Source organism: Companilactobacillus bobalius, assembly GCF_009764355.1.
Genome location: NZ_LNUA01000032.1, coordinates 173,015 through 230,685 on the forward strand (window position 1 = coordinate 173,015; position 57,671 = coordinate 230,685).

The 57,671-nt window shown below is 35.6% G+C and carries 53 protein-coding genes, 15 pseudogenes and 1 riboswitch (2 of these 69 running past the window's edge); of the genes and pseudogenes, 62 read left to right on the top strand and 6 right to left on the bottom strand.

Annotation, left to right across the window (positions count from 1 at the left end; translation table 11 throughout):
* A protein-coding gene (locus ATN92_RS07910) for a Mur ligase family protein (RefSeq protein WP_158106648.1) crosses the window boundary here: on the bottom strand, positions 1 to 59 show its start. 1,285 nt of this gene lie to the left of the window's left edge; only the first 59 of its 1,344 coding nucleotides appear in the window; the start codon lies at positions 57 to 59; its stop codon lies beyond the left edge, outside the window.
* 152 nt (positions 60 to 211) lie between these two features.
* On the opposite strand from ATN92_RS07910, the gene ATN92_RS07915 reads away from it, so the two are divergent.
* From ATN92_RS07915 to ATN92_RS08020, 22 genes and pseudogenes are all read left to right on the top strand, one after another.
* On the top strand, positions 212 to 793 hold the full coding sequence (locus ATN92_RS07915) for a thymidine kinase (RefSeq protein WP_056951987.1): 582 nt from the start codon (positions 212 to 214) through the stop codon (positions 791 to 793).
* Between the two features lie 17 nt (positions 794 to 810).
* Positions 811 to 1,881, top strand: a pseudogene (prfA, locus tag ATN92_RS07920) (peptide chain release factor 1); the annotation flags it as partial.
* A gap of 4 nt (positions 1,882 to 1,885) precedes the next feature.
* Positions 1,886 to 2,734 carry a peptide chain release factor N(5)-glutamine methyltransferase gene (gene prmC, locus ATN92_RS07925; RefSeq protein ID WP_158106649.1) on the top strand — a complete coding sequence of 283 codons (849 nt, stop codon included), beginning with the start codon at positions 1,886 to 1,888 and terminating at the stop codon, positions 2,732 to 2,734.
* A 2-nt stretch (positions 2,735 to 2,736) separates the two neighbouring features.
* Positions 2,737 to 3,747, top strand: coding sequence for an L-threonylcarbamoyladenylate synthase (locus ATN92_RS07930; RefSeq protein ID WP_158106650.1), 1,011 nt, complete (start codon positions 2,737 to 2,739; stop codon positions 3,745 to 3,747).
* An 11-nt stretch (positions 3,748 to 3,758) separates the two neighbouring features.
* Positions 3,759 to 4,388 (top strand): uracil phosphoribosyltransferase, encoded by a 630-nt coding sequence (gene upp / locus ATN92_RS07935; protein ID WP_158106651.1) that lies wholly within the window; start codon positions 3,759 to 3,761, stop codon positions 4,386 to 4,388.
* Positions 4,389 to 4,475: 87 nt separating this feature from the next.
* Positions 4,476 to 5,186 (top strand): annotated as a pseudogene (gene atpB, locus ATN92_RS07940) (F0F1 ATP synthase subunit A).
* A 24-nt stretch (positions 5,187 to 5,210) separates the two neighbouring features.
* Positions 5,211 to 5,423: pseudogene (gene atpE / locus ATN92_RS07945) on the top strand (ATP synthase F0 subunit C).
* A gap of 76 nt (positions 5,424 to 5,499) precedes the next feature.
* Positions 5,500 to 6,021: a F0F1 ATP synthase subunit B gene (gene atpF, locus ATN92_RS07950; protein ID WP_411762967.1), complete on the top strand. Its 522-nt coding sequence runs from the start codon at positions 5,500 to 5,502 to the stop codon at positions 6,019 to 6,021.
* Positions 6,008 to 6,556, top strand: a complete 549-nt coding sequence (gene atpH, locus ATN92_RS07955) for an ATP synthase F1 subunit delta (protein WP_056952001.1) — start codon at positions 6,008 to 6,010, stop codon at positions 6,554 to 6,556. The genes atpF and atpH overlap by 14 nt, the downstream gene beginning before the upstream one ends.
* Before the next feature lie 15 nt (positions 6,557 to 6,571).
* Positions 6,572 to 8,107 carry a F0F1 ATP synthase subunit alpha gene (atpA, locus tag ATN92_RS07960; RefSeq protein WP_158106652.1) on the top strand — a complete coding sequence of 512 codons (1,536 nt, stop codon included), beginning with the start codon at positions 6,572 to 6,574 and terminating at the stop codon, positions 8,105 to 8,107.
* Positions 8,108 to 8,124: 17 nt separating this feature from the next.
* Positions 8,125 to 9,042, top strand: coding sequence for a F0F1 ATP synthase subunit gamma (locus ATN92_RS07965; RefSeq protein WP_025084786.1), 918 nt, complete (start codon positions 8,125 to 8,127; stop codon positions 9,040 to 9,042).
* Between the two features lie 20 nt (positions 9,043 to 9,062).
* Positions 9,063 to 10,520 (top strand): annotated as a pseudogene (gene atpD, locus ATN92_RS07970) (F0F1 ATP synthase subunit beta).
* Between the two features lie 17 nt (positions 10,521 to 10,537).
* On the top strand, positions 10,538 to 10,966 hold the full coding sequence (locus tag ATN92_RS07975; RefSeq protein WP_054643439.1) for a F0F1 ATP synthase subunit epsilon: 429 nt from the start codon (positions 10,538 to 10,540) through the stop codon (positions 10,964 to 10,966).
* Between the two features lie 124 nt (positions 10,967 to 11,090).
* Positions 11,091 to 11,324 carry a DUF1146 family protein gene (locus ATN92_RS07980; RefSeq protein ID WP_025085338.1) on the top strand — a complete coding sequence of 78 codons (234 nt, stop codon included), beginning with the start codon at positions 11,091 to 11,093 and terminating at the stop codon, positions 11,322 to 11,324.
* A 24-nt stretch (positions 11,325 to 11,348) separates the two neighbouring features.
* A pseudogene (murA, locus tag ATN92_RS07985) lies at positions 11,349 to 12,671 on the top strand (UDP-N-acetylglucosamine 1-carboxyvinyltransferase).
* A gap of 105 nt (positions 12,672 to 12,776) precedes the next feature.
* Positions 12,777 to 13,766, top strand: a complete 990-nt coding sequence (locus ATN92_RS07990; RefSeq protein WP_054643441.1) for a rod shape-determining protein — start codon at positions 12,777 to 12,779, stop codon at positions 13,764 to 13,766.
* An 8-nt stretch (positions 13,767 to 13,774) separates the two neighbouring features.
* Positions 13,775 to 13,957 carry a DNA-directed RNA polymerase subunit beta gene (locus ATN92_RS07995; protein WP_054643442.1) on the top strand — a complete coding sequence of 61 codons (183 nt, stop codon included), beginning with the start codon at positions 13,775 to 13,777 and terminating at the stop codon, positions 13,955 to 13,957.
* Positions 13,958 to 13,961: 4 nt separating this feature from the next.
* Complete coding sequence (gene yidD / locus ATN92_RS08000; RefSeq protein ID WP_056952964.1) at positions 13,962 to 14,252, top strand: membrane protein insertion efficiency factor YidD; 291 nt, start codon at positions 13,962 to 13,964, stop codon at positions 14,250 to 14,252.
* A gap of 10 nt (positions 14,253 to 14,262) precedes the next feature.
* Positions 14,263 to 14,484: a DUF2969 family protein gene (locus ATN92_RS08005; protein ID WP_054643444.1), complete on the top strand. Its 222-nt coding sequence runs from the start codon at positions 14,263 to 14,265 to the stop codon at positions 14,482 to 14,484.
* 11 nt (positions 14,485 to 14,495) lie between these two features.
* Positions 14,496 to 15,695 (top strand): annotated as a pseudogene (locus tag ATN92_RS08010) (FtsW/RodA/SpoVE family cell cycle protein).
* Between the two features lie 9 nt (positions 15,696 to 15,704).
* Positions 15,705 to 16,001, top strand: a complete 297-nt coding sequence (locus ATN92_RS08015) for a glycine cleavage system H family protein (protein ID WP_056952007.1) — start codon at positions 15,705 to 15,707, stop codon at positions 15,999 to 16,001.
* 103 nt (positions 16,002 to 16,104) lie between these two features.
* Positions 16,105 to 16,962: a helix-turn-helix domain-containing protein gene (locus tag ATN92_RS08020; RefSeq protein ID WP_056952009.1), complete on the top strand. Its 858-nt coding sequence runs from the start codon at positions 16,105 to 16,107 to the stop codon at positions 16,960 to 16,962.
* A gap of 71 nt (positions 16,963 to 17,033) precedes the next feature.
* Here ATN92_RS08020 and ATN92_RS08025 read toward each other — a convergent pair whose 3' ends face one another.
* The 3 genes from ATN92_RS08025 to ATN92_RS08035 all read right to left on the bottom strand — a co-directional run bounded on the left by ATN92_RS08025 (position 17,034) and on the right by ATN92_RS08035 (position 19,159).
* Positions 17,034 to 17,507 carry a universal stress protein gene (locus ATN92_RS08025; RefSeq protein ID WP_025085331.1) on the bottom strand — a complete coding sequence of 158 codons (474 nt, stop codon included), beginning with the start codon at positions 17,505 to 17,507 and terminating at the stop codon, positions 17,034 to 17,036.
* Between the two features lie 79 nt (positions 17,508 to 17,586).
* The gene (locus ATN92_RS08030; protein ID WP_025085330.1) at positions 17,587 to 17,865 is read right to left on the bottom strand and encodes a hypothetical protein; all 279 of its coding nucleotides are present in this window, start codon (positions 17,863 to 17,865) and stop codon (positions 17,587 to 17,589) included.
* 7 nt (positions 17,866 to 17,872) lie between these two features.
* Positions 17,873 to 19,159 (bottom strand): replication-associated recombination protein A, encoded by a 1,287-nt coding sequence (locus ATN92_RS08035; RefSeq protein ID WP_158106653.1) that lies wholly within the window; start codon positions 19,157 to 19,159, stop codon positions 17,873 to 17,875.
* Between the two features lie 53 nt (positions 19,160 to 19,212).
* Here ATN92_RS08035 and ATN92_RS08040 point away from each other — a divergent pair, with 53 nt between their 5' ends.
* A complete protein-coding gene (locus tag ATN92_RS08040) occupies positions 19,213 to 19,812 on the top strand; it encodes a DUF1054 family protein (RefSeq protein WP_056952014.1) in 600 nt (199 codons plus the stop codon).
* Positions 19,813 to 19,874: 62 nt separating this feature from the next.
* Here ATN92_RS08040 and rpsD read toward each other — a convergent pair whose 3' ends face one another.
* On the bottom strand, positions 19,875 to 20,486 hold the full coding sequence (gene rpsD / locus ATN92_RS08045; RefSeq protein WP_158106654.1) for a 30S ribosomal protein S4: 612 nt from the start codon (positions 20,484 to 20,486) through the stop codon (positions 19,875 to 19,877).
* Between the two features lie 326 nt (positions 20,487 to 20,812).
* Between rpsD and ATN92_RS08050 the strand changes: the two are divergent.
* From ATN92_RS08050 to thiT, 14 genes and pseudogenes are all read left to right on the top strand, one after another.
* Positions 20,813 to 22,501: pseudogene (locus ATN92_RS08050) on the top strand (septation ring formation regulator EzrA).
* Between the two features lie 74 nt (positions 22,502 to 22,575).
* Positions 22,576 to 23,721: a cysteine desulfurase family protein gene (locus ATN92_RS08055; protein ID WP_056952016.1), complete on the top strand. Its 1,146-nt coding sequence runs from the start codon at positions 22,576 to 22,578 to the stop codon at positions 23,719 to 23,721.
* A gap of 9 nt (positions 23,722 to 23,730) precedes the next feature.
* Positions 23,731 to 24,819: pseudogene (thiI, locus tag ATN92_RS08060) on the top strand (tRNA uracil 4-sulfurtransferase ThiI); the annotation flags it as partial.
* Positions 24,820 to 25,582: 763 nt separating this feature from the next.
* Positions 25,583 to 28,231 (top strand): valine--tRNA ligase, encoded by a 2,649-nt coding sequence (locus ATN92_RS08065; protein ID WP_056952020.1) that lies wholly within the window; start codon positions 25,583 to 25,585, stop codon positions 28,229 to 28,231.
* 69 nt (positions 28,232 to 28,300) lie between these two features.
* On the top strand, positions 28,301 to 29,161 hold the full coding sequence (locus ATN92_RS08070; RefSeq protein WP_234032541.1) for a bifunctional folylpolyglutamate synthase/dihydrofolate synthase: 861 nt from the start codon (positions 28,301 to 28,303) through the stop codon (positions 29,159 to 29,161).
* A 27-nt stretch (positions 29,162 to 29,188) separates the two neighbouring features.
* Positions 29,189 to 29,566 (top strand): glutamate ligase domain-containing protein, encoded by a 378-nt coding sequence (locus ATN92_RS18745; RefSeq protein ID WP_325063712.1) that lies wholly within the window; start codon positions 29,189 to 29,191, stop codon positions 29,564 to 29,566.
* Positions 29,567 to 29,574: 8 nt separating this feature from the next.
* Positions 29,575 to 30,213 carry a RadC family protein gene (radC, locus tag ATN92_RS08075; RefSeq protein WP_158106655.1) on the top strand — a complete coding sequence of 213 codons (639 nt, stop codon included), beginning with the start codon at positions 29,575 to 29,577 and terminating at the stop codon, positions 30,211 to 30,213.
* A gap of 92 nt (positions 30,214 to 30,305) precedes the next feature.
* Positions 30,306 to 31,232, top strand: a pseudogene (locus tag ATN92_RS08080) (rod shape-determining protein); the annotation flags it as partial.
* A 121-nt stretch (positions 31,233 to 31,353) separates the two neighbouring features.
* On the top strand, positions 31,354 to 32,214 hold the full coding sequence (gene mreC / locus ATN92_RS08085) for a rod shape-determining protein MreC (protein ID WP_056952025.1): 861 nt from the start codon (positions 31,354 to 31,356) through the stop codon (positions 32,212 to 32,214).
* The gene (gene mreD / locus ATN92_RS08090; protein ID WP_056952027.1) at positions 32,214 to 32,756 is read left to right on the top strand and encodes a rod shape-determining protein MreD; all 543 of its coding nucleotides are present in this window, start codon (positions 32,214 to 32,216) and stop codon (positions 32,754 to 32,756) included. The genes mreC and mreD overlap by 1 nt, the downstream gene beginning before the upstream one ends.
* Complete coding sequence (locus ATN92_RS08095; RefSeq protein ID WP_056952029.1) at positions 32,753 to 33,421, top strand: septum site-determining protein MinC; 669 nt, start codon at positions 32,753 to 32,755, stop codon at positions 33,419 to 33,421. The genes mreD and ATN92_RS08095 overlap by 4 nt, the downstream gene beginning before the upstream one ends.
* Positions 33,422 to 33,570: 149 nt before the next feature.
* Positions 33,571 to 33,903, top strand: coding sequence for an AAA family ATPase (locus ATN92_RS18750; RefSeq protein ID WP_234032543.1), 333 nt, complete (start codon positions 33,571 to 33,573; stop codon positions 33,901 to 33,903).
* A 6-nt stretch (positions 33,904 to 33,909) separates the two neighbouring features.
* Positions 33,910 to 34,221 carry a hypothetical protein gene (locus ATN92_RS18755; RefSeq protein ID WP_234032544.1) on the top strand — a complete coding sequence of 104 codons (312 nt, stop codon included), beginning with the start codon at positions 33,910 to 33,912 and terminating at the stop codon, positions 34,219 to 34,221.
* Positions 34,222 to 34,252: 31 nt separating this feature from the next.
* Positions 34,253 to 34,355, top strand: a riboswitch (TPP riboswitch).
* 48 nt (positions 34,356 to 34,403) lie between these two features.
* Positions 34,404 to 34,985 carry an energy-coupled thiamine transporter ThiT gene (gene thiT / locus ATN92_RS08105; protein WP_158106656.1) on the top strand — a complete coding sequence of 194 codons (582 nt, stop codon included), beginning with the start codon at positions 34,404 to 34,406 and terminating at the stop codon, positions 34,983 to 34,985.
* A 54-nt stretch (positions 34,986 to 35,039) separates the two neighbouring features.
* On the opposite strand, the gene ATN92_RS08110 is transcribed toward thiT, so the two are convergent.
* A complete protein-coding gene (locus ATN92_RS08110; RefSeq protein ID WP_371125782.1) occupies positions 35,040 to 35,165 on the bottom strand; it encodes a DUF4044 domain-containing protein in 126 nt (41 codons plus the stop codon).
* Positions 35,166 to 35,389: 224 nt separating this feature from the next.
* On the opposite strand from ATN92_RS08110, the gene mraZ reads away from it, so the two are divergent.
* The 25 genes and pseudogenes from mraZ to ATN92_RS08220 all read left to right on the top strand — a co-directional run.
* The gene (gene mraZ, locus ATN92_RS08115) at positions 35,390 to 35,821 is read left to right on the top strand and encodes a division/cell wall cluster transcriptional repressor MraZ (RefSeq protein WP_054643648.1); all 432 of its coding nucleotides are present in this window, start codon (positions 35,390 to 35,392) and stop codon (positions 35,819 to 35,821) included.
* Positions 35,811 to 36,761 carry a 16S rRNA (cytosine(1402)-N(4))-methyltransferase RsmH gene (rsmH, locus tag ATN92_RS08120; RefSeq protein WP_158106657.1) on the top strand — a complete coding sequence of 317 codons (951 nt, stop codon included), beginning with the start codon at positions 35,811 to 35,813 and terminating at the stop codon, positions 36,759 to 36,761. The genes mraZ and rsmH overlap by 11 nt, the downstream gene beginning before the upstream one ends.
* Positions 36,762 to 36,773: 12 nt before the next feature.
* Complete coding sequence (ftsL, locus tag ATN92_RS08125) at positions 36,774 to 37,139, top strand: cell division protein FtsL (RefSeq protein ID WP_056952038.1); 366 nt, start codon at positions 36,774 to 36,776, stop codon at positions 37,137 to 37,139.
* Positions 37,140 to 37,261: 122 nt separating this feature from the next.
* A complete protein-coding gene (locus ATN92_RS08130; RefSeq protein WP_234032545.1) occupies positions 37,262 to 39,304 on the top strand; it encodes a penicillin-binding transpeptidase domain-containing protein in 2,043 nt (680 codons plus the stop codon).
* A 15-nt stretch (positions 39,305 to 39,319) separates the two neighbouring features.
* Positions 39,320 to 40,285 carry a phospho-N-acetylmuramoyl-pentapeptide-transferase gene (gene mraY, locus ATN92_RS08135; RefSeq protein WP_158106659.1) on the top strand — a complete coding sequence of 322 codons (966 nt, stop codon included), beginning with the start codon at positions 39,320 to 39,322 and terminating at the stop codon, positions 40,283 to 40,285.
* A gap of 16 nt (positions 40,286 to 40,301) precedes the next feature.
* The gene (murD, locus tag ATN92_RS08140; protein WP_056952043.1) at positions 40,302 to 41,675 is read left to right on the top strand and encodes a UDP-N-acetylmuramoyl-L-alanine--D-glutamate ligase; all 1,374 of its coding nucleotides are present in this window, start codon (positions 40,302 to 40,304) and stop codon (positions 41,673 to 41,675) included.
* A 9-nt stretch (positions 41,676 to 41,684) separates the two neighbouring features.
* A pseudogene (murG, locus tag ATN92_RS08145) lies at positions 41,685 to 42,785 on the top strand (undecaprenyldiphospho-muramoylpentapeptide beta-N-acetylglucosaminyltransferase).
* Positions 42,786 to 42,802: 17 nt separating this feature from the next.
* The gene (locus ATN92_RS08150; RefSeq protein WP_056952045.1) at positions 42,803 to 43,504 is read left to right on the top strand and encodes a cell division protein FtsQ/DivIB; all 702 of its coding nucleotides are present in this window, start codon (positions 42,803 to 42,805) and stop codon (positions 43,502 to 43,504) included.
* Between the two features lie 76 nt (positions 43,505 to 43,580).
* Positions 43,581 to 44,942: pseudogene (gene ftsA / locus ATN92_RS08155) on the top strand (cell division protein FtsA).
* A gap of 44 nt (positions 44,943 to 44,986) precedes the next feature.
* Positions 44,987 to 46,240 (top strand): annotated as a pseudogene (locus ATN92_RS08160) (cell division protein FtsZ).
* A gap of 14 nt (positions 46,241 to 46,254) precedes the next feature.
* On the top strand, positions 46,255 to 46,665 hold the full coding sequence (locus ATN92_RS08165; RefSeq protein WP_056952052.1) for a cell division protein SepF: 411 nt from the start codon (positions 46,255 to 46,257) through the stop codon (positions 46,663 to 46,665).
* 16 nt (positions 46,666 to 46,681) lie between these two features.
* Entirely contained in the window at positions 46,682 to 47,023 is a 342-nt protein-coding gene (locus tag ATN92_RS08170; RefSeq protein ID WP_158106660.1) for a YggT family protein, read from the top strand.
* Entirely contained in the window at positions 47,020 to 47,292 is a 273-nt protein-coding gene (locus ATN92_RS18760) for a hypothetical protein (protein WP_325063707.1), read from the top strand. The genes ATN92_RS08170 and ATN92_RS18760 overlap by 4 nt, the downstream gene beginning before the upstream one ends.
* An 18-nt stretch (positions 47,293 to 47,310) precedes the next feature.
* Positions 47,311 to 47,745 (top strand): YlmH/Sll1252 family protein, encoded by a 435-nt coding sequence (locus ATN92_RS18765; RefSeq protein ID WP_267901955.1) that lies wholly within the window; start codon positions 47,311 to 47,313, stop codon positions 47,743 to 47,745.
* A gap of 15 nt (positions 47,746 to 47,760) precedes the next feature.
* Positions 47,761 to 48,498, top strand: coding sequence for a DivIVA domain-containing protein (locus ATN92_RS08180; protein ID WP_056952056.1), 738 nt, complete (start codon positions 47,761 to 47,763; stop codon positions 48,496 to 48,498).
* Positions 48,499 to 48,675: 177 nt separating this feature from the next.
* Positions 48,676 to 51,453 (top strand): isoleucine--tRNA ligase, encoded by a 2,778-nt coding sequence (gene ileS / locus ATN92_RS08185; protein ID WP_056952057.1) that lies wholly within the window; start codon positions 48,676 to 48,678, stop codon positions 51,451 to 51,453.
* Positions 51,454 to 51,465: 12 nt separating this feature from the next.
* Positions 51,466 to 51,681, top strand: coding sequence for a cold-shock protein (locus ATN92_RS08190; RefSeq protein ID WP_054643638.1), 216 nt, complete (start codon positions 51,466 to 51,468; stop codon positions 51,679 to 51,681).
* 39 nt (positions 51,682 to 51,720) lie between these two features.
* Positions 51,721 to 53,142: pseudogene (locus ATN92_RS08195) on the top strand (MFS transporter).
* 172 nt (positions 53,143 to 53,314) lie between these two features.
* Positions 53,315 to 53,446 (top strand): NUDIX hydrolase, encoded by a 132-nt coding sequence (locus ATN92_RS19050; RefSeq protein ID WP_267901941.1) that lies wholly within the window; start codon positions 53,315 to 53,317, stop codon positions 53,444 to 53,446.
* A gap of 258 nt (positions 53,447 to 53,704) precedes the next feature.
* Entirely contained in the window at positions 53,705 to 53,833 is a 129-nt protein-coding gene (locus ATN92_RS19055; protein ID WP_267901942.1) for a hypothetical protein, read from the top strand.
* A 169-nt stretch (positions 53,834 to 54,002) separates the two neighbouring features.
* Positions 54,003 to 54,692, top strand: a pseudogene (locus ATN92_RS08200) (5'-methylthioadenosine/adenosylhomocysteine nucleosidase).
* Positions 54,693 to 54,704: 12 nt separating this feature from the next.
* Positions 54,705 to 55,853, top strand: a pseudogene (locus ATN92_RS08205) (cysteine desulfurase family protein).
* A 54-nt stretch (positions 55,854 to 55,907) separates the two neighbouring features.
* The gene (locus tag ATN92_RS08210; RefSeq protein WP_054643633.1) at positions 55,908 to 56,243 is read left to right on the top strand and encodes a hypothetical protein; all 336 of its coding nucleotides are present in this window, start codon (positions 55,908 to 55,910) and stop codon (positions 56,241 to 56,243) included.
* 13 nt (positions 56,244 to 56,256) lie between these two features.
* Positions 56,257 to 57,375, top strand: a complete 1,119-nt coding sequence (gene mnmA / locus ATN92_RS08215; RefSeq protein ID WP_158106661.1) for a tRNA 2-thiouridine(34) synthase MnmA — start codon at positions 56,257 to 56,259, stop codon at positions 57,373 to 57,375.
* Between the two features lie 161 nt (positions 57,376 to 57,536).
* Positions 57,537 to 57,671: the 5' end (the start) of a histidine phosphatase family protein gene (locus ATN92_RS08220; RefSeq protein WP_056952067.1), read on the top strand. It continues 516 nt past the right edge of the window; only the first 135 of its 651 coding nucleotides appear in the window; it begins with the start codon at positions 57,537 to 57,539; its stop codon lies off the right edge, out of view.

Consider the following 57,671-nt stretch of genomic DNA (forward strand, 5'->3'; position numbering starts at 1 on the left):
CTTAAAATAAAATAAGATGTTTTTCCTGTTAATGTTGCAATACCTGATTTAAATGTCATTATGAAAACCCCAAATTGAATTAATTAAAACAATATTATCATACCTCACAAGTATTTTATGCGATTTTGTTTGAAATTGAAAAATGTTTAATGTGTTCAAGAGACAGTTTTTTCGTTATAATTTTGAAGGATATAATTTTGGAGGCGTAAAATTGGCTCAATTATTTTTTAAATACGGTGCTATGAATAGTGGAAAATCGATTGAGATTTTAAAAGTGGCGCATAATTATGAAGAACAGGGTAAGTCAGTTATTTTGATGACAAGTATTATGGATACTCGTTCAGGTACTGGAAAAATACAGAGTCGTATGGGATTAACTCGTCCAGCGATTGCTCTCAAGGAAGATTCTAATGTTTTTGAGATCGTGAAGGAAAAAAATCCTGATGCATCATGTATATTGATTGATGAATGTGAATTCATGACTAAGGATCAAGTTTTACAGGCAACTAAAGTGGTTGATGATTTAGGAATTCCTGTTATGGCTTTTGGTTTGAAGAATGATTTTCGCAATGAGTTATTCGAAGGTACAAAATATTTACTACTTTATGCAGATAAGTTGGAAGAAATGAAGACTATCTGTTGGTTCTGTACAAAAAAAGCTACAATGAATATGCGTATGTCAGATGGCAAACCAGTTTTTGAGGGAGAACAAGTTTCAATTGGTGGCAATGAAATGTACTATCCAGTTTGTCGCCGTCATTACAACCATCCTCCAATGCTAGATAATAAATAAGAGAAAGGATTGTTAAGTTGGATAAAATATTTGAACAACTAGAAACATTGCTTGAAAGATATCAGGAACTCCAAGAATTGATGAGTGATCCTGAAGTTATCAACGATACTAAGCGTTATATGGCTTACTCAAAAGAAGAAGCTGATATGCGTGATGTTGTCGCTGCTTTCAGGCACTATAAAGAATTAAAGAAGAGCATCAGTGATAGCGATGAAATTTTACGCGAAACTGATGATCCAGAAATGACTGCAATGGCTAAAGAAGAAATGGATTCTTCTAAGAAGGAACTAGATGAGGTTGAACACAACATCACTTTATTGATGCTTCCTAAGGATCCTAACGATGATAAGAATATTATCATGGAAATTCGTGGTGCCGCTGGTGGTGATGAAGCCAGTTTATTTGCAGCTGATTTGTTGAGTATGTACAGTAAATATGCTGAAAAACAAGGTTGGAATTTTGATATCATCGATGAAACTGATACTGAAGTTGGTGGTTACAAAGATGTTGCTGTAATGATTACAGGTAACAGTGTTTATTCAAAATTGAAGTATGAAAATGGTGCCCACCGTGTTCAAAGAATTCCTTCTACTGAATCACAGGGACGTGTTCACACTTCAACAGCAACTGTTGCAGTTATGCCTGAATATGACGAAGTTGATATTGATATTGATCCTAAAGACATTCGTACTGATGTTTATCGTTCATCTGGTGCCGGTGGTCAGCATATCAATAAGACCTCATCAGCTGTTCGTATGACCCTTGATCTTCATTCTATCTGCCGTATTTAGTTTATGGGCATACACACACACCAAATCATATAAGGGGCGATAATAGATTTGAAAAATCGTGTTTATGATTATTATGAATCACAAAATCAAAGTGAATATGATGAAAAACGTAAGTCAGCTGTCGGTACTGGTGATCGTTCTGAACGTATCAGAACTTACAATTATCCTCAAAATCGTGTGACTGATCATCGTATTGGTTTATCTTTGAACAAATTGGATAGAATCATGAATGGCGAACTTGAAGAAATTATCGATGCCTTGATTGTTGACGACCAAACCAAGAAGTTGGAGCAAATTCAAAGTGGAGAAGCTAAGTTATTCTAACGCCCTGAAAAGGGCTTTTTTATTGTTAAAAGAGCAAAATAAGTTTCCAGAAGATGCACAGTACTTAATGGAAGAGTTAAGTGGCTTTAACTATACGCAATTACAATTGCATCGTAATGAAGCAGTGCCTAATGATATTATGCGTAAATTTCGTGATGGTGTTGTGAAATTAGGGATGGATGTACCGGTTCAATATATTTTAGGGTACGCTTATTTCCTGAATCGTAATTTCACAGTTAACGAGAATGTTTTGATACCGAGACAAGATACTGAAGAGATGGTGCAAAAGATTATCGATGATCATAGAGCTAAGAACGAATCTATCTGTGATATTGGAACAGGATCAGGGATAATTGCTATCAGCTTGGGAATGGCTTTTCCCGATGACAATATTTTAGCGACTGATATTTCGAGTGAAGCACTTAAAGTGGCTAAACTGAATGCGGATAACTATCAGGCTAATAATGTCTATTTTCAACAAAGTGATCTATTCAAAGAGATCAAGCCACAGCAATTTGACGTGATTGTTTCTAATCCACCTTATATTGCTGAGGACGAAAAAAAGGACATGGATCCGAGTGTTATTAAATATGAGCCGGATTTAGCTTTATATGGAAGAGATAATGGTTTAGAATTCTATGAGAACATTGTAAAGGTAGTCGATAATTATCTTTCAGATGATGGAACTCTCTATATGGAATTTGGATTTAGACAAAAAAATGCAATAAATCAAATTTTTTGTGATAATCTACCCAATTATGTTGTAGAATTTCATAAAGATATAAGTGGTAATTACCGATATCTAAAAGCTAAAAAGGAGATGTAGTATTGGAAACTGAGATACTCGAGAGTACACAGATTCAAGAAGCTGCAGATTTCTTAGCCGATGGACAGTTAGTGGCTTTTCCCACTGAAACTGTTTACGGCTTAGGAGCTGACGCAACAAGACCTGATGTAGTCAAAGAGGTTTATGCTGCTAAAGGACGTCCAAGTGATCATTTAATGATACTGGATGTTTCTGGACCAGAGATGGTTTGGGAATATGCGGACAACAGTTACAAACCATTGGCGGAAAAACTAATGAAAGCATTCTGGCCAGGTCCTTTGACAATTATTATGCCAATTCAACCCGGTAAGCTTTCAAAAGCTGTCACAGGTGGTTTGACGACTGCTGCCTTTCGTATGCCTAATAATGCAGCAACATTGAACCTTATCAAGACTTTTGGCAAACCAATTGTTGGCCCTTCTGCTAATACTAGTGGTAAACCAAGCCCAACTTTGGCTAAGCATGTTTATCATGATTTACATGGTAAAATTGCAGCTATTTTGGATGATGGACCAACCAAGATCGGTGTTGAGTCAACAGTAATTGATTTGTCTGTTGATGTACCAACTATTTTGAGACCAGGGATGATAACGGATAAGGACCTTTTGAAGGTCATTGACAACGTTAATAGTGATCACCATAAGGTCAAAGCCGGCGAGGTTCCAAAGGCACCAGGGATGAAATATAAGCATTATGCACCAAGTGCTCAAGTTATTATTGTTGATGATAAGAGTGACTTTAAACAAGCAATCACACAATACCAGGCCAAAAATGTTCCAATGGGTGTCATGGCAGTGGATGAAGTTTTGCAAGAAGTACCAGCTGGAATCAAGACCTTTTCACTAGGAAATGATGTCATTAGTGCTTCCAGGGATCTATTTGCTGGCTTACGCCAATTAGATACTGATCATGTAAAATTCATTCTTGCTCAAGGATTCCCCGATGCGGATCACGGTGAGGCTTACAGCAATCGTTTGAATAAATCAGCGGGTAACACACATTATAAAAACTAAGGAGACAGAAAATGTCTAAATTTACAGTATTGAACCACCCTTTAATTCAACACAAATTAACAATTATCAGAAATAAGAATACTGGTACAAAAGTATTCCGTGAAGTTGCTAATGAAATTGGTGAATTGATGGTTTATGAAATTACAAGAGATTTACCTTTAAAAGATGCTGTTGTTGAAACACCAATGGGTTTAGATTCACATGATACAGCTCGATTATTGACTGAAACGAATGATGATAAAGATTTAGTGGGTTTAGGTATGGTTGATGGTGTTCTTGAATTGATCCCAGCTGCTAAAGTTGGTCATATCGGTATGTACCGTGATGAACAAACTCTGAAGCCACATGAATACTTTGTAAAACTTCCTAGCGATATTGATCAACGTGAATTATTCATCGTTGACCCAATGCTCGCTACTGGTGGTTCTGCTAACATGGCTATCGATGCATTGAAGAAACGTGGTGCCAAACATATGCGTTTAGTTGTTCTAGTTGCTGCTCCAGAAGGATTAAATGGTACTGAAGTTAAAGATATTTTGAATGCAGGCGATGCTGCTAAACAAGAAGAAAAGATTACAGACAGTGGTTATATTTTCCCTGGATTAGGCGATGCCGGTGACAGATTATTTGGGACAAAATAACAATTTCATTGTTTGAATATATAAAATTTAGTGTTATTATTTTGTGGTATCAATTGTTTTCAATAAGCGAAGAAAGGAGGGTTATTATTGGATGATAAGTATAAGTTTATTGATTTCTTAGGGTTAAGATTCAATGTTGCAAATGACTTATCAGTTCTTATCTCTGCGATCCTTGTTTTCATTTTGGTCTTTGCATTATCACGTAAGATCACGATGAGGCCAGGTAAGGCACAGAATGAATATCATGCAAGGATTGATTTTACTAACAGTATTGTAAAAACGGATCAATCTGGCTAAAAAGAGAAACGCTTTAACCTTTATGCGTTTGTATTATTCCTATTTATCTTTGTATCAAACCAATTAGGATTAATTTTTCAAGTAAAGGTTGGAGGTTTCACATACGTTAAGTCACCAACAACCAATCCACTAATTACAATGGGACTCGCTACGATTTCATTGTTACTTTCACATTACTATGCTGTGAAGAAATTTGGATTTGGTGGTTACTTATCCAATTATGCGAGACCGGTAAAGTTCTTACTACCAATTAACCTTCTGGAAGAGTTTACAAACTTCCTAACATTGTCACTACGTCTTTACGGTAATATATTTGCCGGTGAAGTACTTCTTGCACTTATTGGAACTGTTGCAAAAAGCGTTGGCGCTGTTACATTCGTCGCAGCAATACCATTAGCCATGGTATGGCAAGGCTTTTCTGTATTTATTGGAGCCATCCAAGCGTATGTATTTACCACATTGTCTATGGTCTATATTTCACGTAAACTGGAACAAGAATAACTTTTATTGGAGGAATTTTTAATTATGAAAGATATTGCGGCAGCTCTTGCAGCTGGTATCGCTGCTCTTGGAGCATCAATCGGTAACGGACTTGTTATTTCAAAAAATCTTGAAGTTAGCTAGATGGCAACCAAAGTAGCTGATAAACTAAGAGGAACAATGTTCATTGGTGTTGGTCTTATCGAAGCTGTTCCTATCATTGCTATTGCTATTGCGTTCGTTATTCTTTTTGTCTAATACATATGATGACTCGGCGATCAATAAAAAATCGCCTTTTTTATGTGTGTATTTATTTGATAGGAAGGAGTGAAGAATATTGGCAGGTTTATTAGTTCTCGGAGCCAATCAAGTAGCTTTGGGAGACATGCTTTTCGTTCTTGTTTCTTTCATCATTTTGGCACTTGCGGTTAAGCATTTTGCTTGGGGTCCAATCACAAAAATGATGGACGCCAGATCTGAAAAAATCACTGGTGACCTTGATTATGCGGATCAAGAACGTGCTCGTGCTAAAAAGTTGGCTCAAGAACGTGAAGATGCACTTAAAAATTCACGTGCTGAAGCAGTTGGAATCGTTAATAAAGCTAAGGAAAGTGGAGAGACTCAAAAGAAGTCTATCTTAACTGAAGCCCACGGCGAAGCTGAAGAAGAGAGACAAAGAGCTAAATCTGATGCTGATAAAGCTAAACAAGATGCTATGGCTGGAGCACAAAAAGACATAGCAAACTTATCTTTGGAAATTGCTTCTAAAGTTATTTCTAAAGAGCTTAATGCTGACGATCAAAAGTCACTAATCGACTCTTATATTAAGGAGTTGACGGTTAATGAAACTAAGTAATAAGCAAGTGGGAAAACGCTATACTAAGGCACTTTTTGAAGTTGCCGAAGAACAAAAGTCTGTAGAAGAAATGCTCGAAGATTTAAAAGCTTTGAAGCAAGTTTATGAGGAAAATCCTGGTTTGGGTTTTGCTCTAGCAGGCCGTTCTATTTCTCGCACTGAAAAGCTTAAAATCTTGGATACATTGAAGGGTCAATTTGGCTCTTTAATGCAAGATTTCTTAGGTTTAGTGTTTGATAACAATCGTATGGATTGTGTTATTGATATTGCTGATGCTTTCATCGAAAAATACGATGAAGTTAATGGAATTGTTGAAGCAACAGTTACAACAGCAATTGAATTGGATCAAACACAAGCTAAGAATCTTGAATCCGTGATTAAAAAGAGATTTTCAGTAAATGAAGTAAATTTAACGAAAATAGTTGATTCAAATATCATTGGTGGCGTTATAATCCGTGTTGGAGACCAAGTTGTCGATGGTAGTGTTGTTAAGAAATTTAATGACATTAAGAACATGCTATTAGTTAATAATTAATTCGAGGTGAAAAGAATGAGCATCAAAACTGAAGAGATTAGTTCGCTGATCAAAGAACAGTTAAAGAACTATAAAAATGAACTCTCAGTTGATGAAGTAGGTACAGTTACATACGTCGGTGATGGTATTGCTCGTGCTAATGGCCTTGAAAAATTTATGGATAGCAAATTCCTTGAAAACCAAGACGGTACTTTTGGTGTGGCTCAAAACCTTGAAAGTGATGATGTTGGTATCATTATTTTAGGTAATTACGATAAAATCCGTGAAGGCGATACTGTTAAGAGAACAGGTCGTATCATGGAAGTTCCCGTCGGTGATGCGATGGTTGGACGTGTCGTTAATTCTTTGGGTCAACCTGTTGATGGTCTTGGAGAGATCAAGACTGACAAAACTAGACCTATTGAGTCACCTGCACCCGGTGTTATGCAACGTAAGTCAGTTTTCGAACCTCTACAAACAGGTTTGAAATCCGTTGACTCACTTGTTCCTATTGGTCGTGGTCAACGTGAGTTGATCATTGGTGACCGTAAAACTGGTAAAACATCAATTGCTATCGATACTATTCTTAATCAAAAAGATGAAGATATGATTTGTATCTATGTCGCAATTGGTCAAAAGGAATCAACAATTAGAGCCCAAGTTGAAACCTTAAGAAAGCATGGAGCAATGGATTACACAATCGTTGTTGAAGCTGGTCCTAGTCAACCAGCACCTATGCTTTATTTCGCACCATACTCTGGTGCCGCAATGGGTGAGTATTTCATGTACAATGGTAAACATGTTTTGATCGTCTATGATGATTTAAGCAAGCAAGCCAATGCCTACCGTGAAATTTCGCTATTGCTTCGTAGACCACCTGGGCGTGAAGCATATCCTGGTGATGTTTTCTACTTGCATTCACGTTTGCTAGAACGTGCTGCTAAGTTGAGTGACGATTTAGGTGGCGGTTCAATGACTGCTTTACCTATCGTTGAAACACAAGCCGGTGATGTGTCAGCCTATATTCCAACTAACGTTATTTCTATCACTGATGGACAGATCTTCTTGAGTAGTGATATGTTCCACTCAGGTACACGTCCAGCTATTGATGCTGGTACATCTGTTTCTCGTGTTGGTGGAGATGCCCAAATTAAGGCTATGAAGAAGGTTGCTGGTACTTTACGTCTGGATCTTTCTTCATATCATGAATTGGAATCATTCGCTCAATTTGGTTCAGATCTTGATGAAGCTACAAAGGCAAAACTAGACCGTGGACGTCGTACAGAGGAAGTTCTAAAACAACCCGTACACTCCCCAGTTGCTGTTCAAAAACAAGTTTTGATTTTGTTTGCTTTGACAAGAGGATTCCTAGATAAAATCAATGTTGATGATATCAAAGAATATGAAGCTTCACTTTCTGAATATTTCGATGCAAACCATTCAGATCTTTTACAAACAATCAAAGAAAAAGGTACATTACCTGATGAAGATACCTTCAAGTCAGCTGTAAGTGAATTTACAGAAAACTTCTTGGCTTCTAAGTCAGATTCAGATAGCAAGCAAGAAAAATAATACAGGAGGTTTAAATAATGGCTGAGTCCCTTATGGATATTAAAAGAAGAATTTCTTCTACTAAGAAAACCGGTCAAATAACAAAGGCCATGCAAATGGTCTCTGGTGCTAAACTCTCTCGTATTGAAAAGAAATCTATTGCTTATCAATTGTATGAAAAAAAGGTTGAAGATATTGTTAGACATTTAACAGCTGCTGATGTGTTTAAAGAATTATCTGTTGCAGATGATTCCACTGATCCTTTGAGTCTAAACAGTCTTCTAAAAGTTCGTGAAGTCAAGAAGACTGCATATGTTGTCATTACAAGTGACCGTGGTCTTGTTGGTGGATACAATAGTAATATTTTAAAAGCAATGATGGATCTTTTCCAAAAGAAATATCATGGTGATAAAAGTAAATTTACTATCATTTCCTTAGGTGCAACTGGTACTGAATTTTTCAAAGCACGTGGCTTTGACGTTGCTTATGAATATACAGGTTTACCTGATATTCCAACTGTTGAAGACATTACACCAATCATGAAAACAATTTTGCAAATGTATCAAGCTGAATTGTTTGATGAAATTGACATTTGTCATAATCATCACGTTAATTCATTAGTTTCTAAGTTTACAACTCAAAAACTTTTGCCATTAACAGAACCTGATGATGTTACTGCTGAAGAACAACAAGTTGCTAGTGAATACATCACAGAACCAAACCCTAAAGCAGTTCTATCTGCAATTGTGCCTCAATATATTGAGTGTTTAGTTTTAGGAGCAATGATGGATGCAAAAACAGCAGAGCATGCTGCTTCTGTAACAGCTATGAAGAGTGCTAGTGATAATGCTGATGACCTTATTGCAGGTTTATCACTACATTATAATCGTGCTCGTCAGGCTCAAATTACTACAGAGATCACTGAAATTATCGGTGGTGCTGCTGCACTTGAATAGTTTAGAAAGGAGCCAAATTAATGAGTAGCAAAGGTAAAGTTATTCAGGTAATCGGTCCAGTTGTCGATGTTGAGTTTCCTATTGACGGAAACTTGCCAGAAATCAACGACGCTTTGAAAGTTAAGAAAAGCGATGGATCAGAGATTACCCTTGAAGTTGCTCTAGAATTAGGTGATGGCGCCTTGCGTGCTATTTCCATGAGTTCTACTGACGGACTTCAAAGAGGTGCTGAATGAATTAATCCTGACGGTCCTATTTCTGTACCAGTTGGAAAAGAAACATTGGGTCGTGTGTTTAACGTCTTAGGTGAATCAATCGATGGAGGTAAAGCTTTTCCTGCTGACTTCCCAAGAAACAGTATTCACCGTTCTGCACCTGCTTATGATCAATTAAATACATCAACTGAAATTCTTGAAACAGGTATCAAAGTTATCGATTTACTCGAACCTTACGTTCGTGGTGGTAAAGTTGGTTTGTTCGGTGGTGCCGGTGTTGGTAAGACCGTTCTAATTCAAGAGTTAATCCATAATATTGCCGAAGAACATGGTGGTATTTCAGTATTTACTGGTGTTGGTGAAAGAACACGTGAAGGTAATGACCTTTATTATGAAATGAAGGAATCCGGTGTTCTTGCTAAAACAGCCATGGTTTATGGTCAAATGAACGAATCACCTGGTGCTCGTATGCGTGTTGCCTTAACAGGTTTGACAATTGCTGAGTACTTCCGTGATGTTGAAGGACAAGATGTTCTATTGTTTATCGATAACATCTTTAGATTTACACAAGCTGGTTCAGAGGTTTCTGCCTTGCTTGGTCGTATGCCTTCAGCCGTTGGTTATCAACCAACATTGGCTACAGAAATGGGTCAATTGCAAGAAAGAATCACTTCTACAAAAACGATAAACCTCTCTTCAATTCAAGCCGTTTATGTTCCTGCCGATGATTATACTGATCCTGCTCCTGCTACAACCTTCGCCCATTTGGATGCTACAACCAACTTGGAACGTAGATTGACACAACAAGGTATTTACCCAGCCGTTGATCCTTTGGCATCATCATCATCTGCTCTTGACCCCGACGTTGTTGGACAAGAACATTATGATGTTGCTACTGAAGTTCAAGAGGTTCTTCAAAGATATCACGAATTACAAGATATTATTTCTATCTTGGGTATGGATGAATTATCTGACGAAGAAAAGACTGTTGTTGCTCGTGCAAGACGTATTCAATTCTTCTTGTCACAAAACTTCAGTGTTGCTGAACAATTTACTGGTGTACCCGGATCTTATGTTCCTGTTGAAGAAACTGTTAAAGATTTCCGTGCTATCTTAGATGGTAAGTATGACGATGTTCCTGAAGACGCCTTTAATGGTGTTGGTGGAATTGATGACGTGCTCGCTAAAGCTAAGAAGATGGGCTGGACACCAGCTGATGAAGAAAACAACGATGACAACTCTACTGAAGCAGTTGCCAATTAACAGAAGGAGGAAATGATATGGCTGGTAATATTATGAAGGTCAATATTGTTACTCCTGATGGTGTTGTTTACGACCATCATGCAAAACTCGTTGTCTTGAGTACCATTGATGGTGAAATTGGTGTCATGGCGCACCATGCCCCAATTATTGCCCCATTGGTCATTGATGAAGTTCGTGTCCGTCGTGTCGACAAGCCTCACCATGAAGACTCAATTGCTGTAAATGGCGGGTTCTTGGAGTTTAGTAATGATCTAGTATCGATCGTGGCTAATAGTGCCGAAAGAGCTAGAGATATTGATTTAAGACGTGCCAAATATGCTAAGCAAAGGGCTGAAAGTACTATCAAATCTGCTGAAGAAAAGCACAATATTGATGAGTTAGCTCGTGCACAAGTATCCTTACGTAAGGCTATTAATAGAATTAACGTAAGTTCACATCGTAATTAATATGTAATAAAAAAGACTGAGGAGACTCAGTCTTTTTTGTACTTTAAATTAAGTTAAAGTATTTGGTATGGATAAACGTGATTATTAATAAAATGTTATTATTTAGAAAAGTGAGGTTTATAAAATGACAAATTTAGGAATAAATGCAATAATTACGCTTGTAAGCCATATCATTTTTATATGGATCAGTTTTAATATATTACAAGTGGTGGATTGGAAAAAGATATATAACAAAACCAATCCTAAAATGTTACAATTACTTGTAGCGTTTATTGCAATCGCTCTGGGTTACACTGTAAGTTCGTTTTTCATGAGTATTTTCAGTTTAACTCAGAATATAGCCTTGTTTTTTAAATGATTCCAGGTTTTGGAGGAGAATATTGTGCAACAAATAATCGTAAATGGACCTACGCAATTAAAGGGAAATGTAAGAATTGAAGGTGCAAAGAATGCTGCCTTACCAATTTTGGCGGCGACTATCTTAGCATCAAAAGGAAAAACCTCTTTGACAAATATCCCTCCGTTATCAGATGTAATTACAATGTCCAAAGTATTAAAAGCTTTGAATGCTAATGTTTCATATGATGAAATTGATGAAGTTTTAACGGTTGATACGAGTGAAGGAACATCCACTACAGCTCCTGAAGACCTAGTTGATAAAATGCGTGCTTCAATTGTTGTTTTAGGGCCTAAAAAAGTAGCCTATACTAATAAGTATAAATCTATGCACGGAGGTTGTGCAATTGGTTCAAGACCAATAGCGCTACATTTTGAGCAAATTGAAATGTTAACGAATTTATTTAATCAAAATGGTGGTTATATCGATGCAACTACCGATGGACTACATGGCGCCAATATTTATTTAGATTTTCCAAGTGTTGGTGCTACTCAAAATATTATGATGGCTGCGACTCTTGCTGATGGTGAAACATCTATTGTTATATTAAAAAAGTTAAATGAATAAGTAGATTTAGCTAATGTTTTAAGTAAAATGGGTGCTGACGTTACAGGAGCTGGTACTAACACAGTTCGTATTAACGGTGTATCTAGTTTACATGGTTGTGAACATTCAATTATGCAAGATAGAATTGAAGCTGGTACTTTTATGGTAGCTGCTGCAGTTACAAATGGTGATATTTTCATCAAGGATGCTGTGGCTGCACATAATCGTCCATTGATCTCTAAATTGATTGAAATGGGCGTTAAAATTGATGAGAACGACGAAGGAATTCGTATTACTGGTTCTAATCAATTGAAACCAGTTGATGTTAAGACAATGCCTCATCCAGGTTTTCCAACTGACATGCAAGCTCAAATGACTTTGGCTCAATTGTTAAGCGTTGGAACAACTGTAATGACAGAGACAGTCTTTGAAAATAGATTTATGCATTTCCCAGAATTTGGGAAGATGAAGGCCGACTATAAAATTGAAGGTAATTCAGTTATTATGTTTGGACCTGCACAATTGAGTGGTGCTAATGTTGCCGCTACTGACCTACGTGCTGCTGCAGCGTTGGTACTAGCAGGATTGGTTGCTGAAGGCGAGACAAGAGTTTCTAACCTTCAATATTTGGATCGTGGATATTATCATTTTACTGAGAAGTTAAGAGACTTAGGTGCTAACATAAGACGTGTAGCAATCGATGAATCTGGTCGAGAAAGTTTAGTATTGAATACAATACCAAGTGTTACAAAATTGGCTTAAAGTTGACTTAAGGAAGTGGGATTTCCACTTTCTTTTTTTATTGGCAATTTAATGATTGAGCTGGTTATGATATACTTTTTGTGTTTAGATTTTGGAGGATATAGTATGTCGAAATATCTAGGAATTGATTTGGGTACAGCAAATGTACTTATTGATGTAAAAGGCGAGGGAATTGTTTTAAACGAACCCTCTGTCGTAGCAATTAATACGAATAATAATGATGTCGTAGCAGTTGGTAAAGATGCTTATATGATGGTTGGTAGAACACCAGCCAATATTAAAGCTATCCGTCCATTGAAAGACGGTGTAATAGCTGACTTTGATATTACTGAAAAAATGCTTCAGTATTTCATTGATAAATTGAATATGAGAAGTCGCTTTGCTAAGCCAACGATTATGATTTGTGCACCTACTAATGTGACACCAGTAGAACAAAAATCTATCATTGAAGCTGCTGAACAAGCTGGTGGGGGAAAAGTTTATCTACAACTTGAACCCAAGGTAGCTGCTGTTGGTGCTGGTCTTGATATTTTTAAGCCACAAGGAAATATGGTTATTGATATCGGTGGTGGTACTAGTGATATTGCCGTTATTTCAATGGGAGATATCGTTACAAGCCGTTCATTACGTTTCGCGGGTGATAAGATGACAGGCGCTATTCAGGCCTTTGTGAAGCAAAACCATGGCCTTATTATTGGTGAAAGAACTGCTGAACAAATTAAGATGGAAATCGGTTGTGTCATGGATGCTGACGAAAGTAAGACATTCTCTGCCAGTGGAATTGATGTCGTAACTGGATTGCCTAAAGAAATTACGATTAATGAATTAGAAGTTCAAAACGCTTTATCTGACGGTGTAGATCAAATTGTTGATGCTGCCAGAAATGTTTTGGAACAAACTCCTCCTGAATTATCTGGAGATATTATTGATCGTGGTATTATGTTAACTGGTGGTGGAGCCTTGTTGAAGAACCTTGACAAGCTTCTTTCCGAAAAGTTACAAGTACCCGTACTTTTGACAGATAGTCCACTTGACTCGGTTGCCTTGGGTACTGGTGTTTTGTTAGAGAATATCGAAAAACATAAAAAATACTAGGGTGAAAAATGAAAAGAGACTTTGGTAAAGAATATCGTCGTGATATTTTTAAGAAAATAGGTTGGGTATTATTATTAATGCTAATTTTTTTAGTTTTGGGTATGTTGATTGGATCAGCCTTAGGTGGTTCTAATCCACTGGCTGTTTTATGGCCAGGAACCTGGATGCATATGTTTGATTTCCTAAAATAATATGTTGAAAAAAATATTAATAGGAATCGTTAGAATTTATCAAAAATTCATATCTCCAGTATTGCCACCTAGTTGTCGATATTACCCAACGTGTTCATCTTACTTTATTGATGCGGTGAAAAAGCACGGTGGAATTTTAGGTACTGTTATGGGGATTGCAAGAATATTACGTTGTAATCCCTTTGTGCGTGGTGGGGTAGATCCCGTACCAGATAATTTCACCATTTTTAGAAATCCTCATCCGGAAAAATATGAAGATGAAATTATTGCAAAAAAATTTCATAACAAAGAATAGGAAAGATTCAATGTCTAGAAAAAAGAAATCAGTAGAAATTAGTTTAAAAGATATCAGTAGTGATCCCGAAACTTATGAACTTTGGGATGGTAAACATTATATTGGAACGATTAAAAAGGAGGCTGAACGTTACCTTTCTTTTGTAGAGAGCAACGATACTCCCTTTAAGTCGGTCAAACTTGACGATGCAATTAATGAATTGTTGATGCAATATAATTTACATAATCATTAATAGGTGTAGATATGCAAATAAGAAATGAAAATAAGAAGAATGACGTGGATTCAAGAATTGATTATGGAATAATTTTTTCCGTAATGATGTTGGCTATGATTGGATTAATGTCAATCTATGTAGCAACGATTCAAGATTCACAGAACCCATTGAAGAATGTGGTTTCACAAATAGTTTGGTATGCTATCGGTGCTGTTATAGTAGCAGTGGTGATGCAGTTTGATGCGGAGCAGTTGTGGCAAGTTGCCACCTTGGCGTATTTTGCAGGATTGGCGTTACTGTTTTTAGTATTGATTTTTTACAGTCGCTCCTATGCTGCAAGTACTGGTGCTAAGAGTTGGTTTGCTATCGGTTCATTTACATTCCAACCATCAGAAGTTATGAAACCGGCGTTTATTTTAATGCTGGGTAAAGTAATCACAAATCATAACAGTGAATATTCACATACTATCAAGAGTGATTTTATGTTGATTGGAAAACTATTCCTGTGGACATTGCCTGTTATGGTGCTTTTGAAGTTACAAAATGATTTTGGTACTATTTTGGTTTTCGTAGCCATCTTAGGTGGAATGATTTTGGTTTCAGGTATTGATTGGCGGATTCTTTTAGTAGGATTCCTGATCGTAGCTGTCGTTGGTGGTACGGCATTATTATTTGCTACTCTGATAATGGGAAGAACTATCCTAGGCCATTTTGGCTTTAGATCTTATCAGTTTGCCCGAATTGATAGTTGGCGTGATCCTTCGGCTGATACTTCAGAAAATGGGTATCAGATTTGGCAAAATATGAAGGCAATCGGTTCTGGACAATTATTTGGTAAAGGCTTCAACGTTTCTAATGTTTATGTCTCACAGAAATGAAGCAGGTACTTTGTCTCTGTTGTTGGTGAAAACTTTGGTTTTGTTGGTTCTTGTATTTTGATTCTCTTGTACTTCTTGCTAATTTACCAAATGGTTCAAGTAACTTTTGATACAAAGAATGAATTTTATGCTTACGTATCAACTGGTGTTATTATGATGATTTTATTCCACGTATTTGAAAATATTGGTATGAGTGTAGGTCTATTACCGTTGACGGGTATTCCATTGCCATTTATTTCGCAAGGTGGATCTGCCTTATTAGGTAATATGATCGGTATTGGATTGATTATGTCAATGAGATTCCATCATAAGAGTTACATGTTTGAAAACGGTACTTTTAAACAAAGGTAGGAATTAATTATGAGTGATAAAAAGAATTATTTTTGGATAAAAAAAGGTGAGCATACGACTCGTATAGGTCTCACTAAGGAAGCTCAAGATACTTTAGGTGATGTCAAATATGTTGAATTACCTGATTTAAATTCTGACATAAAAAAAGGCGAATCTAGTGGTGAGATTGAGGCTCAAAAAGCTGTAGTTGAGCTAGAATCACCGGTTAGCGGCAAGATTGTCAAGGTTAATGATAAATTAAATGATAATCCTGAATTATTAAATGGTACTGAAAAAGATGCTTGGTTCTTTGAAGTAAATAATTAAATTTTTAAAATTTATCTTTTTATTGTTGCTTATTTCTTGCAACATTTTTTAATAACTGTTTAAATTATCCATGGAATTAATAAATGAATGGGGATAGTTTAGAATGAAAATCTTAGGTGAAAAGATTCGTCATTACAGAAAACTCAGAGGTATTTCTCAATCTGAGTTAGCTGATGGCATTTGTACACAGGCAACTGTCAGCCTGATTGAAAAAAAAGACAAGATTCCAAGTATGGAAATTTTGGTTCGCATTTGTGAGAGACTGGGTATCACAATGAACCTTGTAATTGTTAATGACGATAGTCAAATCTATTCAATAATTAGTGATATTAAGAAGTCATTCTATCAAGATGATTTCGATGGAATTAGTGATAAACTGGGTAAGCTTAACAACATCAATGTCAACAATAAACAAGAAATTAAGCTAATTCACTTCTTCCATGGTTTGATTGAATATGTCACAAGCAAGAATTACGACAAGGCCATCTTTGATTTCAATCGCGCAATGAATGTGAATATTGCTAATGTGGATATGTATGATATTCTAATCGACATATTTACAGCCAAGGCATACATCAATAAAAAGTCACTTGATGAAGCTAAAGTTTACTATGATCAAGCTAAAGACTTAATCAAATCAAGCTTAGATAAAATCGGTGATGAAAATTACCATGATAGTATTTTGATTTATGCTAATATGTCTGACTTGTCATTAAAGCTGGATGAAAATCAAAAGGCTATGGAATACGCTAATGAAGGTATTTTCATTGCTAGAAGAGAACAAACTCTTTTCAAGCTTGATGAAATGTATTGTTACTTAGCAGAAGCAGGCACACGCGAAGGTCAAAAGGCCGATGAAGATTACATTAAAGCATATGTGATTTCTAGTGTGAGTGAAGATAAAAGAGTATTTGAAAAATTAAAATCTAAAGTGAAAGATATGCACTTAAATATCTTTTAAAAAATAAATAATTTATTAAATTCCAATAAAAAAGGAGTGATTCGAAAGAATCACTCCTTTTTGTTTACGATTTATTTTCTAGGTTTCTTGATAGTCTTGTTATCTAAGTCAGTTCTAACAACAAGTACATCACATGCTGCAGTTCTTGTTACATATTCAGTAACCGAACCAATTAGCAATCTCTCCATAGCATTAAGACCAGTAGCGCCGATCATAATCAAGTCGACACCTAACTTCTTAGGGAAGTCTGTGGCAATGATTGCCTTAGGAGCGCCATATTCAATACTGTAGTCGATTTCGTTTAGGCCAGCATCTTGAGCTGTCTTAACATAACTTTTAACAGTATCCTTAGCCTTTTCAGTGATCTGTTCAACCATTGTTGAATCAAAACTAGAAACATTTTGAAAAGCTCTAGTATCAATAACATGAAGCAAATGAACAGCGGCATTGTTTCTTTTAGCTACTTCCACAGCTTTCTTAAATGCTAGTTCAGCTTCAAATGAACCATCGATTGGTACGAGAATGTTTTTATATTGTTGTAACATAAGTATCACCCCGTTAGTGTAGTATTATTACTGCTTTTATATCTTTATTTTAGTTGATTGAGGCCGATAAATACAGTCATCAGCGAATATTTGCTAAATAAATTGAAAAGGCTGCCGCAATTAGACTTCCCAATAACAATGTTATTAGATTCATTTCCTTGGTACCGACTAAAAGGACAACGATTCCTAGGATAGAAACCAAAATTAATAGGACAGCAGTGAAACGCATGATATTTTTTAAAGTAAGATTTTCGTTAGGTGAGTAGATTAAAAACTTTTTATCACTGTGTGACCATAATGTGTAGGCCAATGCCAACAAAAAAATAATAAAAAATATCATTAAAACTTTAATTATCATAACTATTCTAACCTCGTTTTGAATTCTTTTTCCATTCTTGAATTTGTTGCATTCGAAGATTTAATGCTTGTTCATATTTACCAGTGTTCTTAGGTTGATAATATTTCTTGTTAATGAGATTGTTAGGTAAATATTGTTGTTCAACCCAAGAATTAGGATAATTATGTGGATATTTGTATTCGAGTCCGTGACCTAATTTCTTGGCACCTGAATAATGTGCATCTTTCAGATCGTCAGGAATTGAACTAGCTTTACCATCACGTACGTCTGCTAGTGCATCATCAATAGCTACCATACCTGAGTTCGATTTAGGGCAGAGGCAAAGATCAATTACTGCATCTGCTAAAGGAATCCTAGCCTCGGGTAGTCCAACCATTTGTGCTACTTGAGCAGCCTGAACAGCTCGAGCACATGCTTGTGGATTAGCTAAACCGACGTCTTCATAGGCACAAACTAGTAACCGACGGATAGCAGATGTTAATTCACCAGCTTCTAAAAGTCGAGCAAGGTAAAGTAATGCAGCATTAGGATCGCTTCCACGGATCGATTTTTGAAAGGCGGAAATGACATCGTAATGGCTATCACCATTCTTATCAGCTGAGATAGCTTTACGTTGAATTGACTCTTCAATTGATTGTAAATCGATATGAATTTGTTCGTTTTCATCACTTTTTGTTGAAAGATCAGACGGCTCATGCCCATTTAAAATACTTCGTAGATCACCATTTGTCGAATTGACCAATAGATTTAGAGCATTCTCATCTAGTTTGACATCGTACTTGCCTAAACCGTTCTTATTATCCTCTAGAGCCCTTCTGACAGCTTTTTTTAGATCATCACTAGTAAGAGGATATAATTCAAAAATTTGTACACGAGAGCGAATAGCAGGACTTATATTGATATATGGATTTTCAGTAGTTGCACCAATTAAAATGATGGAGCCACTTTCCAGTAGTGGAAGAAGAAAATCCTGTTTAGTCTTATCTAGACGATGGATTTCATCCAATAAAAGGACAACTGTTCCACTCATTTTGGCCTCTTCAGCTACAATTTGTAAATCTTTTTTACTGTCAGTGGCGGCATTTAATTTTCTGAAAGCATATTTGGTACTTCCGGCAATTGCACTGGCAATACTGGTCTTTCCAATCCCAGGAGGACCATAGAGAATCATTGAAGATAACATTTTAGCTTCAACCATTCGGCGAAGTATCTTATGGGGACCAACTAAATGTTGTTGACCAACAATTTCATCAATATTAGTAGGTCGCATGCGATATGCTAATGGTTTTTGCATAATTCCTCCTATATAATTAATATGTATATATTCTACAACAAAGGATTGAGAACATGTTTGATAAAAATGATTTTAAAGTTTTCAATGATGACACCTTGAGTGGACGTTTGGAGTTAATTAAAAGAGATCTTGATCCTAAATTTGAGGTTTTAGGTCAAGACTTGCTTCAGGCACTTGAAGATGAATATCATCAGAAGTTCTTTTTAAAGATAGCTAAGCATCAACGTCGGACAAAGAATCCACCTCCTGATACTTGGTTAGCTATCAACCAAGACAAAAAAGGGTATAAAAAGACACCACATTTGGAATTTGGCTTATGGCCAGATCGTTACTTTATAACTTTTAGTTTATTGGCTGATATTAGAGATAGGGTAAATTACTATCCGATTTTAGAAAAGTATCAAGATAAAATCATATCAGAAGGCTGGGGAGTGTCAAATGATCACACTTCCAGTGTTTTAAAGAATGCTGCTGAATTTGGCGATGTAATTAAGCATTATCAAAAAGTTAAGTCTAGTGACTTAGTAGTGGGATTTGAACTTTTAAAGGATGATCCGATAGTATCAAGTGCAGATTATGATCAGCTTTTGAAAGATAAGTTCATGAAGTTGAGTAAGTACTTGGTTCTTTTTAATGAAGAGGTTGCCAAATAGGCATTCTCTTTTTTTGTAAAAAAAATACACCCACCAAGGAGTGGATGTATTTGTTCCAAATATTAAAGAATTTGGTTGTAGTATTCAACAATCAATGATTCATCGATATTTGGTTCTAGTTCGTCACGTTCTGGGTTACGTACTAGAGAACCTGTCATTTCGTTATCATCAAATGTAACGAAACCAGGACGACCAACAACGTTTTCAAGGTTAGCCTTAACAATTGTAAGGTTCTTTGACTTGTCACGAAGGCTGATCTTTTGACCAATCTTAACTTCGTATGAAGGGATATCAACACGTTTGCCATCAACAGTGATGTGACCGTGGTTAACAAGTTGACGGGCTTGTGGACGTGAGCTTGCTAAACCTAAACGGTAAACCATGTTATCCAATCTTGTTTCAAGAAGAATCATCAAGTTAACACCATGAATTCCTTCCATCTTACCGGCACGGTTGAATAGGTTACGGAATTGACGTTCGTTAACATCATACATGAAACGTAACTTTTGCTTTTCAGCTAATTGTTGACCGTATTCTGAAACCTTACGACGGCCACCGTTTGGTCCATGTTGACCTGGGGCATAGATTAAACGGTTAATTTCCTCAGATGCTACTGAAAGTGAAATTCCTAAACGACGTGATAATTTCCAACGAGGTCCTGTATATCTTGACATAAATAAATTCCTCCAAAATGTTTGTCTGGAGTAAAATAATTAACTAGAGCACAGCATTCGTGCAGTTATCGTTACAATTTTCGCCATGTGCAGCTCACAGGTTACTTGTTGAACTAAATCGTCGATAAATGTTGACGTTCTTGCCGCTCTTTGCTGCATATTTTACACGAGGACTAGTGTAACGTGATTGATACCAATTGTCAAAGTAAATTTTTGGAGGGAATAGTTTAAAACTTTATTATGAAAAGTTGATAGTTCTGATAATAGTAATAATATTTGGTATAATTTCTTTGAGATAAGACGCAATTGTCATTAGGGGTGTAAAAGTGTTTGCAATTATTATTGGAATAATAGTGATCGTATTGATCTTCTTGTGGTATATGTGGTTCTTGCAAAGAAAGAACGCATCTACTTTAAATAAGTTAAAGGATCAAACGGATCGTTTAAAAAAAGCTACTTTAGATGAAAAAATCAAGAAATTGGAAGAGATGAAACTTGCTGGTGCCAGCAAAGATCGTTTCAACCAATTAAAAGACAGTTACCGTGAGCAAGTTGATCGAGTGCTTACTGATATTTTGAAACAAATGAGGGCGGCTGAATATAAAAATACTGAGTTTAAGGTGTTTGGTTCAGCTAATGAGTTGAAAAAGGTCAGTGCAGCAGTTACTGATTTTGAGCAAAAAATCAGCGAAGTTTCTAAAGGTTTCGAAGATTTATTAGCTAGCAATGAATTAAATGCGACTCACAGTGAAGAATTACAAAAGCAATATCAAACTTTACGAAAACAAGTCTTAACCCAATCTTTTAGTTATGGACCTGCAACTGATAAGTTAGAGGATGAATTATCAGAGATTGCTAATTTATTAGACCAAGAGAAGCAACTAACTGATAAAGGTGATCACATTGAAGCTAGCCAATACTTAGATGATGTGAAACTTAAATTAGGTTTGATCACAGACCAATTAAAAGTCATCGAACCTTTGTATCATGACTTAAATGAAGTTTTCCCTGGACAAGTTGATGAGATAAAGTTTGTTTATCAAAAATTAGTTAAACAATATTTCCAATTTAAAGATGATATTATTCAACAAATTTCGGAAGTTCAAGATGAGATTGAAGAGTCCAACAACAAATTGGGTGATTTGAACTTTGATGCGGTTAATACTAATAATGAAGATATTAAACAGCGTATTGACGATTTATATGAAACCTTGACCTTAGAAATAGATGGTAAAAAAGAAGTTTTAAAGGAACAAAAGCCTGTTTTAGATTACTTGAATCATGCCGTCTTTCAACATAACCGTTTGGATAAACGTATTCAAAAATTGGAAGAAGAGTATGTCTTAGCTGATAAAACTATGAAGACTTTCAACGATAACTTTGCAACATTAAATGACGTTCGCCAAGAATATGATGCTGATGTACAAGGTATTGCTGATAAGAAGATTATTTTCTCGGAAGTCAGGGATGATTTTAAAGAAATTGTTAAGCACTTGGATGATATTGAAGCTAGCGAAAAATCAATTAATGATGATCTTAACCAAATGTTGTCTAGCGAACGTATTGCCCGTAATAGTGTGGATGAATATGCTAAGCGTTTGGAAATTCAAAAGAAGATGATTAAGCAATTACGTTTGAATGGTTTGCCTGATGATTATTTGGATTATTTCTATATGGTTTATGACGAAATTAATAAGCTTTATGATGAATTAGATGCTAAACAGATTAATATGGAAGATATTAGCAAACAAGTAATTGTGACACAGGAAGATTTGAGCAACTTAGTCGAAAAAACTAAGCATTGAAAATATAATGTTCTCTTGTCTGAAAAATTGTTACAGTATGCTAATCGTTACGCTAATAAGAATCCCGAATTTAGTGATCAATTAATTCGTGCACGTGCCTTGTTTGATACTGATTATAATTATGATGAGGCAGTTGAAGTTATTTCAAAAGCCTTAGAGAGTGTTGAATCTGGTTCAGTTGACCGAATAAAAGAAACAATTAATGCATAATGATGTAGTTTTGTGTTAAGTTATAAGAGATAAAATTTTAGGCCGCAAGGCCTTTTTGTTTTGGTGAGGCAGAAATGATATATTTTGATAACAGTGCAACAACAAAAGTTAATGATTCTGTACTAAAAACTTATAATGCTGCCAGTGAGGAATACTTTGGTAATCCTTCAAGTTTGCATAAATTGGGTTTGAAAGCATATGAATTATTGGAAACATCTCGCAAACAAATTGCGAACTTATTAGGCTTTAAACAAGACGAAGTTGTTTTTACTAGTGGTGGTACTGAGGGGAATAATTGGATCATCAAGGGTACAGCTTTTAAGAAGCGTGAATTTGGTAAACATATTATTACAACTGAAATTGAACATCCTTCAGTTTTGAATACTATGCACCAATTAGAAGAACTCGGCTTTGAAGTAACTTATTTACCTGTAGACAAAACAGGTCATATCAGTGCAGACGATTTGAAGAAGGCTATTCGTAGCGATACTATCTTGGTTTCAACAATGGCAGTTAATAACGAAATCGGTGCAATTCAACCAATTCATGAAATTGCTAATGTTTTGAAAGACTATCCAAGTATCAGTTACCATGTCGATTCAGTTCAAGCAATTGGTAAGAATCTTCAATCTAAGTTTATGGACCCTCGAGTTGATTACTATACTTTCTCAGGTCATAAATTCCATGCTCCTCGTGGAATTGGCTTTATTTATATGAAGGAAGGCAAACAGCTTGAACCATTAATGGCTGGTGGTGGGCAGGAGTCTAATCTTCGTAGTGGTACAGAGAATACTCCTGCAATTGCTGGTATGGCAAAGGCTATTCGTTTGTTGAAAGAAAATGAAGCTCAAAAGGCTGACAAGATGGAGCAATTAAAAGAAAAATTAGTTAACCACTTGCATACTTTGGATAACGTTCACGTCTTCTCACAAATAGCTGATGATTTTGCACCACACATTATTTGTTTCACAATTGATGGTGTACGTGGCGAAACGATTGTTCATACTTTTGAAGATCGTGATATCTATATTTCTACAACTAGTGCTTGTTCTTCCAAGAAAGGTTTGGAATCAGGTACTTTAAAGGCAATGAATGTGCAAGAAAATGTTGCAACTAGTGCCGTACGTGTCAGTTTAGATGAGAGTAATACAGAAGCTGAAATGGATGAATTTATCAAGAATTTGGATGAAGTTCATGATCATTTCCAAATTTTGAATTAGGAGATTTAAATGGAATATACTGAGATTATGGTTCGTTACGGCGAACTATCAACTAAGGGTAAGAATCGTAAGAGCTTTATTGACCGTCTTCATGGTAATGTAGCTAAAGTTTTGAATGATTATCCTGATTTAAGAATGCAACCACATCGTGATCGTTTACATATTCAATTGAATGGTACTGATGCTAAGCCAGTGATGGAGAAGTTAAAGAATGTTTTTGGAATTCAAACTTTCTCATTGAGTGTTAAAGTGTCACGTAATTTTGAAGATGTTAAGAAAAAAGCTATTGAAATGATGCATGAGGCCTATAAGCCTGGTATGAGTTTCAAAGTCGGTACAAAACGTTCAGATCACACTTATGAACTTGATACTAACCAAGTTAATTTACAATTAGGGGATGCTATTTGTGACGAATTCCCTGGTATTGATGTTGAAATGAAGAAACCTGATATCAAGATTTCTGTTGAAGTAAGACAAGATGGAATCTACCTATCATACTTAACAGTCAAAGGTGCTGGTGGATTACCAGTTGGTACTGCTGGAAAAGCTATGTTGATGCTATCAGGTGGTATTGATTCACCCGTTGCTGGTTATTTAGCTATGAAACGTGGTGTTGATATCGAAATGGTCCATTTCTTCAGTCCACCATACACATCAGAACAAGCTTTGAATAAAGCCAAAGAATTAACATCGAAATTAACAGCCTTTGGTGGTCACATCAAATTTATTGAAGTACCATTTGCTGAAATTCAAGAAACAATCAAAGCCGGCGTTCCTGAAGGATATCTAATGACAATCCAACGTCGTTTCATGCTAAGATTGACTGACTTGATTCGTGAAAAAGAGAACGGTCTAGCTATTTTTAATGGAGAAGCCGTAGGACAAGTAGCCTCACAAACACTAGAGAGTATGGCTGCCATCAATGATGTCACAACAACACCAATCTTACGTCCTGTAGCAACAATGGATAAGACTGAGATTATTCGATTAGCTGAAAAAATTGATACGTTTAATCTATCAATCCAACCATTCGAAGACTGTTGTACTGTTTTTGCTCCACCATCACCAAAAACACGTCCAAGTATTGAAAAGACACGAATGGCGTAAAATATTATCGAGTTGCTACTAACGAATGGGTTAGTTCAGCTTATGTAGTTGCCTAATAAAATTTAAATTTATTCAAGATGTTGTGAGTTTTATCAAGAAATTTTTTTATAGAAAAAATAAATCTGATTGACGTTTCACAATTTATGATTTATCATCATGATATCAGCTTTGAGCAGGAGTGTTATTCAGCTAGATTTCAGAGAAGGCATGTTGTTGAGAATTGCCAAATCAAACTGAGTAATTGTTGTCTGTGAGCTATCATATAAAAATGATCGGGCCTCCGTTATCTGTTGAGTGAGCTAATGAAACAAGCTGAAGATATAGGTGGTACCCGGAGCCTTCGTCCTATTCGGATGAGGGCTCTTTTTTTATAGACTCTTAGTGTCGAAGCCACTTAGAGTCTATTATGGGGACGCCGAAAGACGTCCGTATAGAGATTTCTGTTTAAACACAGACAACTTAACCGCTCAAAGTTCTATATATGGGGAAATAAAGAATATTTTCAAACAAGTTATAAAAAGGAAGATCCGTTCAGTCCGGAGTAACAAAACTGATGGGTTCAGCCATGAAATTTTTCTTAGCAATGAAGTTGCTTAGAAAAAGGCCGAGCTTGGAGACAATTGTGAATCTTAATTGGCTTCAAGTCGTGCCCATGGCGTTCCAGCCCAATCAGTTTTGTTGCGGAGGACGGCATCCTTAATCAATCCCATATTTAATTATTAATAGTAAATATCTAATTTATGGAGGAAATACTATGAGAGAAATCGACATGGATACAAAATATAATCCACAAGAAGTCGAAGAAGGCCGTTATCAAACATGGTTAGATGACGATGATTTTAAACCTTCTGGTGACAAGAAAGCTAAACCTTATTCAATTGTTATCCCACCACCAAATGTTACTGGTAAATTACACATGGGACATGCTTGGGATACAACTATTCAAGATACATTAATTCGTTATAAACGTATGCAAGGCTTTGATACCTTATATCTTCCAGGTATGGATCATGCCGGAATTGCTACTCAAGCTAAGGTTGAAGCTAAATTACGTGAACAAGGTGTAACTCGTTATGACCTTGGACGTGATAAGTTTGTTGATGAGGTTTGGAACTGGAAAGATGAATTTGCTAAGATTATCAAATCACAGTGGGGTAAATTAGGTTTATCACTTGATTATTCACGTGAAAGATTTACCTTGGATGAAGGTTTATCAAAGGCTGTTCGTAAAGTCTTCGTACAATTGTATAACGAAGGTTTGATTTATCGTGGCGAATACATCATCAACTGGGATCCACAACTTCAAACAGCTTTATCTGATATTGAAGTTATTCATAAGGATGACCAAGGTGCTTTCTATCACGTTAAGTACCCATATGCTGATGGTTCTGGCTTTATTGAAATTGCCACAACTCGTCCTGAAACAATGTTTGGTGATGTGGCTGTAGCCGTAGCTCCAGATGATGAACGTTACAAGGATATTGTTGGTAAAGAAGTCGTTGTTCCATTAGTTGATCGTAAGATTCCTATTATTGCCGATCACTATGTTGATAAAGACTTTGGTACTGGTATGGTTAAGATCACACCTGCCCATGACCCTAATGACTTTGCTGTTGGTAATCGTCATGATTTGAAACGTATTAACACAATGAATGCTGATGGTACAATGAACGAGAATGCCGGCAAGTATAATGGTATGGATCGTTTCGAAGCTCGTAAAGCTATTGTTAAGGATCTTCAAGATGATGATGACATGATCAAGATCGAACCTTATGTACATAGTGTTGGTCATTCAGAACGTTCTGGTGTTCAAGTTGAACCAAGACTTTCAACACAATGGTTCGTTAAGATGAAGCCACTTGCTGAAACAGTTTTGAAGAATCAAAAGAGTGATAACAAAGTTAATTTTGTACCTGACCGTTTTGAAACAACCTTTACTCAATGGATGGAAAATATTCATGATTGGGTTATTTCTAGACAACTATGGTGGGGACATCAAATTCCAGCTTGGTATAATAAAAAGACTGGCGAAACATATGTTGGTGAAGAAGCACCTAAAGATATCGAAAACTGGGATCAAGATCCAGATGTTCTAGATACATGGTTCTCAAGTGCTCTATGGCCATTTTCTACTATGGGTTGGCCTGACAATGATTCAGAAGATTACAAACGTTACTTCCCAACTGATACTTTGGTTACAGGTTACGATATTATTCCTTTCTGGGTTTCTAGAATGATTTTCCAAAGTTTGAAGTTTACTGGTAAGAAACCATTTGATAATACTGTTATCCATGGTTTAATGCGTGATTCACAAGGTCGTAAGATGAGTAAGTCACTTGGTAACGGAATTGATCCAATGGACGTTATTGCTAAATACGGTGCTGATGCTTTACGTTGGTTCGTTATGAATGGAACAACACCTGGTCAAGATACTAGATTTAGTTATGACAAGATGGATGCTTCATGGAACTTCATCAACAAGATTTGGAATGCTTCACGTTACGTTATCATGAATCTTGACGATGATACTCCAGCAATGGATGATCTATCTCAAGTTACAAACTATGACCTTTCTGATAAATGGATCTTGGCTAAATTGAATCAAACAGTTAAGAACGTTAATGATTTGTTAGATAAGTTTGAATTCGGTGAAGTTGAACGTAATCTTTACAACTTTATCTGGAATGATTTCTGTGACTGGTATATTGAAATGAGTAAGGCTACTTTAACAGGGGATGATGAAGCAGCTAAGAAGCAAAAGAAGATGCTTCTAACTTATGTCTTGGATCAAACATTACGTTTGTTGCACCCAATTATGCCATTTGTTACCGAAAAAATTTGGTTGACAATGCCTCATAACGGTAAGACAATCATGCATGCTAAGTATCCTGAATATCACGCTGAATTAGACAACGCCGAAGCTATGGATCAAATGGATATCTTGATTGACTTAATCAAGTCATTGAGAAAGATTCGTTTGGAAGCTAATGCACCAATGTCTAAGGCCGTTGATATTTTGATCAAACCACAGGATGAAAATGTAAAAGCTGTTATTTTGAATAACGAAGATTATATTGATCGTTTCATGCATCCTAAGGATTTGAAGGTTGCTACTGATATTGTTGCACCTGCTTTGGCTATGACATCAGTTACAACTAATGCTGAACTTTACGTTCCATTGGCTGAATTGATCGATATCGATGAGGAAATTGCTCGTCAAAATGAAGAGATGAAGAAGTTAGATCAAGAAATTACACGTCTTGATAAGAAACTTTCCAATGCTAACTTTGTTCAAAAAGCACCTGAAAAAGTTGTTAACGAACAAAAAGAAAAATTGGCTGACTATCAATCTCGTCAAGCAAAAGTTCAACAAAGAATTCAACAATTGAAAGATAATCAATAAAATTGAGTATATAATTAGAGGGGTTGGCAAATGTCCAACCCCTTTTCTTTGAAAAGGAGTGATTTTACATTGTTAAAGAGTTATAAAGAGGCAATTAACTATATTCACTCATTACCAAAATTTCATCGTACGAATAATTTGGACAATATTAAGGAAGCTTTAAAAGTTCTGGATAATCCACAAAATGATTATGAGACGATTCATATTACGGGTACGAATGGAAAGGGAACAACCAGTAATTTTTTGGCCAATTTGTTAGAAGCTGATGGCAAAAAAGTTGGTTTGTTTATTTCACCTTATGTAAAAGTATTTAATGAACGTATTCAGATAGATCATCAGTACATTTCCAATCAAGATTTATTGGATAATGTAAATTATTTAATAGAAAAAATTGGTTCAATTCCATTGACAGAATTTGAATTTGTTACAGTTTTGGGGTATTTTTATTTTCGTGGTCGTGTCGATGTAGCTGTGATTGAAGCTGGCATTGGTGCTCGTCATGATAAAACGAATGTTATTACACCCGTTGTGTCAGTGATTACCTCAGTAGACTTGGATCATGAGAAGCTAATTGGTCCTACTTTACAAGATATAGCTTTTGAAAAAGCTGGAATCATTAAGAAAAATAGACCAATCGTAACTGGTTTTTTGCAGGACTCAATAAAAGAAATAGTTGCAAATACTGCTGTGGAAATGTCGAGTCCGCTTTATAAATTTGGCCGAGATTTTGGAATTAACGATTTTAAGACAAAAAATTTTAAATTATCATTTACATATTATGACGATAAGGTAACAATAAGAGAGATATCTTGTGATGGCTTTGAAAAAACAACTGCGATGAATGCTGCTATTGCAATTTGTGCTTACGTTCAATATCATCAAAAACACCAAATTGAGGTGTCAGAGAAACTTATTAAGGACATCTTTTGATTGAATCTTTATTACAAGTATTACTAAATAGTACAGAATAATCCATTAATTTTAATGGATGGAGCACATAATATTTCGGCAATTTATAATTTAATTAATTCTTTGACTACAAATTATGAAAATAAAGATATAATTGTCTTATATGCTGGAATGAAAGATAAAGATCGCAGTGAGATTATTCAAGAATTAGCACCAAGAGTGAAGCATATCTATATCACAACACTTGATATGCAACGTTCCGCTGTCGCTGGTGATTATAATTTATCAAACTATGAGAATGTTTCTTTTATTGAAAATTATCATACTGAATTACAGAAAATAGTGAAGCAATTAAATGAACAACAAATGTTACTCATTACGGGATCTTTTTATTTAATCTCGGATTTGGAAAACTATTTTGCGTAATTTCAAGTATGATGATAAATTTAAGAGAAAAAATTTTGGCTTATGGTGTCAGCACCTTAAAAGATGAAGAATTAATGGCTGTTGTTATTGGCAATGGCACTAAGAAAAATAACGTTTTGGACTTAACAGAAAAAATTGTTTCAAATAAGAATGGCTTAAATTTGAATTTAGAACAACTAATGGCTTTTAATGGAATTGGTGTTGCCCAAGCTTGTAAGATTTTAGCGGCAATCGAATTGGGCACTAGAAAAGTTCAATCAGATAAGTTATCAGAACGAATCGTTTCAGTAGACGATATTGGAAAACATTTAATAAATATAATAGGTAGTACTCCACAAGAGAAACTAATGGCGGTCTACTTGAATAATAGTTATCATGTCATTAATGAGAAGACTATTTTCATTGGAACAATTGATCAGGCAACTGTTCATCCAAGGGATATCCTGCGAGAGGCAATTCAAATTGCAGCGACAAAATTAAATAAAACTCACAATCATCCAAACGGAACATTAATGTTTTCGAAGAATGATCAAGAGTTTAGTTTACGGCTGAAGAAGTGTTGCAATTTAATGGGAATAAACTTATTAGATCATTTAATTATTACGAGAAAATCGTATTCTAGTTTAAAGAAGTTAAATTTAATTTAGGATATGATTGGTCATACTTTAAATCATTATTTTGTATGATATAATTTTGGTTAGCGTAAAATGTGGTGTGTACTTTAAAGGAGAGAAATAAATTGTTTGGTATTGGATCAAAGAAGCTTGGCATAGATTTAGGAACTGCAAATACTTTAGTTTATGCTGAAGGAAAAGGAATCGGGTTCAGGGACGAAGATGCTAATTAGAAAAATAATAAAAATGGAGAGATCGTTGCTGTTGGTTCAGATGCTCGTGAAATGATTGGACGTACACCTGGTAGTATTTCTGCCATTCGTCCGATGCGTGACGGAGTAATTGCTGATTATGACACAACTGCTGCTATGATGAAGTATTTCATCGAAAAAACAGCAAATAACTCAAAACCTTCTGTAATGGTTTGTGTTCCTAGTGGTGTTACTGAAGTTGAAAAGAGAGCTGTTATCGAAGCTACTCAACATGCAGGTGCTCGTGAAGCATATGTAATCGAAGAACCATTTGCAGCCGCTATCGGAGCTGGACTTCCTGTTATGGATCCAACCGGTAATATGGTTGTTGATATTGGTGGTGGTACAACAGATGTTGCTACCATTTCACTAGGTGGAATTGTGTCATCACGCTCAATTCGAGTTGCTGGTGATAAGTTTGATGATTCAATTTCAGCTTATATTAAGTCAAATTATAATTTACAAATTGGTGAAAGAACTGCCGAAGATGTTAAGATTCAAATCGGTTCAGCCTCAATCGAAAAGGCTAAAGAGATTGAATCAATGCAAATTCGTGGTCGTGACCTTGTTACAGGTTTGCCAAAGACAGTTCAATTAACTGGTGAAGATATTGCAACTGCAATTCATGAAAATGTTCAAGAAATCATTGAAACAATCAAAGAGACTCTTGAAGAAACATCTCCTGAAATTGCTGCTGATGTTATCGATCACGGTATTGTTTTAACTGGTGGTGGAGCATTGTTACATCATTTACCAGAAGTAATCTCAGAAGCAACGGGTGTTCCCGTATTCATTGCCAAAGCTTTAACCATATAATCGCTTGTTGAGGTTATTTCATCCATTTCGTCTACATCATGTGAATTACTACAAAAATAAGCGGGATAAATCCCGTTTTTTTTATTTGATCTACTAGGAGGAAGCAATGCAAAAGTTTTTTTCAAATAAAAAATTGATTATTTTAATGATACTTATTATTGTTACTTTTGGACTTTTGGCGGTAACGGTTAATATTCGTGATAAAAAGAGTACACCGCCAGTTGTTCAACAGGTTGGTAATGATGTCGTCAGTGTTGTTGGTGGAGTTTTTGCATATCCAACTAATGCTGTAAAAAATGCTACCTCAGAATTCTCTGATTTGTACAACACATATTCTGAAAACAAACGTTTAAAAGCCAGAATTGGCGAGTTAGCACAAAATCAGGCTAAGTTAGAAGTAGTTCAAGATGAAAATAAGAAGTTAAAACAAGAGTTAAAACTTAATGGTACACTCACTGATTACAGTACAGTTAATGCCTCTGTTTTGTCGCGGTCACCAAGTAGTTGGCAAAATTACTTAACAATTAATCGTGGTCAAACAAGTGGTATTAAGAAGAATATGCCGGTTATGTCTGGAAAAGGTTTAATTGGTAGAATTATCGAAGTAGACAAGGTCAGTTCTAAGGTTGAATTGATTTCAACTAATAATGAATTGAATGATAAGTTTGCTGCCGAAATTTTAGGTGATAATAAAAATGTTACTGGTGTTGTTAGTCGTTACGATAGTTCTACTGGTGACTTAGTGATGGAAAACGTTAATTCTACAAAAGATATTAAAAAAGGCCAAAGCGTAATTACATCAGGTTTAGGTGGCTTGACACCTCGTGGATTGTACATAGGTAAAGTTTATGGGATTAAGAAAGATAATTACGGGATGACAAATTCTGTTTATATTACCCCAGCCGCTGAATTGCGTAACTTTACTGTTGTAACAGTCATTAAGTCTTCGGTTCATGGTGAGAATTAATGAATATTAAAAGACGAAAGATTTTTGGACAAGTATTATTCATTTTATTTGCATTTTATTTAGATGGTTTAATAAAATGGGCCTTTTTGAATAATATGAATCATGAAACAATAGTGATCTTGCCACAAATCATGTTAATGGCAGTCGTTATGTTAACGATGAGGATTGAGGATCGTCGTCAGTTGATCATATACGGTATAGTCTTTGGGGTTATTTATGATTCTTACTATTATGGAATCATTGGACTATATACAATTCTGTTGCCACTGCTAATGGTGGGAATAGATCATTTCAGATTTTTATTGATTAAAAATAATATGGGATATGATATTTCCATTTATTTTTTGTCGTTAACCTTTTTACAAACGGGAATCTATTTGTTAGAAAAATTATTGCAGCAAACAAGTACAGATGTTTTTGATTTCATTACGTATACGTTGGGACCAACGTTGTTGTGGAATATAGTTGTTTTCTTTGTTATCTATATTCCATTAGCAAATATGTCTGCCTGGTTGGTGAAATATCGGAGGGATAGTAAATGAGTGACATCATTTTAAAAGGTGGTAAAGATGGATTTTCAGTTATTTTTAATGAAAATGCCAATTATGACGATGCGTTGAAAGAACTAAAAGAGTTAATTATGCAACAAAACGTTAAATCAACCAATGAAAATGATGATGCTATTAGTTTTACTATTAAAACCGGTAAGCGATTATTTACTAGTCAACAAAAGGAAAGTATTGAAGGATTCTTTGAAAAATATCCACAATTAGAATTAAAGGATATTGAATCAGATGTTGAAGATAAAAAAAACGTTAAAGAGTTATTTGATGCTAACAAGACTAATGTTGAATCCGGAATTGTACGTAGCGGTCAAAGATTAGAGTATAAAGGTGATTTGATTTTTTTGGGATCATTACATCGTGATGCTCAAATATGTGCGACTGGTTCTATCTATATTTTGGGAGAAGTCAGTGGAATCGTTCAAGCTGGTTTTCCCGATAATCCTAATGCAGCCATTTTTGGTAATCTGAAGGGTATCGATCAATTACGAATTGCTGATGTTATTGAAATTGTAACCGATGATAATCGTGAAGATTTTCAGGATGGCAAGTTTGCTTTTATCAATGATTTACACGCTATTAGTGTTGACGATTTAAAGAATTACAAAGATAAAATAAATGATTTAAGAAAAAGGACAGATTAACTATGGGAATATCAATAGTTGTAACTTCAGGAAAAGGTGGAGTTGGCAAAACAACTACCACCGCATATTTATTTATTCTAACTTATAGTATACTTAAAGTATAGACGTTTAATATCAAAATTGTAGAGAATTAATACTTTATTTTAGTAATGGGACTAACTAATCGAGTTGTTTACGATATTGTGGATGTTGCTCAACATCGGGTAGTGGTTTCTCAAGCTTTGGTGCGAGATCCTAGATTTGAAGACAATTTATATTTATTGGCGGCATCACAGTTTGCTGATAAATACGTTTTAGACAAAGACTCATTAGCACAGATTATCGATGAATTGAAGCAACGATTTGATTTTGTGATGATTGATTGTCCAGCTGGGATTGAGTATGGCTTTCAAAATGCTGTTTCAACAATGGCTAAGGCTATCATTAAGAGACAGATGCAACTGTATCCCACTAAACTTGTTGTAGAACTGACTGAAGAGTAAGAAAATATGAACATGCCGATAACACCGCATTTAGTTATCAATCGTATCCGTAAGAATATGATTAATGAGGGTACATCAATGCGAATTGATGACATTGTTAATCATTTAGGAATTCCATTATTAGGAATTGTTATGGATGAAGATAAGGTTATCTCGGCTTCTAATGCTGGGCAAACAGTGGCTTTTGACCGTGATAGCAGTGCAGGTCACAGTTATCAGAATATTGCTCGAAGAATGTTGGGAGAGAGTATTCCCTTAGATCTATCAACTGAAACTAAAAAGGTTGGATTCTGGGGCCGTGTCTTTGGAAAAAAATGAGTCCTATGGTACAATGTTTTTAAATAATATAAGTCAACACAGGGGGAGCCTTTGGCTGAGAGTGAGCGTAATCGTTCAGACCCTTTAAACCTGTTATGTTAATACATGCGTAGGAATAGTGTTGTTCAAGCAGAAGCTCGAACTCTCTTGTGATGACAAAAATCAGAAGGGAGTTTTTTTGTATGATTAATAAAGCTAAGATCCATTGTGAATTAATTGTTTTGACAGAGGGGGCTATCATTACCGCTTTGGCAATGGGGTTGTCCTATATACCTCATTCCACGGGAGTTTCCTCAGTTGAATTTGTTTATGGATTGATACCAATGTCCATTTATGCTTTAAGAAGAGGACTAAAGCCTGGTTTAATGGCCGGCTTAGTTTGGGGATTATTAGATATGTTCCTTAGGGGATTAGGTGGAGGAGTTTTGAATCCACTTCAAGGTTTTGTTGAATATCCATTGGCTTTTGGTGTTGTGGGCTTGATTGGTTTAGGAAGTGTTAGAGTTCAACGTGCTATTAGAAATGGTAAAAATGCATTAGGATTGATAATCTTTTATTCAGCAATTGGTTTTTTAGCTAAGTACTTCTTGCACTTTATTGCTGGTGGTATCTATTGGGGTTCATATGCACCTAAATCAATGAATCCTTGGATTTATTCCTTAGTTATCAATGGAGGTAGCTTTATAGCTAATATGATCATGTTGATTGTCCTAGCTGTTTTATTAAATCGAATCTTTAAACAATTGATAATTCCAAGAAATTAATTAAAAAGAGTCTAACCTGAATTTTTCAGGTTAGACTCTTTTTTTTGCGCTCTTTTAAATAAAACTCATAATTGAGCCAAGAACAACGCCACCAATTGTGACAATAATCATCAACCAAACAACAATTTGAATAATTTTAGTCAATGTGCTTTTAGGTTTCTTTTCGTCCAAAACTTCCACCACCTAATTTATATATAGTGAAATGGTACTTCACAAAGGAAATTTATGCAATATTGTAATGGTTTTCTCTTTTGATTTTGGGAAAACTCCCCACCCTCGTAAATGTATAATTACCAACTGTTTGCAAGTTTCTTAACTACTTTAGACCGATTGTCAAATATCGTGTGGTTAATTGTGGTGATTTGTGGTAAATTAGGAAGTGTTAAAGAATTGAGGTGATATCCATGTTCATGGGTGAATTTCATCACACACTTGATAATAAAGGCAGAATTATTGTACCTGCTAAATTTAGAAAACTACTTGGTGATGAGTTCGTAATAACTCGTGGAATGGATGGCTGCCTTTTTGGTTATCCTCTAGAGCAATGGGATAAACTTGAAGCTCAGTTGGATAAGTTACCACTAACTAAGAAGGATGCAAGAGCCTTCACCCGATTCTTTTATTCTGCAGCTGCAGAGGTAGAATTTGACAAACAGGGTCGGATTAATCTTTCGACTCCGTTGATCAAATTTGCTAAGTTAAATAAGAATTGTGTAATTGTAGGTGTTTCTGACCGTATTGAAATATGGGATGAGGAATGCTGGAATAAATTTAGCCAAGAGGCTGAAGATAATTTTGAAGAAATATCGGAGAAAATGACAGACTTTGACTTCTAACGAATATAAACATAAAACAGTACTTTTAAAAGAAACTATTGATGAGGTAAATCCACATGATAATGGTATTTATGTAGACGCTACCTTTGGCCGTGGAGGGCACAGTAAAGAATTATTGAGCCGTATGCACCACAGCCATCTTTATGTTTTTGATCGTGACGAGGCTGCCATTAAGGTCGGTGAGAGTATTCAAAACGATCCAACCATCATTGGTGATAATACATTAACTTTAATACGTGATAATTTTGAGAATATGCAAGAACGTTTGTTGGATTTGGGTGTTACTGAGGTAGATGGGATTGTTTACGATTTAGGAGTTTCGTCTCCACAATTTGATGATGCAGTCAGAGGATTCAGTTACAAGAAGGCCGCTCGTCTTGATATGAGGATGGATCAAAGACAAGACTTAGATGCAGAGAAAATTGTTAACGACTGGTCATATAGTGAGTTAGTCGGTATTTTCTACAAATACAGTGATGAAAAATTTTCTAAACAGATTGCCCGTGCCATTGAAAGAACACGTGAGGATCATCGTATTACTTCTACATTGGAATTAGCTGATATTATTAAGAATGCCATTCCTGCAGCAGCTAGAAGAACAGGCGGTTTGGCATTTCAAATTGTCTTTCAAGCAATTAGAATTGCGGTAAATGATGAATTGGGTTCTCTTGAGAGATCCTTGGATCAAGCAATTAAATTGTTAGCACCAAAGGGTAGAATAAGCGTTATAACTTTTCAATCAAAAGAAGACAGAATTGTAAAACATATTTTTAAGGATAATTCACACGTTGATGTTCCACGCGGATTACCAGTCATTCCAGATGACATTAAACCAGTTTTGAAACAGATAACACGAAAACCAATTCTGCCTAACGATAAGGAATTAACTGAAAATAATCGGGCACATAGTGCCAAATTACGCGTTGTTGAAAAGATATAATGGAGAAATAATATGAGAGAAGAAAGTACAGCTAGAAATTTACAAGACTATCAAGTTGCTCCAGAGCCTGAGAAGGTTGTTCAAGCAGCTCCTAAAGTACATAGTGTAAAACTGTCAAAATTTGAGACTGTTTCCATCGTAGGTCTCTCTCTTTTAACGTTGGCATTAATGGTAGCTTTAGTTAGTATAAAAGTTTCGATGACTTCTTCTCAAAATGAGTTAGATAGTCTTACTAATCAAATCTCTAAGACTAATACGAGCAATGTTAATTTAAGACAAGAAATTTCTGAATTAAGCAGTTTTGATCGGTTCTCTTCTTTCGCTAAAAAGCACAATTTAAAAATGAGCGATAATAATGTAAGGAATATATCAAGATGAGTAAGTTCAGAAAACTATTAAAAAATAAGGCAAGACGCAATCATTATATAGTTGGTATATTAATTTTGATTGTGACTGCCTTTTCTTTTATCCTTTTTATCCAAAGATTCGCTTATATCTCTATGAGTAAACAATATGATGGAGTGAATCTAGAAAAAAGAACTAAAGCTAAATATGAAAAAGTAACGAAAGTTAATGCTAAACGTGGCGATATCCTTGATGTTAATGGTGATATGATTGCGGGAGATTCTACGATTTATAATATTTACGCAATTGTAAATCATAAGTCGAAGACGGCCACAGGTAAAGCTGATTATGTGGTTGATAAAGAAAAAACAGCCAAAGCGTTGAGTAAGTATTTACCACTTTCTGAAAAACAATTGATTAAATATTTAACTCCTCAAAATAAGAAACAGTACCAAGTAGAATTTGGACAAGCTGGTCGTAATTTATCAATAGAAATCAAACGTAAAATTGCGGCCCAAAGTTATAATGATTCCAGCTTTGTGGAATTTCCAAAACGGTCTTATCCTAACGGTGTTTTTGCCACTAACTTAGTTGGTATTACTAAGGCTGACGATGCTAATGATCAGAATAGTAATATTAGTGGTGTGATGGGGATTGAAAAGTATTTCAATAAATTGTTATCTGGTCAAGATGGTAAGAAAATTACTAAAGTTGACTTTAATGGTAATGAATTGCCTAATTCTCAAGTAAACGAGAAGCAATCGATCGATGGGTCGAATGTTTATTTGACTTTAAATAGTAAAATTCAACAGTATGCTGAAATTTTGGCACAGGATATATCTGATAAATATGAACCAAAGAATTTACAGATTTTAGTTATGAATGCCAAAACTGGTGCAATTGAGGCAGCTACCCAACGACCAACGTTTAATCCAACAACTGGTAAGGGATTAGCTAATAGTTGGCGTGATACCCTAGTTGAAGATCAATTTGAACCGGGGTCTGTCATGAAAATTTTGACTTTGTCGGCGTCAATTGATTCCGGTAATTATGATCCAGATGAACTATATAAGTCTGGTTCAGTTGAAGTAGGCGGAAGAACAATTAGTGATTGGAATAATGCCGGTTGGGGTTATATACCTTTATCAGAGGCCTTTCCAAGATCATCTAACGTCGGAATGGTTAAGCTGGAACAGAAGATGGGATCAAAGACTTGGATGAAGTATATGCGCCGTTTCGATATTGGTACTAAGACGAATATTTCATTGCCAGGTGAAGTAGCTGGTGGTATTTCATTCCAACATGCCAGTGATCAAGCAATGACTTCATTTGGACAAAGTGTCAATGTAAATACGATTCAAATGTTACAGGCGTTTTCAGCAATTGCTAACGGTGGAAAGATGATTAAACCGCAGATAGTCCAAAAAGTTGTTAATACTAATACTGGTAAGACTACTCAAAGCTTTAAGCGACAAGTAGTCGGACAACCAATTAAAAAGAGTACGGCTAAGCAGGTCCAAAAGGCTATGCGTCAAGTTGGTACGAAGAATTGTGGTACAGGACTTGTTTACAATATTCCTGGTATCAAGGTTGGAGTTAAAACTGGTACAGCTCAGATTGCCTCTCCAAATGGTGGGTATTTGACTGGTAGTAATAATTATATTTTCTCGGTTGCGGGGATGATCCCTTACAATGATCCTAATTACATTGTTTATGTAACGATGAGACAACCACAGAAGATGACAGAATCACCTGAGAAGATTCTATCTGAAGTCTTTAATCCACTAGTTAAACGCCTGGTAAATCAAGGTAAATCTCAGACAAATAGTACCCAAGCAGGTAGTCAGTATGTTGAGATTCCAAGTCTATTGGATAAGTCAACAAATGATTCTTTGAGTAAAATTAGTAGTCTTAAATTGCAATCAGGTGTCATCGGTACTGGTAACAAGGTTGTTCAACAATTACCTGCGAGTGGTGAGAAGGTTATGCCTGGACAGAGAATGGTCTTGTTAACTAATGGTGCTATGACAATGCCAGATCTTACAGGTTGGTCCAAAAATGATGTTTTGAAGTTTGCCGAGATTACTGGTAAGCAAGTCACGACAAAAGGTGACGGATATGTTGTTAAACAGTCTGTCAGCTCTGGTCATGTGATAAATGACAGTGGTAAAATTATAGTTACATTGAAAAATAAATAAAATAAGGGGATTTTCATGGAAATTAGTCATATAGTTTTCGACATAGTTAGTTCGTTTGTAATTGTGGCAATCTTAATGCCATTTCTGATTGGCTATTTAGTTGCTCATAAAGAGGGTCAGTCAATTCGTGGGCTATTTTGGGAATTGCATGAGAAAATAGTTTTGACACCAAGCAATATGTCTCTTTTAGTTATTTTAGCCGCTTTAATTACAAATATCTGGGTTGGTGCTTGGCAGGGTCAACTAACTCATTCACTTTTAATTACGACCTTTGTTATTGTGCTTTATGGATGTATTGGTTTCATTGATGATTTCATCAAAGTTTTCAAGAAGAGAAATCTTGGACTTAGAGCCTGGCAGAAAGCACTTTTACAAATTATTGTTGGGATAATATTCTTATACGTTTATAATGGCGATCAATTGCCAATGAACTTTACAATTCCTGGTGTTTTGTCAATCGATTCAGCCGTGATTTTTATTCTGTTTACACTTTTCTGGTTGGTAGGATTCTCTAATGCTACTAATTTAACTGATGGTTTGGATGGTCTATTAGGTGGTTTAGGAACAATTTCTTATGCTACATACGGAATTATTGCCTTGAACCAAAATCGTGCTGATATTGCAATTGTTTGTTTCTCAGTTGTAGGTGCTTTATTAGCTTTTCTATTGTACAATCACAAGCCAGCTAAGATCTTTATGGGTGATGTAGGTTCATTAGCTTTGGGTGCCGGTTTAGCAGCTATCTCGATTCTTTTGGGTCATTACTGGTCACTATTATTGATTGGGTTTGTCTATGTAGTTGAAACTATGAGTGTTATGCTTCAAGTCTTTTCATTCAAAGTTTTTCATCGTCGTATTTTCAAGATGACACCAATTCATCATCATTTTGAAATGTTGGGTTGGAGTGAATGGAAGATAGATATCGTATTCTGGATCGTTGGTTTGATTTGTTCTGCAATTTATTTAATTTTATTCGTATAGGAAGTAAAAGATAATAATGAAAACAAAAAGTAATTATTCAAATAAAAAAATCTTAGTTTTAGGCTTAGCCAAAAGTGGTTTTGCGGTTGCTAAACTTTTAAAAAAAATGGGTTCAGACGTAACAGTTGTTGACTCTAATCCGCTAGAAAAGAATACCGAAGCAAAGGCATTAATTGATGATGGGTTTAATGTTATTACAGGAAGTAATGATAAGAGTCTGATTGATGATTCTTATGATTACTTAGTAAAGAACCCTGGAATATTTTATTCAAATGAATTAGTTGAACGTGCTGAAGAATTGAACATTCCTGTTATTACAGAACCAGAAATAGCTTACAGTTATTCAGACGCTACAATGGTTGCTGTAACCGGTACTAATGGTAAAACTACCGTTACAACTTTAATTCAATTGATGTTGAAGCACTCACCTAAGTTTAAGAATTCATATTATGCTGGTAACATTGGTATTCCTATTTCTGATGTTATTCAAAAGGCTACCAAAGATGATGTTGTAGTAACTGAGTTATCAAGTTTCCAACTTCAAGGAACAATTAGCTTACGTCCACATGTAGCGGTATTAAATAATATTTATTCAACACATTTAGATTTTCACAAGAACCGTGCTAACTACATTAAGGCCAAGATGCATATTACTAAGAACCAAACTAAGGATGATTACTTTGTTGTTAATTGGAATACTGAGGAGTGGCGTAATTTAGCCGATCAATCAAATGCTACTATAGTGCCATTCTCAGATAACCAGGAACTTGCTAATGGTGCCTACGCTAAAGATGACGTCATCTATTGCAATGGCGAAAAGATTATGAATACTGATGAAATCCAAATTCCTGGAGAACATAACGTACAAAATGCTTTGGCTGCAATCAGCGTTGCTAAAATGTATGATGTTTCAAACGAAGATATTGTTGAAGTTCTATCATCATTTACTGGTGTCAAGCACAGAATACAATATGTCGATACTTTTGGTGGACATAAATTTTATAATGACTCTAAAGCAACAAATGTTGAAGCCACAATCGTCGCTTTAACAGCCTTTAAAAAACCTATCACTTTGATAGCCGGAGGACTTGATCGTGGTAATGGTTTTGATGAATTGATTCCTTCTCTTAAGGGAAAAGTTAATAATTTAGTAGTTTATGGTCAAACAGCCGATAAAGTTATTGCTTCTGCTGAAAAGGCTGATGTTTCTAATATTGTCAAAGTTAACGATCTTAAGGAAGCCGTTCCCGAAGCTTATAAGCAAAGTGATGATGGGGATGTAATCTTACTTTCACCAGCTGCCGCTAGTTGGGATCAATTTAAGACCTTCGAACAACGTGGAGACCAATTTATTCAAGAAGTTGAAACTTTAAAGGGAGAAGTTAAATAGATGACAAAAATGCGTATAATCGTATCCGGCGGTGGAACAGGTGGCCATATCTATCCGGCAATGGCTTTAATTAAACGCCTCAAGGAAAGAGACATGATTGAGGATGTTTTATACGTTGGAACAAAAAAGGGACTAGAGAGCAAGATAGTTAAGAATGCGGGAATCGATTTTAAAACAATTGAAATTCGTGGTTTCAAACGGAAATTAACGCTTGAAAATGTTAAAGTTGTTGAACTCTTCTTATCAAGCATTCGTAAGTCTAAAAAAATTATCAAAGAATTTAAACCTGATATCGTTGTAGGAACCGGTGGTTATGTTTCAAGTGCTATCGTATACGCAGCACATACCATGCATATTCCTACCGTTATACATGAGCAGAATACTATTGCTGGTGTAACGAACAAATTTCTAGCACATTTTGTTGATAAGATTGCCATTGCTTTTCCAGATGCAGTTGATCAATTCAGTGAAAAGAAGAAATTAGTGTTTGCTGGTAATCCTCGAGCCCAAGAAGTAGTCAATATTCAGAAGAATGATCGCTTGAAAGAATTTAATTTAGCAGCTGAAAAGAATTAAGTTATGATCTTTGGTGGCTCTAGAGGTGCTAAGCCAATTAACTTAGCAACAATAGCCGCAATGGATAAATTTGCAGCTGCCGATTATCAAGTTCTTTTTGTAACAGGACGTGTACATTATGACAATGTGGTCGAAAAAATCGATTCTAAGTACCTAATGAGTGCAAATATTTCAGTATTACCATATATTGATAATATGCCAGAAATTCTTCCTGACATTAATTTGATTGTTGGTCGTAGCGGTGCAACAAGTATTGCTGAAATTACTGCTTTAGGAATTCCTGCAATTTTTATTCCAAGTCCATCAGAAACGCATGATCATCAAACAAAAAATTTCCTTTCCGTTTCAAACCACGGTGCTGCTAAGTTGATTCCTGAATCAGATCTTACCCCAGATTCTCTTTTTAAAGAGATCAATGAGATTATGAGTAGTGAATCAATTCAAAAGGAAATGTCCGATAAGTCTAAAAAAATCGGTGTTCCTGATGCAGCTGATCGTTTGATCAAGATTTTAACTGACTTGGTAAATAAGTAGTATAAGGATTGATATTGATGGCATTAAAAAAAAGAATTAGGATAAGTAAAAATGGATTGATATTTTTAATAGTTTTTATCATAATTATTATTGCTTATTTTGGTTCGCCTTTGAGTAAAGTTAGAAACATTAATGTTGAAGGTGTTAATGATTTAGGCGCACAGCAGGTTATTGATGCAACTAAGATCGATGATAATTCAGTGCTGTTGAATCTATTGATACATCATAAATCAATTACAGAAAAAACTGAGAAGAAGTTACCATCAATTCAGTCGATGTCAATTAAGACAAGAAATATGCGGGATGTAACGATACATGTTAAAGAGTATCCAACGTTAGGATTCATCAATAAGAATGGCTATTATTACCGCATTATCAATAATGGTCATGTGATAAATCAAAAAATGAGTGCCCCGATTGGCAATTATCCAACATATAGTAATTTTGGGACTAAGCGCCTAAAGCAAATTGCTAATTTATATGCTGAATTACCAAGTAGTGTACAAACGAATATTTCAGAAATCTATAATTCTCCGACTAAGTTAAATCCATATAGGATTAAAATTGATATGAATGATGGCAATAAAGTTATTGCGGATATGAGAACAGTTAAAACTAAATTAAAATATTATCCAGGTATGGCTGCCCAAATGAAAAAGAAGGGCGTTATAGATTTGGAGATAGGAGCCTATTCTTATCCCTTTAAAGATAAGAAATAGGTTTAATCTAATCGTTTTTGTGTTAAAATTTTTTAGTGAATAGATTTTTTCTAGGTAAGGGAGGCTGCCACGATTAATGGACAATTCAGAGTTTTTTGTAGGTCTTGATATTGGTACAAATTCAGTAAAAGTAGTGGTTGCTGAATCGTCAGATGACAGATTAAGTGTTGTTGGCGTAGGAAGCGAACGATCACAAGGAGTTATCATTTTTGTCGATATATTTATCGACTTTATGTAAGAAGATATAAAACGGGCTGTTAAGCGGGCCGAAACACAAGCAAATATCACAATTCGTGACGTTGTAGTCGGTATATCGGCTAATATGTTACAGATTGAAAAATGTCAGGGAATGATAGCGGTTGGTTCCCAATCAAAAGAAATTACTGAAAATGATGTCAGACAAGTTATGTTGGTTGCAATGGTTCAAAACTTACCTAGTGAGCGAGAAGTGGTTTCTTTAATTCCTAAACAATTTTCTGTTGATGGGTTCAATAATATTCGTGATCCTCGCGGAATGATTGGTGTACGTTTGGAAATGACAGGAATCATATATACTGCACCGAAAACAATTGTACATAATACGAAAAAGGCCATCCAAAAGGCTGGTCTAAATATTATTCATAAAGTTATTTCTCCGATGGCGTTAAGTCAAGTTGTATTAAATGATGGTGAAAGTGACTTTGGAGCCGTAATTATCGATATGGGTGCCGGTCAGACGACTGCTTCAGTTGTTCATGATCATAATCTCAAATTGTCTACAGTTGATTTTGAAGGTGGAGATTATGTCACTCATGATATTTCGGTGGTTTTGAATACAACAGTAGAAAATGCTAATCAATTAAAACTTTACTATGGTAATGCTTCATCAGCTCAAGCATCAACTGAGGAGAATATCAGTGTTGAAGTGGTTGGTAAAAATGAGCCTGAGACAATTTCTGAAGAGTATTTGTCTGAAATTATTGAAGACGGTGCGTTTCACATTTTTACAGGCAATTACGCTCCATTAGAGGATGCTGGAGCCTTGTCACTTCCCGGTGGAATTGTATTGACCGGTGGAGTTGCTGCAACACCTAATGTTGAGGATCTAGCTCGAAAGATTTTTGATGTAAAAGTAAGAAGTTATGTCCCAACACAAATGGGTATGAGATATCCTTCATATTCATTGGGCTTAGGTTTAGTGACCTATGCTTCTAGGTTGAATGATATTGGCGTGATTGCTGATAATGTTGTTAATGGCGCAACTATTGGCCATAACACACCTCAACAACCACAACAAGTTCAGTCACAACAACCTGTTCAAGCCGCTGTTAGCTGGTGTTCCACTTTTGATATCACAAATGATGAAGAACCTAAAGCTACTGATGAAGAGACTTCTAAGCTCGATGAGACCAAGAAGACATCGAAGCTTAAGGACTTTTGGAGTAAGTTTTTTGATTAATAAAAATAAATTAAATACAATTTTAAACTAGGAGGAACTCCTTAATGGAATATACTTTAGACTCAACCAATAATAAGGGAGCGGTAATTAAGGTTATCGGTGTCGGTGGCGCTGGTGGTAATGCCGTAAATCGTATGGCCTTAAGTAAGCGAAAGCAATTTCAATTCATCACTGCAAATAATCCCTATGTATCAATGATTATCATTGTAAAAGAATCCTTTGAAAAATTGGAACCTAATGTGTTATCCTAATGGCAAATATCCAAAAAGGAGTTTGTAATGATGAGTATGCCTGTAGAGAGAATTAAAAATTATGAACATATGGGACTTGGACTGTTTATTCATTGGGGGCTTTATTCTCAAATGGAACAAGGAGAATGGACAGAATTCATCCATGACATTAATATCGCTAAAGAAAGTGGTGCTTTGACAGTCGGCGTTGTTACACGTCCATTTGCCTTTGAAGGTGCTAAACGTTCACGTTTTGCTGCCGACGGTATCACAGAACTTAAAAAAGATGTTGATACATTAGTTATCATTTCTAACAGTAAATTATTAGAGATCGTAGATAAGAAGACACCAATGGGTGAAGCATTTAGTATTGCTGATGATGTTTTACGTCAAGGTGTTCAAAGTATTTCTGCACTTTTTACCATGGCATCCTACGATAAGCATGATTTTTTGTATATTAAGGCCGTTATGTCTGATCAAGGCTCAGCTTTGATGGGTATCGGTACAGCTAACGGTGAAAACAGAATTACTGAAGCAACTAAGAAGGCTATTTCTTCACCATTACTTGAAGTTTCAATTGATGGTGCTAAACAAGTTCTTCTTAATATTACTGGTGGTCCTGATTTGTCATTGTTTGAAGCTCAAGATGCAGCACAAATTGTTTCCGAACAAGCTACCTCAGATGTTAATATTATCTTTGGTACTTCAATCGATGATACTTTGGGTGACCAAGTTAAGGTTACTGTAATTGCTACAGGCGTTGAAAGTGAAGATAAGAAGCGTGAACCAGCTAGACGTCCTTTAAATAATCCAAGAGCTGCTTTTAATAATAACCAAAATAAAGCAACTGATAATAATGCTGATGAACAACCAGCAAAGCCAAAGGAACAAGCTAATAACAATGATCCATTGGCCGCTTGGGATATTAATCGTGACGCATCTAAGTCAAAAGATGTTTCTGGTGAAAAGGGAGATTTTGAAATTTTCCAAAAGCCTGAAACTATCGATTTAAGCGATGATGACGATGATTCAACTCCTCCAATCTTTAAACGTCGTAACAATAAATAAAAGGAGATTTTCTTATGGCATTTGAAAAACTAAGCAGTTTTTTTGGAATTAATGACGATGAAGACTTTGAAGAGAAACCAGTCGAAACGCCTCAACCTAAAAAAAATTATTCAAACAATGAAAAGGTCGTATCAATGAGTGCAGCAAGTGAGAGTAGAAGTGCGGCGGTCAATAGTAAGATTGCTATTTATCAACCCAGAGTTTATTCTGACGCAAAGGTTATTGCTAAACAACTTTTGAATAATAAAGCTGTGATTGTTAATTTTAATAATGTCAATGATGAACAATCAAAGAGAATCGTAGATTTCTTAACTGGTACTATCTTTGCTTTAAATGGCGAGATTAAACGTGTTGGGGAAAAGATCTTTCTTTGCACACCACCGAAGTTTGAAATCGATGGAAGTATACCAGACATAAACGAATAGTAAGTCGAGGAAAGATATGGATCGAATTGTAAGTGGATTACCATTTATCATTAGTTGGGCGTTTGAATTGTACGAATTTATTTTATTCGTATATTGCTTGATGTCATTCGTACCAGCTCTATATAACTCTGCTTTTGGAAGATTTGTTGCTTCAATGGTAAATCCATTCTTAAATCTAATCAGAAGAGTCATACCAACAAGTATTGGCCTTTTTGATTTCTCTCCAATAATTGCCATAATATTAATACGATTATTGCAGAAAGTGATCTTTGTAACTTTGACTCTGTTTATAATAAAAAAAAGGACATGGGTGGTCTTGATTTTTATACTGAAGAAAATACTTAAATTGATAAAATGAGCGACCTTTTGCTGAAGGCTCAAACGATGTATACTCCACAATTGACGGATTTTTTAAATTTAAGAGAGCAAACAATTTTAAACAATCTGATTAATAAGTACGATGATTTATTTGTACATTATTTTGGTGGATATGATAATGCTGAAAGGGTCAGGGGAATAATTGCTCCTGACTATTTTGTACCTAAGGACTCGGATTATGATGTTTCTATGTACGAAATTCGTTATCCAGAGAAATTTGCTAATTTACATCTCGGTTTGCTTAAATAAACTTTTTTTAATTCATAAATTGATCGTGATCGTTTCGGTGATATTATTACAGACGGTGAGAACTGGCAATTTTTTGTTTTCAAGTCAATGAGTGATTATATTGAGGAACAAGTTAAAAAAATTGGTCCTTTCAAAGTACATTTGATGGAAAAAGATTTTCAGGATTTGTTGTTGCCAAGAGATGAATCAACGGATGAGACAATTAATGTTCAATCATTACGTTTGGACACAATCATTGCCACCGTTTACGATTTATCTAGACAAAATGCTAAAGCGTTGGTAGATCATGGAAAAGTTCAAATAAATTGGGCTGTTAATAAGAATGCTAGTTCATTTATTACAATAACTGATACACTTAGTGTAAGAGGTTTTGGTAGAATAAGAATTAACGACATTATGGGACGTTCAAAGAATAATAAATATATTTTGTTCGTAAATGTTATTAAGAAATAATAGGGGCGTGAAGTTATGGTATTGTCACCAGTAGAAATACATGATAAAGAATTTGATAGTAAATTTAGAGGCTATGACCGCGACCAAGTGAATGACTTTCTGAAACAAGCAGCTCAAGATTATAATTTGGCGTTACAAAAGAATGCTGAATTAGAGAAACAACTCAAAGATACTACTGACCAATTGAAATATTTCACTGATATGAAGGATGCTTTGAATCAATCCATTTTGGTAGCTCAAGAAGCAGCCGAAAAAGTGAAGTCTGAATCAGAGCAGGAAGCACAGATTATCGTAGAAGAGTCACAAAAAAAGGCTCGTGATTTACTAAATCAATCAACTGATAAGTCTAATCGGATTTTACAAGATGCGTCTGATCGCGCTCGTCAAGTTACGATTGAGACGGATAATTTGAAAAAATCAGTTAACTCATTCCGTCAAGGACTTCAAGGAATGCTTAAACAACAACTTGATATGGTTGAGAACCCTGAGTGGTCTAAGCTTAATGACAGTACATCTACTGAAAAGTTAAAACGAGAAATTGGTGATCAAGCCGATGGTACCGCTCAAGATTATCAACCTAATGTACAAAATAATGAAAATATGCAAGATCAGGTTTCAAACTCAGATCAAATGAATTATAATGATAATATTCAGGATGACCAACCAGATGAATCTTATACGATTAATCATCAACAAAATGAACCTACGTTCAATTTTCAAGATGACTCTGATGGTGATTCGAAGGAAAATTAAGAGAATAAGTGCTTAAAGTAAATTTTTTCAGCGAGCTAGCAAATGGTGTGAGGTTAGTAAAAGTCCTTTAGGTATATCGGCTCTTAAAAAACCGTATATTAATTTACCAATAGGTGGTATAGCGAGAACTCGTCCTAGAATTGGATGGGTTCTTTTTATTTTAGAAGGGGTGAAAGAATGCGAGTAAAAGATACTCTTAACTTAGGTAAAACTAAGTTCCCAATGCGTGGTAATTTGCCAAACAAGGAAGCTGAATGGCAAAAGGCTTGGGAAGAAAACAAACTTTATGAAAAGCGACAAAAATTAAACGAAGGTAAACCAACCTTTGAATTACTAGATGGACCTCCATTTGCTAATGGTGATATCCATATGGGACATTCACTAAATAAGGTTTCAAAGGATATTATCGTTCGTTACAAATCAATGGACGGATTCCGTTCACCTTATGTTCCTGGTTGGGATACTCATGGTCTTCCAATTGAACAACAAATGGCTAAAAAAGGTGTTAAGCGTAAGGAAATGAGCATGTCTGAATATCGTAAGTTGTGTTACGATTTTGCTCAAGGCGAAGTTAAGAAACAAATGGCTGGTTTCAAACGTTTAGGTATTTCAGCTGATTGGGATCATCCATATATTACTTATCAACCTGAATTTGAAAAGGCTGAACTAGAAATCTTTGGTGAAATGGTTGATAAAGGCTACATTTACCGTGGTAAGAAACCTGTTTACTGGTCACCATCATCTGAATCAACTCTAGCTGAAGCTGAAGTTGAATATAAAGATATCAAATCACCATCAATCTTTGTTGCTTTCAAAGTACGTGATGGTAAGGGTGTAGTTGACAGTGATGCTTCATTCATCATCTGGACAACAACTCCATGGACAATTCCATCTAACGAGGCTATTTGTGTAAATCCTAAATTCATTTATGCAGAAGTTAATGCTGATGGTAAGAAGTACGTCGTTGCTCAAGAAAGAATTCAATTCGTACAAGAACAACTAGGCTGGGAGAATGTTGAAATTCTTAAGACATTTAAAGGTGCTGAACTTGAAGGCTTAACAGCCACACATCCATTTTATGACCGTGAATCAGAATTAATTCTTGGATTCCACGTTACACTTGATGATGGTACTGGTTTAGTTCATACAGCTCCTGGATTTGGTGCTGATGACTTTGTTGTTGGTATGAAATACAAGTTGCCTGTCTTCTCACCAATCGATGCACAAGGCCGTTTCACAGATGAAGTACCAGAATATGAAGGTGTCTTCTACGATGACGCTAATAAGATGATTACTGAACGTATGAAGGAAAATGGTTCACTATTGAAACTTAGTTTCTTCACTCACAGTTATCCTCATGACTGGCGTACAAAGAAACCTGTTATCTTCCGTGCTACACCACAATGGTTTGCTTCAATTGATAAGTTTAGACAACAAATTCTTGATGAAATCGAAAAAATCGACTTCAAACCTGCATGGGGTAAAACACGTCTTTACAATATGATTCGTGACCGTGGTGATTGGGTAATCTCTAGACAACGTGCTTGGGGTGTTCCACTACCAATTTTCTATGCTGAAAATGGCGATCCAATCATGACTAAAGAAACTGTTGACCACGTGGCTGATTTAGTTGGTAAGTATGGTTCTAACGTTTGGTTTGAAAAGGATGCTAAGGACCTACTTCCAGAAGGTTATACTAATCCAGGTAGCCCAAATGGTAAGTTTACTAAGGAAACTGATATTTTGGATGTTTGGTTTGACTCTGGGACAGCTCATTCAGGTGTTGCTAAGACACGTGATAACTTAACATTCCCAGCTGACTTGATTCTTGAAGGTTCTGACCAATATCGTGGTTGGTTCAACTCGATGCTAGTTACTTCTATAGCTGCTTATGGTGTTGCACCATACAAGGCTGTTATGTCACAAGGTTTCACTTTGGACAAAAAAGGCGTTAAGATGAGTAAATCACTTGGAAATGTTATTTCACCAAGTGATATTGAAAGACAATTCGGTGCTGAAATTATCCGCCTTTGGGTTGCTTCAGTTGACTCAAGTTCTGATGTTTCTGTTTCAGTTGATTCATTTAAACAAGTTTCTGAAACATACCGTAAGATCAGAAATACTATCAGATTCATGTTAGCTAACACAACTGACTTTGATCCAAAGACTAATGCTGTTGCATATAGTGATCTTCGTCCAGAAGATAAATATATCAAGGTTAAGTTGAATGACTTAGTTAAGAATGTTTTGGCAGATTATGACAAATATGATTTTGCTGATGTTGAGAAATCAATTGTTAGTTTTATCGTTAATGAAATGTCAACATTCTACTTAGACTTTGCCAAGGATGTTGTTTATATTGATGCCGAAGATTCACATGCTCGTCGTTCAATGCAAACTGTTATCTATGATGTAGTTGTTAAATTAGCTAAGATGTTGACACCAATCTTGCCACATACTATGGAACAAGTTTGGGAGTATCTTAAAGAACCAGAGGATTATGTTCAATTAGCAGAAATGCCAGAAGTTGAAGATATCCCCGATCAAACCGAAATTGAAAGTGATTGGACAACATTTATGGACTTTAGAGACAACGTCTTGAAGTCACTAGAAGTTGCTCGTGCTGACAAGATGATTGGTAAATCACTTGAAGCTAAGGTAACTGTTCATCCAAGTGCTGACTTAAAGGCCGTTCTTGATAAGATTGATAGTAACTTTGGTCAACTATTGATTGTTTCTCAATTTGAACTTTCAGATCAAGAATTAGCAAATGCTGATGAGTATGAACTTGCTGATGTCTTAGTTGAAAAAGCTCAAGGAGACGTTTGTCAAAGATGTCGTATGATCAAGACTGACGTTGGTAGTGATAGTAATTATCCAACATTCTGTGCTAGATGTGCTAAGATTGTTGCTGAAGAGTATCCAGAAACAAAGACTGAGGGCTTTGATGATTAGGAATGGTGACTAATGTTCACAGGAAAAATAGTAAGGTTCAATAAGGACCGTGGTTTTGGCTTTATAAATAATGGAGAAGAAGATATTTTCTTCTTTGCAGACTCAATTCTTAACCGTGAGGACTTTTATATTGAAAAAGGTCTCGATGTTACTTTTGAGATTGCACCTGGTTATAAAGGGCCACAAGCTGTTAATATTAATATTAAAAAAGAAGAAAGCGCTGAATAGTGCTTTCTTTTTCTTTGAAAAGAAAATAGGAGAAGAAATATGGACGAGCAAGCAAATCCAAGAAGATGGATGATTTTGATCTCGGTTGGTATTTTTACTTTAATGGCAACGCTTGACGGTTCGATAGTGAATATAGCCTTGCCAGTCATCAGTAAGAATTTGAATATTGAAATGAATATGGCTGAGTGGATCGTTTCTATTTACCTAGTCTTTAGATGTATTTTTTTATTGATGTTTGGAAAAATAGCTGACTCAATCGGTAAAATAAAAGTATTTAAAATCGGTTCGGTAATGTTCATTATTGGTTCTATCGTTTGTGGATTGAGCAATAATCTAGTGATGTTGTTAGTAGGTAGAGTAGTCCAAGCTATTGGTGCTTCAATGGCCATGGCTACCAATAATGGTATTATTACTGAAACCTTTCCATTGCGAGAGCGTGGTTATGCTCTAGGTTACATTGGTTCATTTGTTTCTATCGGTGCAATTGCCGGACCGGGAATCGGTGGTTTGATCCTGGGTCATTTCCACTGGAGTTACATTTTTTGGATCAATATTCCAATTGGTTTAGTGGCGTTGATTCTAGGCTATATTAATTTGCCTAAGTCTGAAAAAACTAATCCGGTTAAATTTGATAAAACTGGCTTTGCAGCATATTTTGTAACATTGTTACTGTTCTTTGGAGCTATCTTTATTGGTCAATCGATTGGGTTCACCAATCCTTATATTATCGTTGCCTTTATAGCTGCAATAATTTTCTTTGGAATCTTCTTAATGATTGAGAAAAAAGTCGCCAATCCGATGATTGAATTAAGAATTTTTAGTAACCACAATTTTACGTTAGGGCTAGTAGCAGGATTCTTTATATTTTGACATAGTTGCATCATGAACGGGATATCGCCATTTTATTTGGAGAATGCTTTAGGTATTGCTGCTTCAACAGCAGGTTATATCTTGATGGCTTTTCCACTAGTACAGGTTGTAGTTGCGCCTATTTCTGGTAAAATATCAGCAAAGGTTAATCCAATTGTCTTAACGATTGTTGGTTTAGTCGTGATTGAATTGGCTCAATTAGGATATTTAGTTTTTAGTCTGAAAACAGAGATCTGGTTTATCTTATTGTGTATTGGGTTAAATGGCTTGGGTAATGGTTTGTTCCAAGCACCAAATAATACAATGATCATGAGTTCAGTTGAAACTAAAGATTTAGGAATTGCTGGCGGTTTGAATGCCTTATCACGTAATTTAGGTATGATAATCGGAGTTTCAGTTTCTACGACAGTTCTATTTTTATCGATGAGTAAATTCTATGGTAGGTCAGTCACTACTTACGTTGAAGGCAGACCTGATATTTTTATTGACGGGATGCGTGTTACAATGTCATTTGCAGTAGTTATTTGCTTAATTGCAATTGTGATGTCAGTCGTAAGATTAATAAAGTCAGGAAGGTCAAGTAATGAGTAAAGAAGATTCAAGATATTATGAAGAGATTGTTGCTAAGAAGAGAATGTTCGGAGGCAAGATTTTTGACGTTGATGTAGAGCAAGTTGTTTTGCCATTTTTGTGTTAAGCCTAGTCTACTTTTTTGCAAGAATAGTTACAGGGATGTTATTATCTCGTTCTGTAGGTTGGTAAGATGGTCTTTGTCAGACAGTGGCGTACACCTTTAGAACAAGAAACTTTAGAAATTCCTGCCGGTAAAATTGATGAGGACGAGGGTAGCGACTTGAAACTTCTTGCCCTACGATTGGTTCAATTTTCATTGTGATTTGTCCAATTCTAGTAACAACAGTGCATAACATTGCTAATTGGAGTTGGTTAAAGTACTTTGATTTCTTCAGTGTTGCAATGAAGATTAGTTTAGGATTGATTCCTAATAATCAGTTGTGGAATTACATTTCACTTAAATGTAGAGGAATTAACTTTAGCTGAAGCTAAAGAACAAATTGCCAAAGGAGTTATTTGTGATTCCAAATCAATCTACGCAGTTACTTACTGGGAATTAATGGAAGCAAAGGAAAAATAAATGTTTTCTAAATTGAAAGATTTTTATCATTCAAAGACTAAATCGGCTGATCAACCGCAGACAGTAGTACGTGCTGATCAGATTGAACAACAACAAGAAAAGATGCGTATGCAAGAACGACGAAATTGAAAACAAGAGTATGCAAGACAACTTACAGGGCAAATTATCGAAGAAAAAATGCAATCTTTTGATAATAAGACAAATCGTTTGAAAAAAAAGCTAAATATTGCCATTATTACAGTATTCGGCCTAATTATCTTAGTGTTTTTAATATTATTTTTTATTTGAGGAGTAAAGTATGAAAATTGGCGTAATCGTTCCAATGGAAGAAGAAATCAAATTAATGAAAGAATCTTTAACTGATGTTAAAAAAGATTCTGTAGCTGGAGTAGATATTACGATCGGTAATTATAAAGATCATCAAGTTTATCTAGCTCAAAGTGGAATTGGTAAAGAACAATTATGTTTAAGTATTAATAAATATAATTAATTCTGTTGGGGAGATTTTATTGTTAATACAGGTTCAGCTGGTGGTATCGGTGAAGGTTTACATATCGGTGATGTTGTTATTTCAGACAAAATGGCTTATCACGATGTTGATGCAACTGGTTTTGGTTATAAAGTTGGTCAATTACCTCAACAGGAGCTTTACTTTAATGCAGATAAGACTTATGTTGAAAAAATTGCAGCTGCTGCTAAGAGAACTGGCTTAACATCACGTGTTGGTTTGATCGTAACAGGAGACCAATTTATTGACGCAGCTGAAAAAATTGCTACAATTAAAAAGTCATTCCCAGATGCTTTAGCATCTGAAATGGAAGGTGCAGCTGTGGCTCAAGTCTGTACACAATTCAAGACACCGTTCGTTGTTATTCGTTCAATGAGTGATGTTGGTGACGAAAGTGCTAGTGTAAACTTTGACGAATTTGTTTTACAAGCCGGACGCAAATCAGTAACAATGTTGCTGAACTTTTTAGACCAAGAATAGAGGGGATTTATTGTGGCATTTGTTTATTTAGATAATGCTGCTACGACACCAATGGCTACATCTGTAGTCGATGTGATCAGCGACCAAATGGCAAACAATTTTGGTAATGCTTCTGCTACCAATTATGAGTATGTTCAAACGGGTGACTTTGTAGCAGAAAATTAAATTTTTGAATCTTAAAATAACAATGCAAAAGATTCAGAAGTAGTCTTTACAAGTGGTGGTACCGAAAGTGATAATACGGCTGTCATTGAAACAGCTTTATCTAGACAAAAATTAGGAAAACATATTATAACAACAGCGATTGAACACGAAGCTATCTTGAAACCATTAGCCTACTTGGAATCACTTGGCTTTGAAGTTACTTATCTTAAACCTAATGAACGTGGCGAAGTCACTGTTCAACAAGTTAAAGATGCCTTACGTGACGATACTATTTTAGTAACGATTATGTATGGTAATAATGAAGTAGGTTCAATGAATCCTATTAAAGAAATTGGTGAATTATTAAAAGATCATCAAGCCTTTTTCCATACGGATGCTGTGCAGGCTTATGGCATGGAAGATATTGATGTCAAAGCTGAACATATTGATATGCTTTCAACATCAGCACATAAAATCAATGGTCCTAAGTTTATCGGCTTTTTATATATTAATGACGATATTCATATTCCATCTTTTGTTAAAGGTGGCGATCAAGAAACTAAACGCCGTGCAGGAACGGAAAATGAGCCTGCTATCGCTGGTTTCGCTAAGGCAGTTCAATTGATTACTCCTGATGAAAAGAAAGCTCGTCAGACACGTTATTTTGGTTTCAAACAGAAGATTCAAGAAATTTTAAAGGAAAACAACATTCCTTTTGGAATCAATGGACCTACTGACAGTCATGCTTTGAATCATGTAATGAACTTGTATTTGCCCGGTGTTGATCGTGGAGTCTTGTTGACTCGCTTGGATCTTGAAGGGTTTGCTATTTCTGGTGGTTCTGCATGTACAGCCGGTAGTTTGGAACCTTCACATGTCTTAGTAGCAATGTTTGGCGAGGATAGTCCTAAGATCAATGATTCAGTACGAATCAGTTTTGGTAAGGACAATACTGAAGCTGAAATTGTTAAATTTACAAATAAGTTAGTAGATATCGTTTCCGACTTGACTAATTAATTAATTTTATTCAAACTTATAATTAATAATGATTATTTATAAGGGATGATAAATATGGATAAAAAACAAGCTCAAGTACTTGGAGATCAAGAGATTTATGAATTGAGTTCTGAGGTTAAACGTTATTCACTAATGGATAGTGGTTTTAAAGAAACTAACAAAGGTGGTTTCCGTTTGGAACATCCACTTAATGGAACTTCTCCATATGCAGCTAGATTTTTTGTTAAAGCTGTTGTTAGTAAAGATTTAGATAGTTTGAAGCTATCAATTACCGATAAAAGCGGTATGCACAATATTAATATCTTCAAATTGAAGGATTCCGAAGAAGAAATCAAAGATTATAGATATTTAATGGACTTTTTGAAAGAAAAAAACGTATTAGCAAAATAAATGAGGTTTTAAAATGGATAATAAGAAGAAGCGTGTTGTAGTAGGTATGAGTGGTGGCGTTGACTCGTCAGTTAGTGCACTTCTTTTGAAACAACAAGGCTACGAGGTTATCGGAGTATTTATGAAGAACTGGGATGACTCAGATGACTCCGGTGTATGTACTGCAACTGAGGATTATGAAGATGTTGCTAAGGTTGCCAACAAGATTGGTATTCCTTACTACTCAGTTAATTTTGAGAAGGAATACTGGGACCGTGTTTTCCAATATTTCTTAGCAGAGTATCGTAAGGGTAGAACTCCTAATCCTGACGTTATGTGTAACAAAGAGGTTAAGTTCAAGGCTTTCTTGGATTATGCCAACAAACTAAATGCTGACTATATTGCAATGGGTCACTATGCTCAATCATTCCGCGATGACAATGGCGTTGTTCATTTGTTACGTGGTGGTGATGCTAACAAGGATCAAACTTACTTCCTAAGTACTGTTCAACAAGATCAACTTCAAAAGGCTTTGTTCCCAATTGGTGGTATGCAAAAGTCAGAGGTTCGTCGTATTGCTGAAGAGGCTGGTTTGTCTACAGCTAAGAAGAAGGACTCAACTGGTGTATGTTTCATCGGTGAGAGAAACTTCCGTAAGTTCTTGAGTGAGTTCTTGCCTGCACAACCTGGTAAGATGTTGACACCTGCTGGAGAGATTAAGGGGGATCATGCTGGTTTGATGTATTACACAATCGGTCAAAGATCAGGTCTTGGTATTGGTGGTAACGGTAAGTCTAACGAGCCTTGGTTCGTTGTTGGTAAGGATATGAAGAAGAATGTTCTTTATGTTGACCAAGGATATGATAATCCTAGATTATATGCTGATCATCTAGAGGCTTCAGATCTTTCATTTATCACAGGCTTAGATTATGGCGATACTTTCCATGCCACAGCTAAGTTCAGATATCGTCAACAGGATACTGGCGTTACAGTTTATGGGTTAAATCGTGGTAAGGTTAATGTTGAGTTCGATAATCCAGTTCGTGCTATCACACCGGGACAAGAAGTTGTCTTCTATGATGGCGAGGAGTGCCTTGGTGGTGCTACTATCGATGCTGCTTACATGGCTGCAAAGAAGTTACAATACATTTAATGATAAAAAATAGACATCTGTTAGAGGTTGTATACACATGAATAATATGTGTGCATCTTTAATAGGTGTTTTTTATTTTCTGTAAAAATTGGGCTTAACTTGAAAAAAGATACTAAAAAATCCATAATTGTAATTAATTAACTTTGTAAGGTGAGAGAAAAATGGAATTGTATTTTGTCAGACATGGAAAGACCCAATGGAATTTAGAGGGAAAATATCAGGGTGGACATGGGGATTCACCTTTGTTGTCAGAAAGCTTGCATGATATTGGTTTGTTAGCTAAACGTCTGGAAGAT

Excerpts from the sequence above, each read along its gene's own strand:
- ATN92_RS08020 (WP_056952009.1), top strand. The coding sequence starts at position 16,105 with ATGAAAATCTTAGGTGAAAAGATTCGTCATTACAGAAAACTCAGAGGT.
- ATN92_RS08030 (WP_025085330.1), bottom strand. The coding sequence starts at position 17,865 with ATGATAATTAAAGTTTTAATGATATTTTTTATTATTTTTTTGTTGGCA.
- ATN92_RS18760 (WP_325063707.1), top strand. The coding sequence starts at position 47,020 with ATGAGCGACCTTTTGCTGAAGGCTCAAACGATGTATACTCCACAATTG.
- ATN92_RS08095 (WP_056952029.1), top strand. The coding sequence starts at position 32,753 with ATGAGTGACATCATTTTAAAAGGTGGTAAAGATGGATTTTCAGTTATT.
- ATN92_RS08170 (WP_158106660.1), top strand. The coding sequence starts at position 46,682 with ATGGATCGAATTGTAAGTGGATTACCATTTATCATTAGTTGGGCGTTT.
- ATN92_RS08130 (WP_234032545.1), top strand. The coding sequence starts at position 37,262 with ATGAGTAAACAATATGATGGAGTGAATCTAGAAAAAAGAACTAAAGCT.
- mnmA (WP_158106661.1), top strand. The coding sequence starts at position 56,257 with ATGGATAATAAGAAGAAGCGTGTTGTAGTAGGTATGAGTGGTGGCGTT.
- mraZ (WP_054643648.1), top strand. The coding sequence starts at position 35,390 with ATGTTCATGGGTGAATTTCATCACACACTTGATAATAAAGGCAGAATT.
- ATN92_RS19055 (WP_267901942.1), top strand. The coding sequence starts at position 53,705 with ATGTTTTCTAAATTGAAAGATTTTTATCATTCAAAGACTAAATCGGCT.
- thiT (WP_158106656.1), top strand. The coding sequence starts at position 34,404 with ATGATTAATAAAGCTAAGATCCATTGTGAATTAATTGTTTTGACAGAG.
- atpH (WP_056952001.1), top strand. The coding sequence starts at position 6,008 with ATGAAACTAAGTAATAAGCAAGTGGGAAAACGCTATACTAAGGCACTT.
- ATN92_RS18755 (WP_234032544.1), top strand. The coding sequence starts at position 33,910 with ATGAACATGCCGATAACACCGCATTTAGTTATCAATCGTATCCGTAAG.
- ileS (WP_056952057.1), top strand. The coding sequence starts at position 48,676 with ATGCGAGTAAAAGATACTCTTAACTTAGGTAAAACTAAGTTCCCAATG.
- ATN92_RS08055 (WP_056952016.1), top strand. The coding sequence starts at position 22,576 with ATGATATATTTTGATAACAGTGCAACAACAAAAGTTAATGATTCTGTA.
- ATN92_RS08025 (WP_025085331.1), bottom strand. The coding sequence starts at position 17,507 with ATGTTACAACAATATAAAAACATTCTCGTACCAATCGATGGTTCATTT.
- ATN92_RS08005 (WP_054643444.1), top strand. The coding sequence starts at position 14,263 with ATGTCTAGAAAAAAGAAATCAGTAGAAATTAGTTTAAAAGATATCAGT.
- ATN92_RS07995 (WP_054643442.1), top strand. The coding sequence starts at position 13,775 with ATGAAAAGAGACTTTGGTAAAGAATATCGTCGTGATATTTTTAAGAAA.
- ATN92_RS07975 (WP_054643439.1), top strand. The coding sequence starts at position 10,538 with ATGGCTGGTAATATTATGAAGGTCAATATTGTTACTCCTGATGGTGTT.
- ATN92_RS08165 (WP_056952052.1), top strand. The coding sequence starts at position 46,255 with ATGGCATTTGAAAAACTAAGCAGTTTTTTTGGAATTAATGACGATGAA.
- ATN92_RS08180 (WP_056952056.1), top strand. The coding sequence starts at position 47,761 with ATGGTATTGTCACCAGTAGAAATACATGATAAAGAATTTGATAGTAAA.
- ATN92_RS19050 (WP_267901941.1), top strand. The coding sequence starts at position 53,315 with ATGGTCTTTGTCAGACAGTGGCGTACACCTTTAGAACAAGAAACTTTA.
- ATN92_RS08190 (WP_054643638.1), top strand. The coding sequence starts at position 51,466 with ATGTTCACAGGAAAAATAGTAAGGTTCAATAAGGACCGTGGTTTTGGC.
- ATN92_RS07990 (WP_054643441.1), top strand. The coding sequence starts at position 12,777 with ATGTCGAAATATCTAGGAATTGATTTGGGTACAGCAAATGTACTTATT.
- ATN92_RS07980 (WP_025085338.1), top strand. The coding sequence starts at position 11,091 with ATGACAAATTTAGGAATAAATGCAATAATTACGCTTGTAAGCCATATC.
- ATN92_RS18750 (WP_234032543.1), top strand. The coding sequence starts at position 33,571 with ATGGGACTAACTAATCGAGTTGTTTACGATATTGTGGATGTTGCTCAA.
- radC (WP_158106655.1), top strand. The coding sequence starts at position 29,575 with ATGATGATAAATTTAAGAGAAAAAATTTTGGCTTATGGTGTCAGCACC.
- ftsL (WP_056952038.1), top strand. The coding sequence starts at position 36,774 with ATGAGAGAAGAAAGTACAGCTAGAAATTTACAAGACTATCAAGTTGCT.
- ATN92_RS07965 (WP_025084786.1), top strand. The coding sequence starts at position 8,125 with ATGGCTGAGTCCCTTATGGATATTAAAAGAAGAATTTCTTCTACTAAG.
- upp (WP_158106651.1), top strand. The coding sequence starts at position 3,759 with ATGTCTAAATTTACAGTATTGAACCACCCTTTAATTCAACACAAATTA.
- ATN92_RS08040 (WP_056952014.1), top strand. The coding sequence starts at position 19,213 with ATGTTTGATAAAAATGATTTTAAAGTTTTCAATGATGACACCTTGAGT.
- mreC (WP_056952025.1), top strand. The coding sequence starts at position 31,354 with ATGCAAAAGTTTTTTTCAAATAAAAAATTGATTATTTTAATGATACTT.
- murD (WP_056952043.1), top strand. The coding sequence starts at position 40,302 with ATGAAAACAAAAAGTAATTATTCAAATAAAAAAATCTTAGTTTTAGGC.
- ATN92_RS08210 (WP_054643633.1), top strand. The coding sequence starts at position 55,908 with ATGGATAAAAAACAAGCTCAAGTACTTGGAGATCAAGAGATTTATGAA.
- rpsD (WP_158106654.1), bottom strand. The coding sequence starts at position 20,486 with ATGTCAAGATATACAGGACCTCGTTGGAAATTATCACGTCGTTTAGGA.
- mreD (WP_056952027.1), top strand. The coding sequence starts at position 32,214 with ATGAATATTAAAAGACGAAAGATTTTTGGACAAGTATTATTCATTTTA.
- ATN92_RS08015 (WP_056952007.1), top strand. The coding sequence starts at position 15,705 with ATGAGTGATAAAAAGAATTATTTTTGGATAAAAAAAGGTGAGCATACG.
- ATN92_RS08150 (WP_056952045.1), top strand. The coding sequence starts at position 42,803 with ATGGCATTAAAAAAAAGAATTAGGATAAGTAAAAATGGATTGATATTT.
- ATN92_RS08035 (WP_158106653.1), bottom strand. The coding sequence starts at position 19,159 with ATGCAAAAACCATTAGCATATCGCATGCGACCTACTAATATTGATGAA.
- ATN92_RS08065 (WP_056952020.1), top strand. The coding sequence starts at position 25,583 with ATGAGAGAAATCGACATGGATACAAAATATAATCCACAAGAAGTCGAA.
- mraY (WP_158106659.1), top strand. The coding sequence starts at position 39,320 with ATGGAAATTAGTCATATAGTTTTCGACATAGTTAGTTCGTTTGTAATT.
- atpA (WP_158106652.1), top strand. The coding sequence starts at position 6,572 with ATGAGCATCAAAACTGAAGAGATTAGTTCGCTGATCAAAGAACAGTTA.